Origin of the sequence: Enterobacter wuhouensis (genome assembly GCF_004331265.1) — a bacterium.
In the GTDB taxonomy this organism is placed as follows: domain Bacteria; phylum Pseudomonadota; class Gammaproteobacteria; order Enterobacterales; family Enterobacteriaceae; genus Enterobacter; species Enterobacter wuhouensis.
This window is the reverse complement of record NZ_SJOO01000009.1, coordinates 113494-170084: the sequence shown is the minus strand read 5'-3', so window position 1 is coordinate 170084 and position 56591 is coordinate 113494. Positions and strand designations below refer to the sequence as shown.

Annotated in this window: 53 protein-coding genes and 1 pseudogene (2 of these 54 only partly in view); 32 read left to right on the top strand and 22 right to left on the bottom strand. The window is 57.5% G+C overall.

Features of this window, described 5'->3' with window-relative positions:
- Positions 1 to 1490: the 3' portion of a M16 family metallopeptidase gene (locus E0L20_RS18480; RefSeq protein WP_131635222.1), read on the top strand. The gene continues 4 nt to the left of window position 1, outside the view; 1490 of the gene's 1494 nt are visible here — the last part of the coding sequence; its start codon lies beyond the left edge, outside the window; it ends in the stop codon at positions 1488 to 1490.
- 90 nt (positions 1491 to 1580) lie between these two features.
- On the opposite strand, the gene kdgK is transcribed toward E0L20_RS18480, so the two are convergent.
- Positions 1581 to 2510, bottom strand: coding sequence for a 2-dehydro-3-deoxygluconokinase (kdgK, locus tag E0L20_RS18475; RefSeq protein WP_131635221.1), 930 nt, complete (start codon positions 2508 to 2510; stop codon positions 1581 to 1583).
- A gap of 230 nt (positions 2511 to 2740) precedes the next feature.
- Between kdgK and pdeH the strand changes: the two genes are divergently transcribed.
- Together pdeH and E0L20_RS18465 are read left to right on the top strand one after the other, a co-directional pair.
- Complete coding sequence (pdeH, locus tag E0L20_RS18470; protein ID WP_131635220.1) at positions 2741 to 3514, top strand: cyclic-guanylate-specific phosphodiesterase; 774 nt, start codon at positions 2741 to 2743, stop codon at positions 3512 to 3514.
- A gap of 65 nt (positions 3515 to 3579) precedes the next feature.
- Entirely contained in the window at positions 3580 to 5622 is a 2043-nt protein-coding gene (locus E0L20_RS18465) for an AsmA family protein (RefSeq protein ID WP_131635219.1), read from the top strand.
- 92 nt (positions 5623 to 5714) lie between these two features.
- On the opposite strand, the gene E0L20_RS18460 is transcribed toward E0L20_RS18465, so the two are convergent.
- The 3 genes from E0L20_RS18460 to E0L20_RS18450 all read right to left on the bottom strand — a co-directional run bounded on the left by E0L20_RS18460 (position 5715) and on the right by E0L20_RS18450 (position 9275).
- Complete coding sequence (locus E0L20_RS18460; RefSeq protein ID WP_131635218.1) at positions 5715 to 7037, bottom strand: MFS transporter; 1323 nt, start codon at positions 7035 to 7037, stop codon at positions 5715 to 5717.
- Positions 7038 to 7299: 262 nt separating this feature from the next.
- A complete protein-coding gene (yhjD, locus tag E0L20_RS18455) occupies positions 7300 to 8325 on the bottom strand; it encodes an inner membrane protein YhjD (protein ID WP_131635217.1) in 1026 nt (341 codons plus the stop codon).
- A 50-nt stretch (positions 8326 to 8375) separates the two neighbouring features.
- The gene (locus tag E0L20_RS18450; protein WP_131635216.1) at positions 8376 to 9275 is read right to left on the bottom strand and encodes a LysR family transcriptional regulator; all 900 of its coding nucleotides are present in this window, start codon (positions 9273 to 9275) and stop codon (positions 8376 to 8378) included.
- A gap of 119 nt (positions 9276 to 9394) precedes the next feature.
- On the opposite strand from E0L20_RS18450, the gene E0L20_RS18445 reads away from it, so the two are divergent.
- Positions 9395 to 10153 (top strand): SDR family NAD(P)-dependent oxidoreductase, encoded by a 759-nt coding sequence (locus E0L20_RS18445; protein ID WP_131635215.1) that lies wholly within the window; start codon positions 9395 to 9397, stop codon positions 10151 to 10153.
- Positions 10154 to 10326: 173 nt separating this feature from the next.
- Positions 10327 to 10929, top strand: coding sequence for a response regulator transcription factor (locus tag E0L20_RS18440; RefSeq protein WP_131635214.1), 603 nt, complete (start codon positions 10327 to 10329; stop codon positions 10927 to 10929).
- Here the strand turns inward: E0L20_RS18440 and E0L20_RS18435 are convergent.
- Entirely contained in the window at positions 10908 to 11246 is a 339-nt protein-coding gene (locus tag E0L20_RS18435) for a glycoside hydrolase family protein (protein WP_131635213.1), read from the bottom strand. The two genes, E0L20_RS18440 and E0L20_RS18435, sit on opposite strands and share 22 nt — an antisense overlap.
- Before the next feature lie 64 nt (positions 11247 to 11310).
- A complete protein-coding gene (locus E0L20_RS18430) occupies positions 11311 to 11853 on the bottom strand; it encodes a GNAT family N-acetyltransferase (RefSeq protein WP_131635212.1) in 543 nt (180 codons plus the stop codon).
- 150 nt (positions 11854 to 12003) lie between these two features.
- Between E0L20_RS18430 and E0L20_RS18425 the strand changes: the two genes are divergently transcribed.
- Positions 12004 to 13593, top strand: a complete 1590-nt coding sequence (locus E0L20_RS18425) for an STY4199 family HEPN domain-containing protein (protein ID WP_131635211.1) — start codon at positions 12004 to 12006, stop codon at positions 13591 to 13593.
- A 123-nt stretch (positions 13594 to 13716) separates the two neighbouring features.
- Here the strand turns inward: E0L20_RS18425 and E0L20_RS18420 are convergent, their stop codons facing one another.
- The 3 genes from E0L20_RS18420 to E0L20_RS18410 form a co-directional block, all read right to left on the bottom strand.
- Complete coding sequence (locus E0L20_RS18420) at positions 13717 to 15366, bottom strand: alpha,alpha-trehalase (RefSeq protein WP_131635210.1); 1650 nt, start codon at positions 15364 to 15366, stop codon at positions 13717 to 13719.
- Between the two features lie 184 nt (positions 15367 to 15550).
- The gene (gene gorA, locus E0L20_RS18415) at positions 15551 to 16903 is read right to left on the bottom strand and encodes a glutathione-disulfide reductase (protein WP_131635209.1); all 1353 of its coding nucleotides are present in this window, start codon (positions 16901 to 16903) and stop codon (positions 15551 to 15553) included.
- Positions 16904 to 16974: 71 nt separating this feature from the next.
- Positions 16975 to 17817: a 23S rRNA (adenine(2030)-N(6))-methyltransferase RlmJ gene (locus tag E0L20_RS18410; RefSeq protein WP_131635208.1), complete on the bottom strand. Its 843-nt coding sequence runs from the start codon at positions 17815 to 17817 to the stop codon at positions 16975 to 16977.
- 209 nt (positions 17818 to 18026) lie between these two features.
- On the opposite strand from E0L20_RS18410, the gene prlC reads away from it, so the two are divergent.
- Complete coding sequence (gene prlC / locus E0L20_RS18405) at positions 18027 to 20069, top strand: oligopeptidase A (RefSeq protein ID WP_131635207.1); 2043 nt, start codon at positions 18027 to 18029, stop codon at positions 20067 to 20069.
- A 7-nt stretch (positions 20070 to 20076) separates the two neighbouring features.
- Entirely contained in the window at positions 20077 to 20841 is a 765-nt protein-coding gene (gene rsmJ / locus E0L20_RS18400; protein ID WP_131635206.1) for a 16S rRNA (guanine(1516)-N(2))-methyltransferase RsmJ, read from the top strand.
- A gap of 66 nt (positions 20842 to 20907) precedes the next feature.
- Here the strand turns inward: rsmJ and uspA are convergent, their stop codons facing one another.
- Positions 20908 to 21345 (bottom strand): universal stress protein UspA, encoded by a 438-nt coding sequence (gene uspA / locus E0L20_RS18395; protein ID WP_003861223.1) that lies wholly within the window; start codon positions 21343 to 21345, stop codon positions 20908 to 20910.
- A gap of 283 nt (positions 21346 to 21628) precedes the next feature.
- On the opposite strand from uspA, the gene uspB reads away from it, so the two are divergent.
- On the top strand, positions 21629 to 21964 hold the full coding sequence (uspB, locus tag E0L20_RS18390; RefSeq protein ID WP_003861224.1) for a universal stress protein UspB: 336 nt from the start codon (positions 21629 to 21631) through the stop codon (positions 21962 to 21964).
- A 53-nt stretch (positions 21965 to 22017) separates the two neighbouring features.
- On the opposite strand, the gene pitA is transcribed toward uspB, so the two are convergent.
- Entirely contained in the window at positions 22018 to 23517 is a 1500-nt protein-coding gene (gene pitA, locus E0L20_RS18385; RefSeq protein WP_131635205.1) for an inorganic phosphate transporter PitA, read from the bottom strand.
- 228 nt (positions 23518 to 23745) lie between these two features.
- Here pitA and E0L20_RS18380 point away from each other — a divergent pair, with 228 nt between their 5' ends.
- Complete coding sequence (locus E0L20_RS18380) at positions 23746 to 24945, top strand: BaiN/RdsA family NAD(P)/FAD-dependent oxidoreductase (protein WP_131635204.1); 1200 nt, start codon at positions 23746 to 23748, stop codon at positions 24943 to 24945.
- A gap of 103 nt (positions 24946 to 25048) precedes the next feature.
- Positions 25049 to 26074 (top strand): TerC/Alx family metal homeostasis membrane protein, encoded by a 1026-nt coding sequence (locus E0L20_RS18375; RefSeq protein WP_131635203.1) that lies wholly within the window; start codon positions 25049 to 25051, stop codon positions 26072 to 26074.
- 60 nt (positions 26075 to 26134) lie between these two features.
- Here the strand turns inward: E0L20_RS18375 and E0L20_RS18370 are convergent, their stop codons facing one another.
- The gene (locus E0L20_RS18370) at positions 26135 to 26797 is read right to left on the bottom strand and encodes an HAD family hydrolase (protein ID WP_131635202.1); all 663 of its coding nucleotides are present in this window, start codon (positions 26795 to 26797) and stop codon (positions 26135 to 26137) included.
- A 239-nt stretch (positions 26798 to 27036) separates the two neighbouring features.
- Here E0L20_RS18370 and E0L20_RS18365 point away from each other — a divergent pair, with 239 nt between their 5' ends.
- Complete coding sequence (locus E0L20_RS18365; RefSeq protein WP_131635201.1) at positions 27037 to 27564, top strand: NlpC/P60 family protein; 528 nt, start codon at positions 27037 to 27039, stop codon at positions 27562 to 27564.
- Positions 27565 to 27570: 6 nt separating this feature from the next.
- On the opposite strand, the gene E0L20_RS18360 is transcribed toward E0L20_RS18365, so the two are convergent.
- Positions 27571 to 28365: an SDR family NAD(P)-dependent oxidoreductase gene (locus E0L20_RS18360; protein ID WP_131635240.1), complete on the bottom strand. Its 795-nt coding sequence runs from the start codon at positions 28363 to 28365 to the stop codon at positions 27571 to 27573.
- A gap of 54 nt (positions 28366 to 28419) precedes the next feature.
- Positions 28420 to 29280, bottom strand: a complete 861-nt coding sequence (locus tag E0L20_RS18355) for a LysR family transcriptional regulator (RefSeq protein WP_131635200.1) — start codon at positions 29278 to 29280, stop codon at positions 28420 to 28422.
- A gap of 99 nt (positions 29281 to 29379) precedes the next feature.
- Between E0L20_RS18355 and E0L20_RS18350 the strand changes: the two genes are divergently transcribed.
- The 8 genes from E0L20_RS18350 to arnF all read left to right on the top strand — a co-directional run bounded on the left by E0L20_RS18350 (position 29380) and on the right by arnF (position 37710).
- The gene (locus tag E0L20_RS18350; protein ID WP_131635199.1) at positions 29380 to 29886 is read left to right on the top strand and encodes a phenolic acid decarboxylase; all 507 of its coding nucleotides are present in this window, start codon (positions 29380 to 29382) and stop codon (positions 29884 to 29886) included.
- Between the two features lie 433 nt (positions 29887 to 30319).
- Entirely contained in the window at positions 30320 to 31459 is a 1140-nt protein-coding gene (arnB, locus tag E0L20_RS18345; protein ID WP_131635198.1) for a UDP-4-amino-4-deoxy-L-arabinose aminotransferase, read from the top strand.
- 1 nt (position 31460) lies between these two features.
- Positions 31461 to 32444 (top strand): undecaprenyl-phosphate 4-deoxy-4-formamido-L-arabinose transferase, encoded by a 984-nt coding sequence (arnC, locus tag E0L20_RS18340; protein WP_131635239.1) that lies wholly within the window; start codon positions 31461 to 31463, stop codon positions 32442 to 32444.
- Entirely contained in the window at positions 32441 to 34423 is a 1983-nt protein-coding gene (gene arnA, locus E0L20_RS18335) for a bifunctional UDP-4-amino-4-deoxy-L-arabinose formyltransferase/UDP-glucuronic acid oxidase ArnA (RefSeq protein ID WP_131635197.1), read from the top strand. Before arnC ends, arnA begins: the two co-directional genes overlap by 4 nt.
- Positions 34420 to 35322, top strand: coding sequence for a 4-deoxy-4-formamido-L-arabinose-phosphoundecaprenol deformylase (gene arnD / locus E0L20_RS18330; protein WP_131635196.1), 903 nt, complete (start codon positions 34420 to 34422; stop codon positions 35320 to 35322). The genes arnA and arnD overlap by 4 nt, the downstream gene beginning before the upstream one ends.
- The gene (arnT, locus tag E0L20_RS18325; protein ID WP_131635195.1) at positions 35319 to 36974 is read left to right on the top strand and encodes a lipid IV(A) 4-amino-4-deoxy-L-arabinosyltransferase; all 1656 of its coding nucleotides are present in this window, start codon (positions 35319 to 35321) and stop codon (positions 36972 to 36974) included. Before arnD ends, arnT begins: the two co-directional genes overlap by 4 nt.
- Positions 36971 to 37309 (top strand): 4-amino-4-deoxy-L-arabinose-phosphoundecaprenol flippase subunit ArnE, encoded by a 339-nt coding sequence (gene arnE, locus E0L20_RS18320; RefSeq protein WP_131635194.1) that lies wholly within the window; start codon positions 36971 to 36973, stop codon positions 37307 to 37309. Before arnT ends, arnE begins: the two co-directional genes overlap by 4 nt.
- Entirely contained in the window at positions 37306 to 37710 is a 405-nt protein-coding gene (arnF, locus tag E0L20_RS18315) for a 4-amino-4-deoxy-L-arabinose-phosphoundecaprenol flippase subunit ArnF (RefSeq protein ID WP_131635193.1), read from the top strand. The genes arnE and arnF overlap by 4 nt, the downstream gene beginning before the upstream one ends.
- On the opposite strand, the gene acpT is transcribed toward arnF, so the two are convergent.
- Both acpT and E0L20_RS18305 read right to left on the bottom strand, forming a co-directional pair.
- Positions 37661 to 38263, bottom strand: a complete 603-nt coding sequence (acpT, locus tag E0L20_RS18310) for a 4'-phosphopantetheinyl transferase AcpT (RefSeq protein WP_131635192.1) — start codon at positions 38261 to 38263, stop codon at positions 37661 to 37663. The two genes, arnF and acpT, sit on opposite strands and share 50 nt — an antisense overlap.
- Positions 38264 to 38366: 103 nt before the next feature.
- Entirely contained in the window at positions 38367 to 39416 is a 1050-nt protein-coding gene (locus tag E0L20_RS18305) for an AI-2E family transporter (RefSeq protein WP_131635191.1), read from the bottom strand.
- Positions 39417 to 39524: 108 nt separating this feature from the next.
- Between E0L20_RS18305 and E0L20_RS18300 the strand changes: the two are divergent.
- Positions 39525 to 40776: pseudogene (locus E0L20_RS18300) on the top strand (MFS transporter).
- A gap of 4 nt (positions 40777 to 40780) precedes the next feature.
- Here E0L20_RS18300 and E0L20_RS18295 read toward each other — a convergent pair.
- Together E0L20_RS18295 and E0L20_RS18290 are read right to left on the bottom strand one after the other, a co-directional pair.
- The gene (locus E0L20_RS18295) at positions 40781 to 41338 is read right to left on the bottom strand and encodes a DcrB family lipoprotein (protein WP_131635189.1); all 558 of its coding nucleotides are present in this window, start codon (positions 41336 to 41338) and stop codon (positions 40781 to 40783) included.
- A gap of 72 nt (positions 41339 to 41410) precedes the next feature.
- The gene (locus tag E0L20_RS18290) at positions 41411 to 42076 is read right to left on the bottom strand and encodes a 7-cyano-7-deazaguanine/7-aminomethyl-7-deazaguanine transporter (RefSeq protein WP_131635188.1); all 666 of its coding nucleotides are present in this window, start codon (positions 42074 to 42076) and stop codon (positions 41411 to 41413) included.
- A gap of 167 nt (positions 42077 to 42243) precedes the next feature.
- On the opposite strand from E0L20_RS18290, the gene tusA reads away from it, so the two are divergent.
- The 4 genes from tusA to E0L20_RS18270 all read left to right on the top strand — a co-directional run bounded on the left by tusA (position 42244) and on the right by E0L20_RS18270 (position 45467).
- Positions 42244 to 42486, top strand: coding sequence for a sulfurtransferase TusA (gene tusA, locus E0L20_RS18285; protein WP_131635187.1), 243 nt, complete (start codon positions 42244 to 42246; stop codon positions 42484 to 42486).
- Positions 42487 to 42676: 190 nt separating this feature from the next.
- Positions 42677 to 43648: a TRAP transporter substrate-binding protein gene (locus tag E0L20_RS18280; RefSeq protein ID WP_131635186.1), complete on the top strand. Its 972-nt coding sequence runs from the start codon at positions 42677 to 42679 to the stop codon at positions 43646 to 43648.
- A 12-nt stretch (positions 43649 to 43660) separates the two neighbouring features.
- Positions 43661 to 44170, top strand: coding sequence for a TRAP transporter small permease (locus E0L20_RS18275; RefSeq protein ID WP_010436519.1), 510 nt, complete (start codon positions 43661 to 43663; stop codon positions 44168 to 44170).
- A gap of 10 nt (positions 44171 to 44180) precedes the next feature.
- Positions 44181 to 45467: a TRAP transporter large permease gene (locus E0L20_RS18270; protein ID WP_131635185.1), complete on the top strand. Its 1287-nt coding sequence runs from the start codon at positions 44181 to 44183 to the stop codon at positions 45465 to 45467.
- Positions 45468 to 45583: 116 nt separating this feature from the next.
- Here the strand turns inward: E0L20_RS18270 and zntA are convergent, their stop codons facing one another.
- Complete coding sequence (gene zntA, locus E0L20_RS18265) at positions 45584 to 47755, bottom strand: Zn(II)/Cd(II)/Pb(II) translocating P-type ATPase ZntA (protein WP_131635184.1); 2172 nt, start codon at positions 47753 to 47755, stop codon at positions 45584 to 45586.
- 76 nt (positions 47756 to 47831) lie between these two features.
- Entirely contained in the window at positions 47832 to 48458 is a 627-nt protein-coding gene (locus E0L20_RS18260) for a lysoplasmalogenase (protein WP_131635183.1), read from the bottom strand.
- A 130-nt stretch (positions 48459 to 48588) separates the two neighbouring features.
- On the opposite strand from E0L20_RS18260, the gene E0L20_RS18255 reads away from it, so the two are divergent.
- Positions 48589 to 48948, top strand: coding sequence for a DUF2500 domain-containing protein (locus tag E0L20_RS18255; protein WP_131635182.1), 360 nt, complete (start codon positions 48589 to 48591; stop codon positions 48946 to 48948).
- An 84-nt stretch (positions 48949 to 49032) separates the two neighbouring features.
- On the opposite strand, the gene E0L20_RS18250 is transcribed toward E0L20_RS18255, so the two are convergent.
- Positions 49033 to 49314 carry a DUF1145 family protein gene (locus tag E0L20_RS18250; RefSeq protein WP_010436509.1) on the bottom strand — a complete coding sequence of 94 codons (282 nt, stop codon included), beginning with the start codon at positions 49312 to 49314 and terminating at the stop codon, positions 49033 to 49035.
- Positions 49298 to 49900 (bottom strand): 16S rRNA (guanine(966)-N(2))-methyltransferase, encoded by a 603-nt coding sequence (gene rsmD, locus E0L20_RS18245; protein ID WP_131635181.1) that lies wholly within the window; start codon positions 49898 to 49900, stop codon positions 49298 to 49300. The genes E0L20_RS18250 and rsmD overlap by 17 nt, the downstream gene beginning before the upstream one ends.
- A 127-nt stretch (positions 49901 to 50027) precedes the next feature.
- Between rsmD and ftsY the strand changes: the two genes are divergently transcribed.
- From ftsY to livJ, 6 genes are all read left to right on the top strand, one after another.
- On the top strand, positions 50028 to 51488 hold the full coding sequence (gene ftsY / locus E0L20_RS18240; protein WP_131635180.1) for a signal recognition particle-docking protein FtsY: 1461 nt from the start codon (positions 50028 to 50030) through the stop codon (positions 51486 to 51488).
- A gap of 2 nt (positions 51489 to 51490) precedes the next feature.
- Positions 51491 to 52162, top strand: coding sequence for a cell division ATP-binding protein FtsE (gene ftsE / locus E0L20_RS18235; protein ID WP_119937559.1), 672 nt, complete (start codon positions 51491 to 51493; stop codon positions 52160 to 52162).
- The gene (ftsX, locus tag E0L20_RS18230) at positions 52149 to 53204 is read left to right on the top strand and encodes a permease-like cell division protein FtsX (protein WP_131635179.1); all 1056 of its coding nucleotides are present in this window, start codon (positions 52149 to 52151) and stop codon (positions 53202 to 53204) included. Before ftsE ends, ftsX begins: the two co-directional genes overlap by 14 nt.
- A 251-nt stretch (positions 53205 to 53455) precedes the next feature.
- A complete protein-coding gene (gene rpoH, locus E0L20_RS18225; protein ID WP_131635178.1) occupies positions 53456 to 54313 on the top strand; it encodes an RNA polymerase sigma factor RpoH in 858 nt (285 codons plus the stop codon).
- A gap of 136 nt (positions 54314 to 54449) precedes the next feature.
- The gene (locus E0L20_RS18220; protein WP_131635177.1) at positions 54450 to 55715 is read left to right on the top strand and encodes a 4-aminobutyrate--2-oxoglutarate transaminase; all 1266 of its coding nucleotides are present in this window, start codon (positions 54450 to 54452) and stop codon (positions 55713 to 55715) included.
- A 197-nt stretch (positions 55716 to 55912) separates the two neighbouring features.
- On the top strand, positions 55913 to 56591 hold the 5' portion of the coding sequence (gene livJ, locus E0L20_RS18215; RefSeq protein WP_131635176.1) for a branched chain amino acid ABC transporter substrate-binding protein LivJ. The gene runs 422 nt beyond the window's last position; only the first 679 of its 1101 coding nucleotides appear in the window; its start codon is at positions 55913 to 55915; the stop codon falls past the right edge of the window.

Below are 56591 nucleotides of genomic sequence, written 5' to 3'. Positions count from 1 at the left end.
AGGGCACAAAAATTCGACTCTTAACCGGCGGTTTGCTGATGATGGCAGCAGCCAGTTATGTGCAGGCAGATGCGCTCCAGCCAGACCCGGCCTGGCAACAAGGGACGTTGGCGAATGGTTTTCAGTGGCAAGTTTTAGCCACCCCGCAGCGTCCCAGCGACCGTATCGAAATCCGTCTGTCAGTGAATACCGGCTCCCTCACTGAAAGCACCCAGCAGACCGGCTTTAGCCATTTTATTCCTCGACTGGCGCTCACCCAGAGCGGCAGTTTGCAGGCGGTTCAGGTGCGTTCCCTTTGGCAACAGGCCATCGATCCGAAACGCCCGCTGCCTCCGGCTGTGGTCTCTTACGACTACACCATGTTTAACCTGAGCCTGCCGAACAACCGAAACGATCTGCTAAAAGAAGCGCTAACCTATCTCTCCGATGCCACCGGCAAGCTGGCGATTACGCCGGACACCGTGAATTACGCGCTCAGCAACAGCGATATGGTCGCGACCTGGCCTGTGGATACCAAAGAGGGCTGGTGGCGCTATCGCCTGAAAGGCTCAACGCTGCTCGGGCACGATCCGGCAGAGCCGCTGAAGCAGCCGGTGGACGTTGAGCAGGTCAACTCCTTCTACCAGAAATGGTACACCCCGGACGCAATGACGCTGATCGTGGTCGGCAACGTAGACAGCCGCGCGGTAGTTGAGCAGATCAACAAAGCGTTTGGCGACCTGAAAGGCAAGCGTGAGACGCCAGCCCCTGTACCGACGCTCTCTCCGCTGCGTGCAGAGCCCGTCAGCATCATGACGGACACCGTGCGCCAGGACCGTCTCTCCATGATGTGGGACACCGCATGGCAGCCTATCCGTGAATCAGCCGCGCTGCTGCGCTACTGGCGCGCCGATCTGGCGCGTGAGGCGCTGTTCTGGCACGTCCAGCAGACGCTGAGCAAAAATAACGTGAAGAATATCGGCCTGGGCTTTGACTGCCGCGTGCTGTTCCAGCGTGCGCAGTGCGCCATTAACGTTGAGTCGCCGAGCGATAAGCTGAATGCGAATCTTGGCGTGGTCGCGAAAGAGCTGGAAAAAGTGCGCAAAGATGGCCTCTCTGAAGAAGAGTTCAACGCGCTGGTGGCGCAGAAAAAACTCGAGCTGCAGAAGCTGTTTGCAACCTATGCCCGTGCCGATACGAACATTCTGATCAGCCAGCGCATTCGCTCCTTGCAAAACCAGGTTGTGGATATTGCACCCGAGCAGTATCAGAAGCTGCGTCAGGACTTCCTGAACGGTTTGACCGTCGAAATGTTGAATCAGGATTTACGTCAGCAGCTGTCGCAGGATATGGCGCTGATCCTTCTGCAGCCGAAAGGCGAACCGGAATATGACATGAAGGAGCTGCAGGCGACCTGGAATGGAATTATGGCGCCGGTATCTCAGGCAGCGCAGCCTGCGGTGGCAGATGATTTACACCAGGATGCGACGGATATTCCGCAGGGGCAGTAAGCCCCTCTCCCTGGCCCTCTCCCAGTGGGAGAGGGAACTACAAACACCCTCGCCCCTTTGGGGAGAGGCAGGGGTGAGGGGCAAAGCCCGTTAAGCAGGCATCGCCTCGCGCGGAATAATCGCCCCGCGATACTGGATCACGGTGCTGGCCGTCTGATGGCCGCGCAGGGCCGCGGCTTCAGGGGTTCCCCCCGTCAGGCGTACCGCCAGATAACCCGCGCTGAAGGAATCACCCGCCGCTGTGGTATCGATCACTTTCTCTTTCGCCAGCTTCACCGCCGGCACGTCAACGACGGCTTCGCCCGCAACGGCAACCAGGCAGGACTCTGCGCCACGCTTAACGACCACTTCACTGACGCCTGCGGCCTGAGTGCGCGCGATAACCTCATCAACCGGCTTCTCGCCCCACAGGGCATCTTCGTCGTCGAGCGTCAGGAACGCGATGTCGGTGCATTGCAGCATCTGCTGATACACCTGCTGCGTCTCTTCGCGGCTCGCCCACAGGCGTGGACGGTAGTTATTATCGAAAATCACCTTGCCGCCGTTGGCGCGGCACTCGCGCAGCAGCGACAGCAGCTTTTCGCGGCTCTCCGGACTTAAGATTGCGAGGCTGATGCCGCTCAGATAGAGATAGTCGAAGGTGGCCAGCTCTTCACAAATGGCGCCTGCGGCCTCGCTCTCCAGCCAGAATTTGGCGGCGGCTTCGTTACGCCAGTAGTAGAAGGTGCGCTCCCCGGTGCTGTCGGTTTCGATGTAGTACAGACCCGGCAGACGATTTTCCATGCGCTGGATCAGCGAGGTTTGAACGTTTTCACTCTGCCAGGCTTCCAGCATCTGCTGGCTGAAGCTATCCGTTCCCAGGGCGGTAACGTAGTTCACGGTAAGTGCCTCGGGGGCAACCTGACGGGCAATATAAACGGACGTGTTTAAGGTATCGCCACCAAAACCGCGGCTAACTTCCGCGCCTTTTTGTGACAGCTCAATCATGCATTCGCCAATCACGGCAATTTTTTTAGACATAGTCGTGAACCTGAACAGAGTAATTAACGGTAGTGTGCGCTGAGTGAATTATGTGGTCAACTATCTTAAAACATCGTTCCATTATTTTTTTTGAGCCAGCACGTGTTCCGGACAATTTCTGTCATCTTAATTTCAACTTCCCGGCGAATTGAACATAAAGTTCTCAATTGCTGCGCCGATAACCCAGTGACGAGTCCAGAAAGGCCATCCCCAACAACAGGACATCTGAAATGAAGTCAGAGCAGGTTATCCAGCGGCTGAACACTACGCCTGAGGCAAGTATTGAGAACTTGCAGGAGCATCGCTACTGGCTGCAGTGTGAGCGTGAATATACCTATCAGCCGATCTACCGAACGGACGGTCGACTGATGGCGATTGAAATTTTAACGGTCGTTACGCACCCTTCTAATCCTTCGCAGCGCATCGCGCCCGATCGCTATTTTGCCGAAGTTGCCGTTCGCCAGCGTCTGGACGTTCTGGAAGAACAGCTGCGCTTGCTGGCGACGAAACAGCCCTTTTTCGAGCAGCACAATATCCTTGCCTCGGTGAACGTGGATGGTCCGACCCTGCTGGCCTTGCGGCAGAACCCGAAACTGCAGGATTTGATCGCGACCCTGCCGTGGATGCGCTTTGAGCTGGTAGAACACGTCCGCTTACCGCAGGATTCGTCGTTTGCCTCAATGTGCGAATTTGGTCCGCTGTGGCTGGATGACTTTGGAACGGGCATGGCGAATTTCTCCGCGCTGAGTGAAGTGCGTTACGACTACATTAAAGTGGCGCGCGACCTGTTCATCATGCTGCGACAGACCCCGGAAGGACGGAATCTGTTCACGCTGCTGCTCCAGCTGATGAACCGCTATTGCCAGGGCGTCATCGTCGAAGGCGTTGAAACGCTGGAGGAGTGGCGCGATGTCCAAAACTCACCCGCAGCCGCCGCGCAAGGTTATTTCCTCTCCCGCCCGGTTCCGGTGAATACCCTGGAAACCGTGATAACCCACCTCTGATCTGCCCGCTTCCCTTTGTCTGGACTATAGTTTTATAGGCAAAGTCATCAGGAAAGGGGACGAAAATGACAAAAACAACCAGGGTTATCTCCTGGACAGCAGGGATTTTCTTGTTGTTGATCGCGATCGCTATCATCATTATCGCAACGTTCGACTGGAACCGACTCAAGCCGACCATCAACCAGAAAGTCTCGACCGAGCTAAATCGCCCCTTCGCGATCCGCGGCGATTTGGGCGTGGTCTGGGAACGCCAGAAAGAAGAAACGGGCTGGCGAAGCTGGGTTCCCTGGCCGCACGTTCATGCTGACGACATTGTTCTCGGCAACCCGCCGGACATCCCCGACGTCACGATGGTCCATCTGCCGCGCGTCGAAGCGACGCTGGCACCCTTAGCGCTGCTGACCAAAACGGTCTATCTGCCGTGGATCAAGCTCCAGAAGCCCGATGCGCGACTTATCCGCCTCTCTGAAAAAAACAATAACTGGACGTTTAACCTCGCCAGCGACGGCGAAAAAGATCCCAACGCACAGCCTTCATCATGGTCTTTCCGCCTCGACAACATTCTCTTCGATCGCGGGCGGATCGCCATTGACGATAAGGTCAGCAAGGCGGACGTGGAGATCCTGGTCGATCCGTTAGGAAAACCGCTGCCTTTCAGCGAAGTCACCGGCAGTAAAGCCAAAGGCGATAACGCTAAAGCCGGCGATTACGTGTTCGGCCTGACGGCGAAGGGGCGGTACAACGGCCAGCCGCTAACCGGCAAAGGGAAAATTGGCGGCATGTTGGCCCTGCGCAGCGAAGGCACGCCGTTCCCGGTGCAGGCGGATTTCCGCTCTGGCAACACCCGCGTGGCGTTCGTGGGCACGGTTAACGACCCGATGAACATGGGCGGCGTCGATCTGCAGCTGAAGTTTGCAGGCGACTCGCTGGGCGAACTGTACGATCTCACCGGCGTCCTCCTGCCGGATACGCCGCCGTTTGAAACGGACGGGCATCTGGTAGCGAAAATTGACACGCAGAAATCCTCGGTCTTTGACTACCGGGATTTCAACGGCCGTATTGGGGACAGCGATATTCATGGTTCGCTGACCTATTCCACCGGAAAACCGCGCCCGAAACTGGAAGGAGATGTGGAATCCCGACAGCTGAGGCTTGCCGATCTGGGGCCGCTGATTGGCGTCGATTCCGGGAAAGGCACGAAGTCAAAAGAGGTGAAAAAGGACGTACAGCCTTCGGGGAAAGTCCTGCCGTATGACCGCTTTGAAACCGACAAATGGGACGTGATGGACGCGGACGTTCGCTTCAAGGGGCGGAAGATTGAGCATGGCAGCACCTTGCCCATCAGCGACCTTTCAACGCACATCATCCTCAAAAACGCTGACCTGCGCCTGCAGCCGCTGAAGTTTGGCCTGGCGGGCGGGACAATCTCATCCAACATCCACCTTGAGGGCGACAAAAAGCCGATGCAGGGGCGGGCGGAGATCCAGGCGCGCAGGCTTAAGCTGAAAGAGCTGATGCCCAACGTCGAGCTGATGCAGAAAACGCTCGGTGAGATGAACGGCGATGCCGACATTCGCGGTACGGGTAATTCCGTGGCGGCGCTGCTGGGCAGCGGCAACGGCAACCTGAAGCTGCTGATGAACGACGGGCTGATCAGCCGAAATCTGATGGAGATCCTGGGGCTGAACGTCGGTAACTTCATCATCGGGCAAATCTTTGGCGATGATGAGGTTCGCGTGAACTGCGCGGCGGCGAACGTGGATCTTGTCAACGGCGTGGCGCGCCCGCAGATTTTCGCCTTTGACACGGAAAATGCGGTTATCAACGTGACCGGCACCGCCAGCATGGCCTCTGAGCAGCTGGATTTGACCATCGATCCGGAAAGTAAGGGGATTCGTATCATCACCCTGCGATCGCCGCTCTACGTGCGCGGCACCTTCAAAAATCCGCAGGCGGGCGTCAAGGCCGGGCCGCTGATTGCGCGCGGCGCAGTCGCCGCAGCCCTCGCCACGCTGGTGACGCCAGCCGCAGCGCTGCTGGCGCTGATCTCGCCGTCAGAAGGGGATGCTAATCAGTGCCGTAACATTCTTGCGCAGATGAAGAAGTAAGGTGCGGTCTGTTTTGCCGGGTGGCGGCTACGCCTTACCCGGCCTACGAGTCAAATGTAGGCCGGGTAAGCGCAGCGCCACCCGGCATAAGCTTACAGAGCCTGATGCTTCGTTTCGTGCGTCAGCAGCAGCGCAATCAGCGTCAGCGCGGCCATAGATGCCAGATAGACGCCCACATAGAACAGACCGTAGTTCGCCTGCAGCCAGGTGGCGATGTACGGCGCAACGGACGCGCCCAGAATAGACGAGACGTTGTAGGAGAACGACGCGCCGGTGTAACGCACTTCGGTCGGAAACAGCTCCGGCAGCAGCGCGCCCATCGGGCCGAACGTTAATCCCATCAGGCTCAGGCCAATCAGCAGATACGCCATCACCAGCGCAGGGCTGCCTGAACCCAGCAGCGGCGGGAACACGAACAGCGCAAACAGGATTATCAGCGAGGTGATAACAATCATGCTCGCGCGACGGCCATATTTATCCGCCAGCAGACCGGCAATCGGCACCATCACGCCAAACCCGATTACCGCCATCATCAGCATCCACAGCACTTCGTTACGCGGCAGGCCCAGGCCAACCGGCACCGCGGCGGTGCTGTACGTCATAGAGTAGACGGTCATGATGTAGAACAGTGTGTAGGTCGCCAGCATGATGAACGTGCCCAGAACGGTCACGCGGACGTGTTTGGTGAGCAGCGTGCCCAGCGGCACTTTAACCTGCTTTTTCGCCGCGGCGACTTTGGCAAACACCGGGGTTTCGTGCAGGGAAACACGCACATACAGGCCAATCAGCACCAGTACGGCTGAGAAGATAAACGGAATACGCCAGCCCCAGCTCATGAACTGTTCATCCGTCAGCAGCCAGGAGAGAAGCAGGAAGGTGCCGTTAGCGAAGAAGAAGCCAATCGGCGCGCCAAGCTGTGGGAAAGAACCGTACAGCGCACGCTTGCGCGCCGGGGCATTCTCGGTTGCCAGCAGCGCCGCGCCACCCCATTCACCGCCAAGACCCAGGCCCTGACCAAAGCGCGCCAGCGCCAGCAGCACGGGAGCCAGAATGCCGATGGTTTCGTAGGTCGGCAGCAGGCCGATCGCGACGGTGGAGATCCCCATGGTCAGCAGCGAAGCGACCAGCGTCACTTTACGACCGATGCGATCGCCAAAGTGACCAAACAGCGCTGAGCCAATCGGACGCGCAACGAACGCGATGGCAAAGGTTGCCAGCGACTGCAGCGTGGCCGCCGTCGGATCGCCCTGCGGGAAGAAGATATGCGGGAAGACGATGACCGCTGCGGTGGCGTAAATGTAAAAGTCGAAGAACTCAATGGCGGTGCCAATCAGCGATGCGACGACAACTTTGTTGCGTGAGTTTACCGGCGTTTGACCGGCCTCAGAGTCGAGTGTGGTGGCTGTTGCTTGCATAATATTTTCTTATTTTTTGACGAACGAACGGCCATATTAGGCATAGCAAAAGCGACATTTCAATCTGTAACAAAGTCGTAAGTTGGCGATAAAAGCAACAAAAAGGGGATAATTTTCAGGCCAGCCAAATCTCTTCCATGAAATGCTTCACAGTTTTTAAATATTAGAGAATAAAACTGGTTTTTGGTTAAATAAAAGTTACGGACTGGATTTATATGCTGAAATGATGAATCGGGCTGAAATTTTCAGCCCGATGGATGATTTAGCGGTGCGTTTTGCCCGGCATGCGCGGGTCATCTTTGTACTCGGCGGTGGCAATCCACGCGGCGCAGAACAGCGTCAGGCGGGCGAAGAAGTAGAAGAACGCCATCAGCCCCAGCACCGAACCAAACGCCGCGCCGGAAGGCGATTTCACCAGCGACGGCAGGGTGTAGGTCATCACAATTTTAATCACCTCAAAGCCGATCGCCGCAATCAGCGTTCCGCGGATCAGCGCCTTCTTGCGCGGGCGATGGCGGGGCAAGCGCCAGAAGATCCAGAAGAACAGCAGGTAGTTGGCAAAGATGGAGATTGCCAGCCCAATCCCGCGCCAGGCGGGCTTCAGCCATTCAATATAATCGAGATAGAGCGCAGAGATAATCATCTGCTGGGCAGAACCGGCGACGGAGGTAATCGAGAGCGTCACGATCAGCGCAATGAGCAGGCCGATCAGGGAGATAAAGTCGCGTAGATACTTAATCCAAATTTTTTCCTGATCCTGCGGCGTACGCTCCCAGACGTCGCGCGACTGGGCGCGGATCGCTTCGCGCAGGTTGCCCATCCAGTTGATTCCCGAGTACAGCGCAATCAATAACCCCACGATCCCAACGGTGGTACGCTGCTGCACGGCGGTATTGATGGTGCTTTTGAGTGTGGTGGCGAGCGTCGGGTCGCTGACGTTGGTCAGGATTTTATTGAAGATGTCCTGCAGCAGCGTCGGGTGCGACGCAAGCACGAAACCGGCGGCGGCAAATGACACCATCAGGATTGGAATCATCGACAGGAAAGAGAAATAGGTGATGGCCGCGCCAAACTGATTGCCCATGCGGTCATTAAAGCGCTCGGTGGCCCGTATCACATGCGCAATCATGGGGATCTGCTGAATCTTCTCTGCCATGCTGGTGACGGTCCCCAGCGCCCTGGTGGCAGTACCGGGTGATTTTGGCTCTTCAGGCTCGGTTTCCATCTTTTTGATGGGATCATAATCCAAATGTTGAGTTGGTCGTTGCGGGTTATTTTCCGGCGTCACGCGCGTTTTCCTTTTCGTTGAGCTGGAGGTTATTGAATTATAGCCTGCGGTTAATCCACGTAGGCTTTTGTGAGGTTGGTAAGCCACTCCATAAAGAGATGCACCCGGCGGGAAAGGTTACGGCGGTGGGGGTAAATCAGGGAAACCGGCATAGGTTCCGCCCGGTATTGCGGCAGAATTTCGATAAGTTTTTTCGCGCGCAGGGAGTCACGCACGCCGACGCGCGGTACCTGAATAATGCCCAGCCCGGCGATACAGGCTGCATGGTAGGTTTCTGTACTGTTTACCGTCAGTATCCCGCCCGTTTTCACCCACTGCGTTGCGCTGCCGTTATAAAATTCAAAGCCCTGCGGGCGGGTGCCCAGCGTGGCGGCGTAATGAATCACCGCATGGGAACCGAGATCGTCCAGCGTTTCCGGATAGCCAAAACGCGCAAGATAATCCGGGCTGGCGCAGTTGATCACCGAAAGCCGACCCAGCGGGCGCGCGATCAGCCCCGAATCCTTCAGCGTTCCCACGCGCACCACGCAGTCAAATCCTTCACGAATGACGTCCACCAGGCGGTCGCTGCTGCTCAGTTCGAGTTCAATCCCGGGATACTGCTGTAAAAACGCGGGCAGTTTGGGGATGACTAAATTTCGAGCAACGCCGACGGGCATATCCACGCGCAACCGTCCGCTGATGCTGGAAGGGTCGTGCTGGAACATCCCGTCGAGTTCGTCGAGGTTGGTCAGCAGGTCTTTTGCCCGTTCGTAATAGACCATTCCGTCCTGCGTCAGGCTGACGCGGCGCGTGGTGCGGTGTAGAAGCTGGGTTCCCAGGAGATTTTCAAGCGCCTGAATCTGACGCGAGACGCTGCCTTTTGGCAGGCTCAACGTCTCTGCCGCGCGGGAAAAACTTTCCAGCTCAGCGACGCGAATAAAAAGCTGCATTGCGTGAATTTTATCCATAGGCAAAGCTCATTGTTGTTATAAGCGAAACAGTGAAGCGCTCGGCACACCCTTTATTGATTTTCTATCACCTAATAAGCTCTTTCTCAATCTTCATAACAGCCGAAACGAGGTTTCTTATGTCTGAACGTATTGCATTAGTAACAGGTGGGAGCCGTGGCCTGGGTAAAAACGCGGTATTGAAGCTGGCAGCAGAGGGGACAGGAATCATCCTGACCTATAACAGCAGCCGGCAGGAGGCGCTCGACGTGGTGCGTCACGTTGAGGAAAAAGGCGTTAAGGCCGCCGCATTACAGCTTAACGTTAGGGATGTTGCCGGTTTTGAGGCGTTTGCCCTGCAAGTTCAGGAAATTCTGAAAACGGTCTGGCAGCGCGACAGGTTTGATTATTTATTAAACAACGCCGGGACGGGGTTGTATGCACCCTATACCGAGACAACGGAAGCGCAGTTTGACGATGCTCTTAACGTGCATTTCAAAGGACCCTTCTTCCTGACCCAACGTCTGCTGCCGCTGATAAACGACGGGGGCCGGATACTGAACGTCTCCAGCGGTCTGGCCCGCTTTACCCAGCCAGGCTCCGGCACTTACGCGGCGATGAAAGGGGCAATGGAAGTGCTGACCCGCTATCAGGCCAAAGAGCTTGGGGCGCGCGGGATTTCCGTCAACGTCATCGCGCCGGGCGCTATCGAAACGGATTTTGGCGGAGGTCGGGTGCGCGATAACGCCGAGCTGAATCAGATGCTGGCTTCGCAAACTGCGCTGGGGCGCGTGGGCTTACCGGACGACATTGGCGATGCAATTGCGGCGCTGCTTAGCGATAGGCTGGGATGGATGACCGCGCAACGCATTGAAGTATCGGGCGGTATGTTCCTGTAAGGTCTTATCTTAAGGGGAGGGAACCCTTTAAGGATATCCTTAAAAAGAATGTTTCTAAATACTGGCATATTTAAAGATCGCGGCTGGATTTGTAACCTTCCCATTCATTGAGTTTTTTCTCAAATTATGCCTCGGTAGAATCCCCCTTCGCTGTTCTCAGAGGGGAAAATAATATGCGAGTAATCATGTTTGACAGGCAGTCATTATTTATTCATGGAGCGAAACACAGTCTGCAGAAGTTGATTCCGGGAATAAATATGACAGGGACCTGTCAGACAGATGAATTATGGGCGTCGCTGGCAGCCTCACCCACAGCCATTGTCATGATTGATGGGAATTTAATTCAGGATGACGGCATCGCTTTTCTGAACGACATAATGGCCCGCTATCCGGCCAGTCGCGTGATAATGGTGCTGTCTAAACGAGAAGCCCAATGGGCCGAGCAGCTGCTGCAGAACAACATAATGGCGATTATTCCCCGCAATGCAAATCCTGAACGGTTTTCCGCCGTGCTGGATTCGGTCTCAAGAGGGATGGTCTGTTTTCCCGGGGAGTGGATCAGCCAACCGCCGTCGCAGCAGGCCGTATTATCGTTAAGCGAACGTCAGCGAGAAGTGCTGAAACTGCTGGCCGCCGGTGAATCGAACAAGGAAATTAGCCGCAGCCTGAATATCAGCGCGGCGACGGTAAAAGCGCATCTGGAAGCACTCTTCCGCCGTCTGGAGGTTAAAAACCGAACCCAGGCAGCTATGTACTATACCCGGGTGATAGCCTGAAGGATCTCGTGCGAAAGGGATGAGATGTCACCCGCACCAAATATCAGCATAACCACGGTGTCGTGCTGCTGTGGGGTTAATGGTCGCGTACCGTTTTCCCGCAGCAGCGTCTCGCATAATTCAAGGTCGTCGAAGAGTAAATATTCGGCCTGGAGGGGCGTTATAAGTTTGGGGAAATGTTCCCACTCGCGGATAACGTGACCATATCCAATAACCCATAATCCCTTATTATCACAATACTTTTCCAGGGATAAACCCTGCTGTTTCTTAATTAATGTGATGGCAGAAGACGATATCTTCAGCGGATAACCTTTCATATTCGTTTCCTCTTAATAGCGATACTCTACTGGAAACGAAACATCGGATATATCCGCCAAATGGCTATCGATCGGCGGTTAAGGGGTACTCGTGTTTCAACAAACCAAACAGCCAGTCATTGTGCCAGCGTCCGCCAAGGTAATAGCTTTCGCGTAGCTCACCTTCCCGTTGAAAGCCGGTTTTTTCCAGCAGGCGTCTTGAGGCACTATTTCCGGCCGTTACGGTGGCGCTTAGCCGACGTATTTTGCCTTCGGTAAAGGCAAATGTGCAGAGCGCCTGCAGGGATTCAAAGCCATAGCCTTTACCCTGCGCGGAGGGGGCGAAGAGAAATCCGACTTCGGCACAGGCTTCCTCGCGCTGAATGTAACCCGTCACCCCCAGCGGCGTTTGCGTGGCAGCGTCGCGGACGACGAGACAAAGCCAGTGCGCGCTGCCGGGCGTCCAGGGTGCCAGACGGGAATCAAACGCATCACGGATCGCCGATACAGGGCGATTATCTGCAACAAAACGCATTACCTCCGGGTTCTGCTGGAGCGCAAGGAAGAAAGGCCAATCCTGCTCCTGCAGCGGCGTACAGGTAAGACGTGCGGTGGTGAAGGCTGGCATTAAGATTCTCCTGAGGCTTTTGTCATGATTATAAGGTTGTCACTTTATTTCAACAGAAAGTCAGGTATGTTTATAACCTCGTATAAATAAAAAGAAAAACCACTCTTGCGTGGTCAGTTTTGATGTATTCGTTGTCTCTCAAGGAAAACAATGACTCTCAGCACATCACATCATATCCGCGAGCAGTTCGAACACTGCCTGGCCGTCATTCGTCAGGCCTCTGTCGAAATCCTGCTTCTCCTGAATGTGCATGTTTCGGAAGGCAAAGATCCGCGCTGGTTTCTGGAGCAGCTGGACACTGCCCGTTTAGGAATGGGCGGATGGGGAGCCGTTGCGAAGCAGCTCAACCTGAATGACGCTGAGATGTCAGACTTCACGCTGCAGCTGCGCCTGCTGCAGCAGCGTGTGCCGCAGTATGAAAGCGGCCAGGATGTCAGTGAAAACCAGCTTATTGCCGCTATGCGCTTTGTCACCGCCCTGGAGCACCTGCGCCTGCAGCAGCCTCTCCTGACCTATAGCACCGAATTGACGCCCGGCAACGAGATCCAACAGCAGCAGGCGCACAAGCAGGTGCGGGCGATCGAGCTGATGATAAAGGGGCTGATTCAGCAGGCGTGGCCCGATCAGGTGCGGCTGAGTAATCACCTTAAGACGTTGTTTAACGCCGACCGCGTGCGTCGCTGGCTGAAGCTTGGCGAAATCAACGATATCCTGAGCGGCATGATGTTCAGCGAGCTGGCGCAGCTGCTGGTGGATAAAAAAGAATTCAGTCGCTACTACGCCTCACAGTTTAACGATCCGGCCATGCTGACGCTCCTGGTTGAACCGCGCAAAACGCTGCAAACCTTCCTTGATGACATCCGCAAGATACGCAACTGCATTACCGTGCAGCAGACGCTCAGCTCGGCGCAAATCCAGCTGCTCGATAACTACTATTCACAAATCACTCGCCCCGTTCAGCGTGCGTTTGAAGAGGGAAGGACGCGCATCAATCCGGCCGGGATAATGGCGGTCGATGCCAGCGAGCTGCACGCCTTCTGGGAAAAGGCGCAGAAAATGGATCGGGTAACCGGAGGCGATCTGTTTGAGGTTCGCGACACGATTGAAAAGCCTGCCCAGCGCGCACCGCGAACGCCTGAACAGCGTGAGCAGCTCATCTCCAGCATGCTTTGGGTGGCGGTGGGCGTGATGGTCATCGCGATTGTCGTCGGTGGATTTTGGCTGGTGACCAGCGATAAACCTCAGGCCGTCGCCGCAAAGGCTGTAGAAGCCGCGCAGCCGGAAGAGATGCGCGAAGCGCCGTCCTCGCGTGAAACCTTGACGCGCATGGGCGTCACCTGGGACGAAAATAATTTCCGTTCGGCCATCAACCGTAACGATACCCGCGTGGCGCTGCTGTTTTTGCAGGGGGGGATGGACTGGAAGCTCTCATGGACAGAAGAGGCGATGTCGGCAGGCCATGACGCTGTGCTGGAGCTGATCTTGCGCTATCGCAGCAGCATGGTGGAAGAAAAGCCGTGCCGCCGCTTTATCAACACGCTCAGCCACGCCATGGCCAACGGCGAATCTCTGACCTCAATGCGTAAGCAGTATTTGAAGGCCTTTTGCACGGTGCCGGCGGTGGTGAAGCGCCAGCAGCACGACGCCGATATGGCCACGCGCCGCGCCAAATCGCAGCCGGATGCGACCACAAAAAAATGGCAGTCCATTCAGACCGCCATTTATGAGGTGATTCGCTAAATTTTTTTCCCCCCTCACCCCAGCCCTCTCCCCAAAGGGGCGAGGGAGATAAAGAGCGCACCGTGCAGTCCCCTCTCCCCTCTGGGGAGAGGGTTAGGGTGAGGGGACCAGTCCGCACTCCCCTCAAGGCTCCCCATACAGCCCAATCAGCCGACGCACCACGCCGTTGGTCCAGCCGAAGCCATCCTGCAGCGGGTATTCACCCCCGCCGCCTTCGCGCGGCGTGCTGCTGGCGATATGGTACTTCTCAATCAGCTTGTGGTGCGTTTTGTAGAAATGATTAACCGTCTGCAGCCAGCTCCAGGCGATCTCATCCCCCAGCGAATCGTTGCCGTACTGTTTGAACCCCTGGATCGCCATCCACTGCAGCGGCGCCCAGCCGTTGGGTTTATCCCACTGCTCACCGGTTTCGTGCTCCGTAGCCAGGATACCGCCCGGCGTCAGCAGGCGGGCTTTCACCGCGTCAGACAGGCGCTCGGCCTGCTCGTGCGTCGCCATGCCAACGTACAGCGGAACAATGCTGGCGGCAGAAAACAGCGCCATCTCTTCGCGTCGCCAGTCGTAATCGCGATAACAGCCGTTCTCGTCATCCCACAGATAGCGGTTCACCGCCGCGCGGCGGTCGCTCGCTTTCTGACGGAACTCCTCGGCAACCTCTTTATCCCCTTTGGACGCGGAGATATTGGCGATCGCGCTTTCCAGCTTGAACAGGAAGGCGTTCAAATCGATAGGAATAAACTGCGTGGTGCGGATACTGGCGAGCCGCGAGGGATCGCGCAGCCAGCGGGACGAGTAATCCCAGCCGGAGGCCGCACCGGCCCGCAGATCGCGATATACCTCATTGGGCGGGCGCCCGGAGTGGCGAGCGGTTTCCACATCCTCAATCCAGGACTCGTCGCGCGGCGTATCACGGTCGTCCCAGTAGCGGTTGAGCAATGAGCCGTCCGGCATACGCACGGCGCTACGGTAGGCCTGGTTGAGCAGCAGCGACTCCGCGCCGTCCATCCAGAACGCGTATTCCATCTTGAGGTGATCCAGATAGCGTTTCGCACCGCGCACGCCGTCTTCCTCGAACAGCTCGACCATCAGGGCAAAGACCGGCGGCTGGGAGCGGCTGAGATAGTAGGTGCGGTTGCCGTTCGGAATATGGCCGTAGCGCTCAATCAGCCAGGCGAAGTTGTCCGCCATACACTTCAGCAGATCGTTGCGCCCGCTCTCCGCCAGCCCCAGCATCGAGAAGTACGAGTCCCAGTAGTAGGTCTCGCTGAATCGTCCGCCCGGCACAATATACGCCTGCGGCAGCGCCAGCAGAGAGGACCAGGGAATATGATCCTGCGGCTCGCGGGTGAGAACCGGCCACAGGTTATCGATGTGCTCTTTCAGTGACAGACCGGGGTCTGAAACATACTCTTTGCTGTAGTCTTCCGGCAGCCAGAAGTGGTTCTCTACGAAGCGCGCCAGATCGAAATCGCGGTGGCGTCGCACTTTGCGGTAGCGGATGAGGATATCCAGCGGGTCCATTTTCGGCGCGCAGTCGGGGAAGGTTTTGCTGTCCGCAAACAGCCGCGACGACTGCACGTGCTCAAACAGTTCAAGATAGCGGTCTGCGGGCGTCAGCGCATCCGACGCGGGCAGGCCCTCAATCATTTCTGGTTCCGGCTCCGCCTCGATCATCTCATCCAGTTTTAACTCGCAGGGATCGGTCTCGTAGCGCAGCTCTTCTGCAATCTCGAATTCGATGTTCTCGGCAGCCTGTAGTTTCTGGTTGAACATAATGATAAAGACCTCCGGGTATGTGTTCTCAAAGACAGGTTTTTCCGGGCGTCTTATAAGCGTAGACATTCGCTTCGGTAGTTGTGGAGGGATATGTGCGGTGGATCACGATTTTCGGAGCATTCGTTTTGCAACGATTTATGTATGTGAATAAAAAATGCCCCTCTTCAGAGGGGCATCAGGACTAGCGCATGGTCACAAACTCTTCCGCCGCAGTAGGGTGGATAGCCACGGTGTTATCGAAGTCTTTCTTCGTCGCGCCCATCTTCAGCGCCACCGCAAAGCCCTGCAGGATCTCGTCCATGCCGAAGCCAATGCCGTGGATACCCACAATCTTCTCTTCCGGGCCTACGCACACCAGCTTCATGCGGCACGGCTGACGGTGAGAAGTCACGGCGGTATACATCGCGGTGAACGCGGATTTGTACACTTTCACCTGGTCGTCGCCGTACTGCTCGCGCGCCTGAGGCTCGGTTAAGCCGACGGTGCCGATTGGCGGGTGGCTGAAGACCACGGTTGGGATCAGGTTGTAGTCCAGATGTTCGTCCGGCTTGTTGTTAAACAGGCGCTCGGAGAGACGACGGCCCGCTGCAACGGCCACTGGCGTCAGCTCAACCGCACCTGTGTTATCGCCTACGGCGTAAATGCCCGGCACGCTGGTGTTCTGGAACTTATCGACAACGATATAGCCTTTGTCATTGGTTTTAACACCCGTAACGGCCAAGTTGAAGTTGTCGTTCGCCGGTTCACGACCGATCGCCCAGATCAGGCAATCGACGGTCTGGCTACGGCCATCTTCCAGCGCCAGCGTCAGGCTGCCGTCCGCGTTTTTCACAACGTCTTTCGGCACGGCGTTGGTGTGCAGGGTTGGACCTTCAGCGTTCATCACCTCTACCAGCGTGTCCACGATCAGCGGGTCAAAGCTGCGCAGCGGCGCGTGTTTACGCACGAACAGGTGCGCTTCCGCACCCAGGCCGTTAATCACGCCGGCCAGCTCAACCGCGATATAGCCCGCGCCCACAATGGCAACGCGCTCAGGCAGGGCAGGCAGCTCGAAGAACCCGTCGGAGTCGATACCGTATTCCGCGCCCGGAATGTTCGGGTGGCTCGGACGGCCGCCGGTGGCGATCAGGATGTGATCGGCGGTGATCGTCTCGCCGTTCACTTCGATCGTCTTCGCATCCACGAAACGGGCGAAGCCGCGGATCACGTCAACGTTGTTCTTGCCCAGCACGTTATCGTACGAGGTGTGAATACGGTCGATGTAGGCGGTACGGCTGGCGATCAGCTTGTCCCAGTCAAAGTGATTGATGGTGGTGTCAAAGCCGTAGTCCGGGCCGTACATATGAATCGCTTCGCGGATTTGCGCCGCGTGCCACATCACCTTTTTCGGTACACAACCCACGTTCACGCAGGTGCCGCCAAGTTCTTTGGCTTCAATCAGCGCACACTTCTGGCCGTACATGGCCGCACGGTTGATGGAGGCGATGCCGCCGCTGCCGCCGCCGATTGCGATGTAGTCATAATGCTTAGTCATAGCTTTTGTCCTTAATCGTGAATTGCCGCGATTGTATACCTGAAATCAATAGGTTCCACCAATGCCTGCGATTACTCCGGCACGATCCAACTGACGGTCGCGTGGCCCGTACCGGCAGGCACCAGCGTTTTGTGCAGCCACGGCAGAACGTTGTTCATCTGCGCTTCGAGCTTCCACGGCGGATTGATCACAATCATGCCGGAGGCGGTCATGCCGCGCTGATCGCTGTCCGGACGTACCGCCAGCTCAATCTGCAGAATTTTGCGGATGCCGGTCGCTTCCAGGTCTTTGATCATGCGTTTGATTTGCGCGCGCAGCACCACCGGATACCACAGCGCATACGTGCCGGTGGCAAAGCGTTTGTAGCCCTCGTTGATGCCGGTCACTACCGCCTGATAGTCGGTTTTGATTTCGTACGGCGGGTCGATCAGCACCAGGCCACGACGGGAAACCGGCGGCAGCTTGGCTTTCAGCTGCTGATAGCCGTCGGATTTTTCCACGCGGGCGCGACTGTCTTTCTGGAATTCAGAACGCAGCAGGGGAAAATCGCTCGGGTGCAGCTCGGTCAGCTGCAGGCTGTCCTGCTCGCGCAGCAGCTGGCGGGCAATCAGCGGGGAGCCAGGGTAGTAGCGCAGCTGGCCGCTGCGGTTGAAGTGATTCACTACGCCAATGTACGGCTCCAGCTCGGCAGGCAGATCGTCCTGCTGCCAGATGCGGGCGATACCCTCAAGGTATTCACCGGTGCGCTCGGCATGTTCACCGCTCAGCTGATAACGACCCGCGCCCGCGTGGGTGTCCAGGTAGAGAAACGGCTTATCTTTCTCTTTCAGCGCTTCGATGATCAGGCTCTGAACGGTGTGTTTAAGGACGTCGGCGTGGTTGCCAGCGTGGAAGCTGTGGCGATAACTGAGCATGGGTAATGATATTCCGCTGAAAATGACGATTTGCCACAGTTTACAGCAGAACGGCACAGATTACCCGTAGGCCCGGTAAGCGCAGCGCCACCGGGCGTTTTTCGACAACCTCCGGCATTGAAATCCTCTACACTTAACCCCATTACAGAAAACAATATGCACAGCGCCGGATGCGCGCTTCATTCACCTATTTCAACAGGACAGCGTTTATGACCAATCCATTACTGACGCCTTTTTCGTTGCCGCCATTTTCTAAAATCCTCCCTGAGCATGTGGTTCCAGCCGTTAAGCAATCGCTGGACAACTGCCGCGCGGCGGTAGAAAGCGTGGTAGCGCAGGGCGCACCGTACACCTGGGAAAATCTGTGTCAGCCGCTGGCCGAAGTGGACGACGTGCTGGGGCGCATCTTCTCCCCGGTCAGCCACCTGAACTCGGTAAAAAACAGCCCGGAACTGCGCGAAGCCTACGAACAGACCCTGCCGCTGCTCTCTGAGTACAGCACCTGGGTCGGCCAGCACGAAGGGCTCTACAAAGCCTACCGCGACCTGCGCGACGGCGACCACTATGCCGAGCTGAACGCGGCGCAGAAAAAATCGGTCGATAACGCCCTGCGTGATTTTGAGCTGTCCGGGATTGGCCTGCCAAAAGAGAAGCAGGTTCGCTACGGCGAAATCGCGGCTCGCCTGTCCGAGCTGGGCAACCAGTACAGCAACAACGTGCTCGACGCCACCATGGGCTGGACGAAGCTGATTACCGACGAAGCGGAGCTGGCGGGTATGCCGGAAAGCGCGCTGGCGGCGGCAAAAGCCCAGGCCGAGGCGAAAGAGCAGGACGGTTTCCTGTTAACGCTGGATATCCCGAGCTATCTGCCGGTGATGACCTACTGCGACAACCAGGCCCTGCGCGAAGAGATGTACCGCGCGTACAGCACCCGCGCCTCCGATCAGGGGCCGAATGCCGGTAAGTGGGACAACAGCCCGGTGATGGCGGAAATCCTCGCCCTGCGTCACGAGCTGGCACAGCTGCTGGGCTTCGAAAACTACGCCGATAAATCCCTCGCCACCAAAATGGCGGAAAACCCGCAGCAGGTACTCGACTTCCTGACCGATCTGGCGAAACGCGCCCGTCCTCAGGGGGAGAAAGAGCTGGCCCAGCTGCGCACCTTCGCGAAAGCGGAGTTCGGCGTGGACGAGCTGCAGCCGTGGGATATCGCGTACTACAGCGAAAAACAGAAGCAGCACCTCTACAGCATCAGCGACGAGCAGCTGCGCCCGTACTTCCCGGAAAACAAAGCCGTTAACGGCCTGTTCGAAGTGGTAAAACGCATCTACGGCATCACCGCCAAAGAGCGTACCGATATCGACGTCTGGCACCCGGACGTGCGCTTCTTCGAGCTGTATGACGAGAAAAACGAACTGCGCGGCAGCTTCTATCTCGATCTCTACGCGCGTGAGAACAAGCGCGGCGGTGCGTGGATGGACGACTGCGTGGGCCAGATGCGTAAAGCCGACGGTTCCCTGCAGAAGCCGGTCGCCTACCTGACCTGTAACTTCAACCGTCCGGTCAGCGGCAAGCCTGCGCTGTTCACCCACGACGAAGTGATTACCCTGTTCCACGAGTTCGGTCACGGTCTGCACCACATGCTGACCCGCATCGAAACCGCAGGCGTGGCCGGTATTAGCGGCGTGCCGTGGGATGCGGTCGAGCTGCCAAGCCAGTTTATGGAAAACTGGTGCTGGGAGCCGGACGCGCTGGCGTTTATCTCCGGCCACTATGAGACCGGCGAACCGCTGCCGAAAGCGCTGCTGGATAAAATGCTGGCGGCGAAAAACTATCAGGCGGCGATGTTCATCCTGCGCCAGCTGGAGTTCGGCCTGTTCGACTTCCGCCTGCACGCGGAGTTCAGCCCGGAGCAGGGGGCGAAAATCCTTGAAACCCTGGCCGAGATTAAAAAGCAGGTCGCGGTTATTCCTGGGCCAACCTGGGGCCGCTTCCCGCACGCGTTCAGCCATATCTTCGCGGGCGGCTACGCGGCGGGCTACTACAGCTACCTGTGGGCGGACGTGCTGGCGGCAGACGCTTTCTCTCGCTTCGAAGAGGAAGGCATTTTCAACCGCGAGACCGGGCAGTCGTTCCTCGACAACATCCTGACCCGCGGCGGCTCTGAAGAGCCAATGGAACTGTTCAAACGCTTCCGTGGCCGCGAGCCGCAGCTGGATGCGATGCTCGAGCATTACGGGATCAAAGGCTGATTGTTACGTGAAGATCTGCCTGGTAGATGAAACGGGCGCAGGAGACGGCGCCTTATCTGTTCTGGCGGCCCGCTGGGGGCTGGAGCACGATGAAGAAAACCTGATGGCGCTGGTGATGACCACAGCGCACCTTGAACTACGCAAGCGCGACGAACCGAAGCTCGGCGGGATTTTTGTCGACTTTGTCGGCGGCGCGATGGCGCACCGGCGCAAGTTCGGCGGCGGTCGCGGCGAGGCGGTGGCTAAAGCGGTCGGCATTAAAGGGAGCTACCTCCCGGACGTGGTTGATGCCACGGCGGGGCTGGGGCGCGATGCCTTTGTGCTGGCGTCAGTCGGCTGCCGCGTGCGGATGCTGGAACGTAATCCGGTGGTCGCTGCGCTGCTCGACGATGGGCTGGCGCGCGGCTATGCGGACCCGGAAATCGGCCCGTGGCTGCAGGAACGTTTGCAGCTGATCCACGCCTCCAGCCTGACGGCATTGACGGATATCTCCCCGCGCCCGCAGGTGGTCTATCTCGACCCGATGTTCCCGCATAAGCAGAAAAGCGCGCTGGTGAAGAAAGAGATGCGGGTGTTTCAGTCGCTGGTGGGGCCGGATTTAGATGCCGATGGCCTGCTGGAGCCGGCTCGTCAGCTCGCGACGAAGCGGGTGGTGGTGAAGCGCCCTGACTATGCGCCGCCGCTGGCGGACGTTGCCACGACTAACGCGGTGACCACCAAAGGGCACCGGTTTGATATTTATATCCCCTCACCCCAACCCCTCTCCCCATAGGGGCGAGGGGCTCGATCATTCCCTCTCCCTGTGGGAGAGGGTTAGGGTGAGGGGAATTTAACGCACTTACTCGTCTTCTTCGTCACGCAGCGGAACAATCAGCATATCCACGTGAACGGTGTTAATCAGCTGGCGCGCTGAGGACATCAGCTTGCTCCAGAAGTCCTGATGGTGACCGCAAACCACCAGGTCCATATCGTATTTCTTGATTGCATCAACCAGCACCTGACCCAGGTCGCCGCTGCCGCTCAGGGTTTCGGTGATCGGATAGCCTGCGTTGGTAGACAGTTCGCTCAGGGCGTGGTGCGTCTCTTCGGAAATGCGTTTTTGCATATCGCCAAGATTCACGTCGATCAGACCGGTATAGAGATCGGAGTAATTCACGTCAACGTGAATCAGAGAAACTTTCGCGTTGTAGGGGCGTGCCATGGATACCGCTTTATCAACCAGCACTTTGCTCTCCGGGGAGAGGTCTACCGCGATGAGAATGTGTTTGTAAGCCATAGTGTTACTCCTTCCTTAAGTTATCGATGACTAAATGGGAAAGCCGTCGTCTGATGCTTTCATTACGGCCCAGTTAAACATATTTTTCAAGCTTTGGTGTTGATAACGATTAACCTTGTGGCAAAAAAATTAACGGATCTCCTACACTATTTAATGAGCCGTTCGGATATTAAAACGCGAACCGGATCGACTTTTAGTCATTCTTTCACTGAACTGTCTGTCAGGGCATTGGGGTGCGGTAGCTCAGAAGCCTTGCTTCGTGGGCGGACGCCGGGGAGGATGTATGATTAGCACCGTCGCATTGTTTTGGGCGTTATGCGTAGTTTGCATAGTGAATATGGCGCGCTACTTCTCATCGTTACGTGCGCTGTTAGTGGTACTTCGTGGTTGCGATCCGTTGCTGTATCAGTATGTGGACGGTGGAGGGTTCTTCACCTCGCATGGACAGCCCAGCAAGCAGATGCGTCTGGTGGGATACATCTACTACCAGCGCTACCGCGATCATCACGATGAAGAGTTTATTCGTCGCTGCGAGCGCCTGCGTCGTCAGTTCATTTTGACCAGCGCCCTGTGCGGGCTGGTCGTGGTCAGTATGATTGCATTGATGATTTGGCACTGAGCATAAAAAAAGCGGGTCAGTTTCCTGACCCGCTTTTTGTCGCCTTCAACCGATTAAATCAGCTTCAGCGAAAGCCAGTACAAGCTGCCAGACAGCAGGATAGAGGCCGGAAGAGTAAACACCCAGGCCATCAGAATGTTGGTCACGGTTTTGCGCTGCAGACCGCCGCCGTCAACAATCATGGTACCTGCCACGGACGAGGAGAGTACGTGGGTGGTGGATACCGGCATGCCGGTGTAGCTCGCCAGACCGATGGAAACGGCCGCCGTCATCTGCGCGGACATACCCTGCGCATACGTCATGCCTTTCTTACCAATCTTCTCGCCGATGGTGGTTGCCACACGACGCCAGCCAATCATCGTACCGATACCCAGCGCCAGCGCGACCGCCATGATGATCCAGATTGGCGCGTACTCGATAGTATTGAGCATATCGCCTTTCAGTTTCTTCAGCAGACGCTGATCGTCAGCGCTGACTTCCGGCAGCTTCGCGACCTTATCGGTCACGTCAGAGATGCAGAGCATAATACGACGCAACTGCCCACGCTGTTCAACGGCCAGCTTGTCGTAGCTTTCGATATCGCCCAGCATACCTTTCGCACGTTCCAGCGCGTTAATCGCGTTTGCCGGATGGCAGTGGAACTCGCCCGGTGCAGTGGTAGCGCCGGCTTCCGGAGAAGGGATCAGCTGGTCAACGCCGGTCGCTTTCTTCAACAGCTCAGGGTGCTGCTGGAAGTAGATTTCGACGTTGTTGACCGCATCACGGGTACGGGTGATTTCATAACCGGACGCATTCATGTTAACCACGAAGCCTGCCGGTGCGACACCAATCAGTACCAGCATGACCAGACCAATGCCTTTCTGACCGTCGTTCGCACCGTGTGAAAACGCCACGCCGATAGCGGAAATGATCAGGGCAATACGTGTCCAGAACGGCGGCTTTTTCTTGCCGTCTTTCTTCTCACGTTCTGCTGGCGTCAGGTGAATACGGGAGCGTTTTTTGGTATTGCTCCAGTAGCGACGCAGGATGAAAATCAAACCACCTGCAACCACCAAACCCACGATAGGGGAGATGATCAGAGAAGCGAAAATCCCAACAACTTTTGGGATGTTAAGTGCGTCAACGACGGACGTGCCGGTCATCAGGGCATTCGTTAATCCGATACCGATAATCGCGCCGATGAGGGTGTGAGAACTGGATGCAGGCAGGCCGAAATACCAGGTACCGAGGTTCCAGATAATTGCAGCAAGCAGCATTGAGAACACCATAGCAAGGCCATGGCCAGAACTAACGTTAAGAAGCAGATCCGTTGGCAGCATATGCACGATCGCATACGCAACGCTCAGTCCGCCCAGGAGGACACCAAAGAAGTTAAATACCGCCGCCATAACGACCGCAAGCTGCGATCGCATTGCGCGAGTGTAGATAACCGTTGCTACTGCGTTTGCAGTGTCGTGGAAGCCGTTGATCGCTTCGTAAAACAGTACAAAAACCAGAGCAAGCAATAATAAAAGCCCGGTATGTAAATCCAGGCCGGCAAACAAATGTAGCATAGGACGTTACGCCATTTTGAGGACATGAACGCGGCGCATTATCCAGGACAAATGCGCAACGGGCAAAGTGAAATATAGACTTTTTTTGACATACCACCTGATTTGAGAAATGTGCCTGAAAGGATATTCTTTATATTTCAACGGTATGGCTTTGTAATATCTTTTTACGCTGGTGTGACCACAGAGGAAACTTTACAATCCGCGGCAGTTAACCAAGAGGATTTTGACGTGGAAAGGTTTGATGCCGTAGTAATTGGCGCCGGTGCGGCGGGTATGTTCTGTGCGGCAATGGCCGGGCAGGCGGGTCGTCGCGTGCTGCTGCTGGATAACGGTAAAAAGCCTGGCCGCAAGATCCTGATGTCGGGCGGCGGACGCTGCAACTTCACTAATCTCTATGTGGAACCGGCAGCCTATTTGAGCCAGAACCGTCATTTTTGTAAATCTGCTCTGGCGCGCTATACCCAGTGGGATTTCATCGACCTGGTGGGCAAGCACGGTATTGCATGGCACGAGAAAACCCTGGGCCAGCTGTTCTGCGACGACTCCGCGCAGCAGATCGTCGATATGCTGGTGGCCGAGTGCGAGAAGGGCGGCGTGACGATGCGCCTGCGCACTGAGGTGCTGGAGGTTTCGCGCGACGAGCAGGGCTATACGCTACAGCTAAACGGTGAAACCGTTAGCGCCGAGAGCCTGGTGATCGCCAGCGGCGGCCTGTCCATGCCGGGGCTTGGCGCTTCTCCGTTCGGCTATAAAATTGCCGAACAGTTTGGCCTCAAGGTGCTGCCAACGCGCGCGGGTCTGGTGCCGTTTACGCTGCATAAACCGCTTCTGGAACAGCTACAGACGCTTTCTGGCGTTTCTGTTCCCTCGGTCATCACCGCCGAAGACGGTACGGTGTTCCGCGAAAACCTGCTCTTTACCCATCGCGGCCTCTCTGGCCCGGCGGTGCTGCAAATCTCCAGCTACTGGCAGCCGGGTGAGTTTGTTACGGTGAATCTGGTGCCGAACTGCGATCTGGACGCGTTTCTCAACGAACAGCGCACGGCGCATCCGAACCAAAGTTTGAAAAACACGCTGGCGATGCAGCTGCCGAAGCGTCTGGTGGAATGTTTGCAGGTGCTAGGGCAGATCCCGGATGTGTCGCTCAAGCAGCTTAACAGTCGCGAGCAGGACGCGCTGGTCGAGACGCTCACGAACTGGCGCGTGCAGCCAAACGGCACCGAAGGCTACCGCACGGCGGAAGTGACGCTGGGCGGCGTCGACACGCACGAGCTTTCCTCGCGCACGATGGAAGCCCGCAGCGTGCCGGGGCTGTACTTCATCGGCGAAGTCATGGACGTCACCGGCTGGCTCGGCGGGTATAACTTCCAGTGGGCGTGGGCAAGCGCCTGGGCGTGTGCGCAGGCGCTGGCAGAAAAGAACGGTTAATATTGATTTTTTAGCGTGCCGCTTTTCTTAAAGGTACGCTTTTCTCTACTGGCTCCGGCCAGTCTGCATGGTGCTGTGTTTTGCCTCCAAAAAAGGGTTGTGTATGTCTGCTGCTCATCTCGGTTTCCCGACGGAAACCGTTGTTGTCTTTGTCGTGATGGCCGTTGGGGCGATGTTTATCGACCTCTTCATGCACCGCCACGATAAGCCTGTCTCGCTAAAAAGCGCGGCGATGTGGTCCATCTTCTGGGTCATGATGGCGATGGCCTTCGCCGGATTCCTGTATGTTCACCACGGCGCTGAAATGGCGAGCCTGTTCCTCACCGGCTATGCGCTTGAAGAGGTGCTCTCCGTCGATAACCTGTTCGTGATGATGGCGATCTTCGCCTGGTTCGGCGTGCCGGATAAGTATCGTCACCGCGTTCTCTACTGGGGCGTGCTGGGGGCGATTGTTTTCCGCGGTATTTTTGTGGCGATCGGCACCAGCCTGTTGAGCCTGGGGCCGTACGTCGAGGTGATTTTCGCCCTGGTCGTCGGCTGGACGGCGGTGATGATGCTCAAGCGTAACGAAGAGAGCGACGAAGTTGAAGATTACTCCGGACACCTCGCGTATCGTCTGGTGAAGCGCTTCTATCCCGTGTGGCCGAAAATCAGCAGCAATGCCTTTATTCTGACGCAGAAAGAGGTCGATGCAGAGCTGGAGAAGCCGGAAAACCAGGACGTGATGGTTGGACGCGTGAAAAAGGCAAAGCGCTACGCTACGCCGCTGCTGCTTTGTGTGGCGGTGGTTGAACTCTCCGACGTGATGTTTGCGTTTGACTCCGTACCGGCCATTATCGCCGTGAGCCGCGAGCCGCTGATTATCTACAGCGCGATGATGTTTGCCATCCTCGGCCTGCGAACCCTGTACTTCGTGCTGGAGGCGCTGAAGCAGTATCTGGTGCATCTGGAGAAAGCGGTGGTGCTGCTGCTGTTCTTCGTGGCCTTCAAGCTGGGGCTGAATGCCACCGATCACTTCTGGCATCACGGTTACAGCATTGGCGCGACGGCCAGCCTGTTTGTGGTATTGGGCGTACTGGCGCTGGGGATCATCGCGAGCGTGATGTTCCCGGGGAAACGTACTGCCTGATATATCGTTTGTCTCCCTCTCCCTGTGGGAGAGGGCCGGGGTGAGGGCTCCAGACCGCACCTAACCCTTAATCGGTGAATTCCGGCGCTTGCGCGGATGATGAAAGTGACGCCAGTGCGGATCTTGCGCCGCGGCCAGCAGTTCATGATCGCCGCGGGTATCGCCCCAGGCGCGCAGGTGGTATTCGTTCAGATTGCCGTACACCTTTTCCAGCCTCGCCACCTTCTGGGCGCAGCGGCAGTTGTTGCCGGTGATGCGCCCGGTCAGCTTGCCGTTTTTCACTTCCAGCTGCGTGCCAATCAGCTTAATGCCGAGCTTATCGGCCCACGGCTGGAGCACCAGCGCCGGAGAAGCGGAGCAGATCGTCACTTCCGCACCGGAATTCACCTCAGCCGCAACGGCCAGCACGCCTTCAGGGCGCATCAGCCTGGTCCAGTATTTTTCACAAAAGGCTTCTGCCTGCTGGCGTAACCAGTGTTCATCCACGCCCGTCAGGAACGTTTTAATCAACACCTCCTTCAGCTCGTCGCGGGTCAGCTTGCGGCGAACGCAGTGGAGCGTTGGCAGCGCCATGCGCACCAGTCGACCGGCGAAGTAACGTTTGCCGAAAGCAAAGCGCAGGAAGGGAATAAAGCTGTCGTGGTGCGTCAGCGTTCCATCAAAGTCAAAGACAGAAAGCACGTTGGATTTCGCCACTGTCTCGTCGGCAATCATATTGGTCATAAATACGTCTTAGCTGAAATACACATTCTGCTGATTAGTTTACCTGCTTTACCCCGACAGTCCTGCAATCGGGTGCATTTTTTTCTCATTCTTGCGACCTGGCGGCGCAGTCCAAAAACAGACTCGATAAATATTGGTTGAAAAGTGAGCTGCCTATATTATCGCCATATCGAAAGATATTTCAGGGGAACATTGGCCCCACTGGTAAGGAAAAAATCACTCGCTTCTTCTATCTTGATATGACTCTTAGATCGCTTATTTCAATACTCTCGTTAAGTTTTGTCTCTTTTTCCGCGTTGAGTTTTCAACTGCCCGCGTCAATGCTGTCGACCAACAGCGAGCTGGCGGTATCGCCTGCCAGGGCTGCACTGCTGCATCAGGAAACCGGCCCGCTTCGCTCACGCATTCTTGACCAGTATCAGAAGTGGAAAGGCACACACTATCAGTGGGGCGGCACCTCGCACCATGGGGTGGATTGTTCTGCGCTGATGCAGCATTTGTTTAGCGATGCGGCCCATTTGAACCTGCCGCGCACGACGGGCGAACAGATCCACCGCGGTGTGCAGGTGGCGCAGTATCGTTTGAAGGCGGGCGATCTGGTGTTCTTCCAGACCGGTCCGCACCGCAGGCACGTAGGCGTCTACATTGGTGATAGCCAGTTTATTCACGCCTCGAGCAGCCAGGGCGTCACGGTGTCCACCCTGACCGACGATTACTGGCAAGAGCACTACATCACCGCGCGCCGGGTTGCAGGCAGTGCAGCCTGACAGACATCAGATGATGTCATCCACCACGCCACCGTCGACGCGCAGCGCCGCGCCGGAGGTGGCGGAGGCCTGCGTCGAGCAGACATAAACCACCATATTGGCCACTTCTTCTACCGTGGCGGCACGCTGGATGACCGAGCTTGGGCGGTTAGCCATCACAAACTCTTTTGCCAGCTGTTCCAGCGATTTGCCGGTTTTCTCGACTTCGTCCTTCATCATTTCGGCGAAGCCGTCCGACATCGTTGGGCCTGGCAATACGCTGTTGACCGTCACGCCGCTCCCCGCTGCGAACTTCGCCAGCCCGCGCGCCAGGGAGAGCTGTGCGGTTTTGGTCACGCCGTAGTGGATCATGTCTGCGGGAATATTGCAGGCCGACTCGGATGAGATAAACACCACGCGTCCCCAGCCTTTTTGCACCATGCCCGGCAGCAGGGCGCGGGAGAGACGCACGCCGGACATCACGTTGGTCTGCCAGTAGCGCTCCCAGGTATCGTCATCGGTGTCGTAAAAATCCTGCGGGCCGTATATCCCGGCGTTATTCACCAGAATGTCGACGTTGTTTGCCACCTTCAGCAGCGACTCAACGCCTTCTGCCGAGCCGAGATCGGCAATGGCGGCGCGAACCTGCACGCCCGGTACGACCTGCTGAAGCTGCTGGATGCCTTTGTTGACTGACTCCGTGCTGCGGCCATTCACGATCACCTCTGCGCCGCTTTCAGCCAGCCCCCTCGCGATGGCAAAGCCAATCCCGCCGGTAGAGGCGGTTACCAGCGCCACTTTCCCCGTAAAATCGATTTTCATCATCTGGTCCTTATCGTTTCCAACGTTCGGACCTTAAAGCGTAGCAGTTGATGGTTACGGCTCCTGGCTAAAAAGGCGCAATAGCGTCTCAACCTGATCGTCCAGCGGGGCGAGGGAGCGCTTGACGATCAGGTGCAGCGGCGTGGCGCGCCGTACGCCGTGGCCGAGCGGCAGCGTTTTCAGAACGCCTTGTTCCAGCTGGGTTTGAATACGTTCTTCCGGCAGCCAGCCGTAACCCACCTGAAACATCACCGCTTCGATGGCGGCATCAATGGTTGAAAACGTCCAGGACTCGCCGGCGGGGCGGGCAGCGGGCTGGCTGTCCGCAATCTGAACCAGCGGCCACGGGCGGAGCAGCTCGTCGTTTAGCGGCGCATCGAGGCTGAACAGCGGGTGATCCCGATGGGCAACGGCGACAAAATCAACGTTCATCAGCCATTCGCCCAGGCCGGTAATGTCCTGTCGGCGGGTAAGAACCATCACGTCGGCTTCATCATTGAGCGCGTCGGCGCGCGTGTTTTCCAGCACCTCGGTGAGCCGCACCTGGGTCTGCGGATAGCGCTGCTGGAACTCTCTTAAAATGGCGAACAGTCGGCGGCGCGGGAAAATACTGTCTACCATAAGATCGATGCGGGTGCGCGCGCCGCTCTTCAGCGTCGCGGCTCGCGTTTCGACGTAGGAGAAGGCTTTCAGCAGCGGCTTCACCTGATTTAACAGCAGTTCTCCCGCGGGCGTCAGCACCGCCCGTCGTCCTTCCGCCACCAGCAGCGCAACGCCCAGGCGTTCCTGCAGCAAAGAGAGGTTGTAGCTCACGGAAGACTGGCTCCGGTTGGTCTGCTCTGCCGCTTTGGCAAAGCTGCCGGCCTCGACCACTTTTTCCAGTAATGACCATTGCTCAAGGGTTGTTTTGTGCATGACATATCTAAATTTTGAATTAATTTGATTCAAACATAGCGTTATTCATTCATTTTTTGAAGGGGTACGATACGTTCATCAACACAAAGGAGACACATCATGAGCAACTTTGATAAACACGATTTAAGCGGCTTCGTTGGCAAACATCTGGTTTATACCTACGATAACGGCTGGAACTACGAGATTTACGTTAAAAATGAAAACACCCTCGACTACCGTATTCACAGCGGCCTGGTGGGTAACCGTTGGGTGAAAGATCAGCAGGCGTACATCGTCCGCGTAGGCGAAAGCATCTATAAAATTTCCTGGACGGAGCCAACCGGCACCGACGTCAGCCTGATCGTGAACCTGGGCGACAGCCTGTTCCACGGCACCATCTTCTTCCCGCGCTGGGTGATGAACAATCCAGAAAAAACGGTATGTTTCCAGAATGACCATATTCCGCTGATGAACAGCTACCGCGATGCAGGCCCGGCGTACCCGACAGAAGTGATTGATGAATTTGCCACCATCACCTTCGTGCGAGACTGCGGAGCCAACGACGACAGCGTTATTGCCTGCGCGGCCAGCGAATTGCCAAAAGATTTCCCTGCTAATCTAAAATAAGCGCGACAATTAACATTAATAAAAAGTTCCCGGAGGGTATCGTCTTTCAGTCGAAATCCGCCGGGATTTTATTTTTGTTGAGATTTCATTTACGTTTATTATTATTTTCATGAAAGCGAAATAAAATTCTATACGTCCTGCCGTGAATCGCCTCACAAAAAAAGCAAAAATAAAATTATCTTCTATCGCTATGTTGTAAAACACATTTTTCATCCTCCCTCCTTGCCGGCTTCATCGTGCTTTAACCCTGTCTTAATTTTTTCCTAAGAAAAGCGCGCTACTTTGCGTTAGTTGATGGTTTGTTGACATAAATGAAGCAACGACTAAATTTTATTTGGTCTTTATTTAAAAACCATCTTGCATGATCGACTGAGCTGCCCATTTTGACAGTGCAGTAAAAAATGACGCCTTATATACAGCAAGGAAATTAATAATGAGTGATTTTCTGCCTTTTTCGCGACCGTCGATGGGCGCGGAAGAAATCGCGGCGCTTCAGGACGTTTTGATGTCGGGTTGGATCACCACGGGGCCGAAAAATCAGGCGCTTGAAGAGGCATTCTGCCAGCTGACGGGGAATCATCATGCGATTGCGGTTAGCTCTGCCACGGCAGGAATGCACGTCACGCTGATGGCGCTGGGCATTGGCCCGGGTGATGAGGTGATAACTCCCTCTCTGACCTGGGTCTCAACGCTGAATATGATCGTGCTGCTGGGCGCGACGCCGGTAATGATCGACGTGGATAAAGACACGCTGATGGTCACGCCGGAGGCGGTCGACGCCGCGATTACGCCGCGTACCAAAGCGATTATTCCGGTTCACTATGCGGGCGCGCCGTGCGATATCGACGCCATTCGCGCCGTCGGTGAACGCCACGGTATTCCGGTGATTGAAGATGCGGCGCATGCTGCCGGAACCTACTACAACGACCGTCACGTAGGCTGGCAGGGCACCGCGATTTTCTCTTTCCACGCCATTAAAAACATGACCTGCGCCGAAGGCGGGCTAGTGGTGACGGATGACGCCGCGCTGGCTTCGCGTATCCGTAGCCTGAAGTTTCACGGGCTGGGCGTCGATGCCTACGATCGCCAGACGCACGGGCGTGCGCCGCAGGCAGAGGTTATCTCCCCCGGCTTCAAATACAACCTGGCGGATATCAACGCCGCCCTGGCGCTGGTGCAGTTAGGCAAACTGAAAGAAGCGAACAGGCGCCGTCAGGAAATCGCAGAACGCTACCTGCGGGAGCTTGCCGATACGCCGTTCCAGCCGCTCACCCTTCCGTCATGGCCGCACCAGCACGCCTGGCATCTTTTTATTATTCGTGTGGATGAAGCCCGCTGCGGCATCTCCCGCGACAGCCTGATGGCGGCGCTGAAAGAGAAGGGGATCGGCACTGGCCTGCACTTCCGCGCGGCACACACGCAAAAATACTACCGCGAGCGTTTTCCAGATGTATCGCTCCCGAACTCTGAATGGAATAGCGCGCGTATTTGTTCTCTCCCTCTTTTCCCGGACATGACTCATGACGACACAACCCGCGTCATTACCGCACTCCATCAGCTTGCAGGAAATTGATATGTTCAGCGCACCGCCTGTACAAAAAGTTTCCGTGGTAATCCCGGTCTATAACGAGCAGGAAAGCCTGCCCGAACTGATCCGCCGCACAACCGCCGCCTGCGACACCCTGGGCAAGGCTTACGAAATTCTGCTGGTGGATGACGGCAGTAGCGATGAATCCGCAATGATGCTGACCGAAGCCGCCCAGGCGGAAGGTAGCCATATCGTTGCCGTGCTGCTCAACCGCAACTACGGCCAGCATTCGGCGATCATGGCTGGATTCAGCCACGTAACGGGCGATCTGATTATCACCCTGGACGCCGATCTGCAAAACCCGCCGGAAGAGATCCCGCGCCTGGTCGCCAAAGCCGATGAAGGCTATGACGTGGTCGGCACGGTACGCCAGAACCGCCAGGATAGCCTGTTCCGCAAGCTGGCCTCGCGCACGATTAACCGACTGATTCAGCGTACCACCGGTAAAGCGATGGGCGATTACGGCTGCATGCTGCGCGCCTATCGCCGCCACATTATCGATGCGATGCTGCACTGCCACGAACGCAGCACCTTCATTCCTATTCTGGCAAACACCTTTGCCCGTAAGGCGACGGAGATCCCGGTGCTGCACGCCGAGCGCGAGCACGGCGAGTCGAAGTACAGCTTTATGCGTCTCATCAACCTGATGTACGACCTGATCACCTGCCTGACCACCACGCCGCTGCGTCTGCTGAGCGTCTTCGGCAGCATCATTGCCGTGGCCGGATTTGCGCTCTCCGTTCTGCTGGTCGTGCTGCGGCTGGTCTTTGGCCCCCAGTGGGCGGCGGAAGGGGTCTTTATGCTGTTTGCCGTACTGTTCATGTTCATCGGCGCCCAGTTTATTGGGATGGGCCTGCTCGGTGAGTACATCGGCCGTATCTATAACGATGTTCGCGCACGTCCGCGCTACTTTATTCAACGTGTTGTCCGTCAGGAACACAAAGCGTCTCAAGAGGAAATTCACCCATGAAAGCTGTTGTATTTGCCTATCACGATATGGGGTGCACGGGCACGCTGGCCCTGCTGGAAGCAGGCTATGATATTGCTGCCATCTTTACCCACCCGGACGCTGCCGGAGAGAATAACTTCTTCGGATCCGTGGCGCGTATTGCCGCAGAGCGCGGGATTCCGGTGTACGCGCCGGAAGACGTGAACCACCCGCTGTGGGTGGACCGTATTCAGCAGCTTTCGCCTGATGTCATTTTCTCTTTCTACTACCGCAATCTGCTGAGTGACGACATCCTCAGCGTGGCGGCAAAAGGCGCATTTAACCTGCACGGTTCCCTGCTGCCCGCCTACCGTGGCCGCGCGCCGCTGAACTGGGTGCTGGTGAACGGCGAAACCGAAACCGGCGTCACCCTGCACCGTATGGTGCGCCGCGCCGATGCGGGCGCTATCGTGGCGCAGCAAAAAGTGGCTATCGATGCCGATGAAACCGCGCTCCAGCTGCACCACAAGCTGAATGCGGCGGCACACGCGCTGCTTCGCGACGCGCTGCCGGCAATTCTTAGCGGCACCTTCAGCGAAACCGCACAGGATGAGAGCCTGGCAAGCTGCTTTGGCCGCCGTACGCCAGAAGATGGCCGTCTGGACTGGAACAAACCGGCGCGTCAGCTGCACAACCTGGTCCGCGCCGTGACCGATCCGTGGCCGGGCGCGTACAGCTATGCGGGCGTAAGCAAATTTATCGTCTGGAAATCACGCGTGCGTGACGACATTCCTGCCGCCAGGCCGGGCACCGTGGTGTCCGTCTCGCCAATGATTGTGAGCTGCGGCGAGCAGGCGCTGGAGATTGTCACCGGACAAACCGACAATGGCCTGTACGTGCAGGGTACCCAGCTGGCGCAGTCTCTGGGTCTGGTGGCGGGCGCGCTGATCACCAGCGCGCCGGTGGTGGCGATCAAGCGCCGCACGCGGGTGCTGATCCTCGGCGTGAACGGCTTTATCGGTAATCACCTGACCGAACGCCTGCTGAAGGACGATAACTACGAAATTTACGGCCTGGATATTGGCTCTGACGCCATCAGCCGCTTCCTGGAGAACCCGCGCTTCCACTTCGTGGAAGGGGATATCAGCATCCACTCGGAATGGATCGAATACCACATTAAGAAATGCGACGTAGTGCTGCCGCTGGTCGCCATTGCCACGCCGATTGAGTACACCCGTAACCCGCTGCGCGTGTTCGAGCTGGACTTCGAAGAGAACCTGAAGATTATCCGCGACTGCGTGAAATACGATAAGCGCATCATCTTCCCGTCCACCTCCGAAGTGTACGGCATGTGTACCGACAACAACTTCGATGAAGATACCTCCAACCTGGTGGTAGGGCCGATTAACAAACAGCGCTGGATCTACTCCGTTTCCAAGCAGCTGTTGGATCGCGTCATCTGGGCCTACGGCGAGAAAGAGGGGCTGCGCTTTACCCTGTTCCGTCCGTTTAACTGGATGGGCCCGCGTCTGGATAACCTCAACGCGGCGCGTATCGGCAGCTCGCGCGCCATCACCCAGCTGATCCTGAACCTGGTAGAAGGCTCGCCGATCAAGCTCATCGAAGGCGGCAAGCAGAAGCGCTGCTTTACCGATATCAGCGACGGTATCGAAGCGCTGTTCCGCATCATCGAAAACAAAGACAACCGCTGTAACGGCCAGATCGTCAACATCGGTAACCCGGAAAACGAAGCGAGCATTCGTGAACTGGCCGAGATGCTGCTGGCGAGCTTTGAGCGCCATCCGCTGCGCGACAAGTTCCCGCCGTTTGCCGGCTTCCGTGAAGTGGAAAGCAGCAGCTACTACGGAAAAGGCTATCAGGACGTTGAGCACCGTAAGCCAAGCATCCGCAACGCGAAGCGCTGCCTGAACTGGACGCCAACCGTTAAGATGGATCAGACCATTGATGAAACGCTCGATTTCTTCCTGCGCACCGTGGAGCTGTCGGAACAGTCCTCATGAAAAAAGTCGGTTTACGCATTGATGTCGACACCTTCCGGGGGACGCGTGACGGCGTGCCCAGGCTGCTGGAACTGCTGAGCAAGCACGACGTGCGCGCCAGCATTTTCTTCAGCGTGGGGCCAGACAACATGGGACGCCACCTGTGGCGTCTGGTTAAACCGGCCTTTCTGTTCAAAATGCTGCGCTCGCGCGCGGCATCCCTCTACGGCTGGGATATTCTGTTGGCCGGTACCGCCTGGCCCGGCAGGCGCATCGGCGCGGGGAATGAAGATATTCTCCGCGACGCGGCGCAGCATCATGAAATCGGGCTGCATGCCTGGGATCACCATGCCTGGCAGGCCTGGGCTGGCGTCTGGGATATTCCGCGCCTGACGCGTGAAGTGGAGCGCGGGGTGATGGAGCTTGAAGCCATTATCCGCCAGCCCGTGACCTGCTCTGCCGTGGCGGGCTGGCGTGCCGATCAGCGGGTGGTTAAGGCCAAGGAGCCGTTCGCGTTTCGCTATAACAGCGATTGCCGCGGTACCGGCCCGTTTTTACCGCAAATAGGGGAAAGCAGGCTGGGTGCGGTGCAAATCCCGGTCACGCTACCGACCTGGGATGAAGTGGTTGGACGCGAGGTGAGCGCCGAGGGATTTAACCGCTATATTCTGGACCGCATCCACCGCGATGAGGGGACGCCGGTGTATACGATCCACGCCGAAGTTGAAGGGATCGCCTATCAGCATGATTTTGACGCGCTGCTGACGATGGCGGCAGAAGAGGGCATTCAGTTCTGCACGCTCAGCGAACTATTGCCGGACGATCTCAGCACGCTGCCCGTGGGCAAAATTGTGCGCAATGAAATCGCTGGCCGGGAAGGCTGGCTTGGCTATCAACAAACCGTGAGCCCGGTATCATGAAAACAGCCCGTTATGGCGTAGCGCTTCTCGCACTGTTTATCGTTTACTACGTAATTCCGGTCGATATCCGCCTGCTATGGCAGCCTGATGAGACGCGTTATGCGGAGATCAGCCGCGAAATGCTGGCGTCGGGAGACTGGGTTGTCCCGCACTTCCTGGGGCTGCGCTACTTTGAAAAGCCGATTGCCGGCTACTGGATCAACAGCATCGGGCAGCTGCTTTTTGGCGAGACCAATTTTGCCGTGCGCACGGGGGTAATTTTCTCTACCGGGCTAACGGCGCTGCTGGTTATCTGGATGGCCTGGCGTCTCTGGCAGGATAAGCGCGTGGCGATCTTCTCCGGCCTTATCTTCCTGACGCTTTTCCTCGTCTACGGCATCGGCACCTATGCGGTACTGGATCCTATTATCACCCTGTGGCTGGTAGCCGCCATGTGCAGCTTCTGGCTGGCTTCGCAATCCAAAACGGTAGCCGGAAAGGCGGGGGGCTACGTGCTGCTTGGTCTTGCCTGCGGTATGGGCGTGATGACCAAAGGTTTCCTGGCGCTGGCGGTTCCGGTGATTAGCGTGCTGCCGTGGGTGATAGCGCAGAAGCGCTGGAAAGAGGTGCTGATATTTGGCTGGCTGGCGATCCTGAGCTGCGTGTTAATCGTTCTGCCCTGGGGGCTGGCGATTGCCCATCGCGAACCGGATTTCTGGCGCTACTTCTTCTGGGTTGAACATATTCAGCGCTTCGCCCAGAGCGACGCCCAGCATAAAGCGCCGTTCTGGTATTACCTGCCGTTCCTGATTGCAGGCAGTTTGCCGTGGCTGGCGCTATTGCCGGGCGCACTGCGTCTGGGCTGGCGCGAGCGTCACCACGCGGGCGGCGGGATATACCTGCTCGGCTGGGTGGTGATGCCGCTGATTTTCTTCAGCATTGCCAAAGGTAAGCTGCCAACCTATATCCTGCCGTGCTTCGCGCCGCTGGCGATCCTGATGGCCCGCTATGCCGTCAGCGCGGCGGATAAAGGGGCAAAAGTGCTGCGTCTAAACGGCGGCATCAACCTGGCGTTCGGGGCGATTGGCGTGATAGCCGCGCTGGTCGTCTCGCCGTGGGGGCTAACCAAACATCCGGTCTGGACGTCGGTCGAGCTGTATAAAGTCTTCTGTGCGGTCGTGGCTTTCCTCATCTGGGCTGCCGTGGGCTGGTTTACGCTTAAACGAAGCCCGCAGCGATGGTGGCTGGCGGCGCTGTGTCCGGCCGGTCTTGCCCTGCTGATTGGGTTTGCCATCCCCAACCTGGTGGTGGATTCAAAACAGCCGCAGTCGCTGGTGGATACCGTGCGTTCCCCGTTGGCGCAGAGCACCTTCGTCCTCGCCAATAACGTGGGGCTGGCGTCGGGGCTTGCGTGGGAGCTAAAGCGCAATGACATCATTCTGTTCGGCCAGAGCGGCGAACTGCGCTACGGTCTGGACTTCCCGGACGTAAAGGGGCGTTTTGTGGGCAAAGCGGATTTCACGCAGTGGCTGGATGAGCATCGTCAGCAGGGGACAATATCGCTGGTGATCCTGCTGTCGAAAAACGACGACCTTGAGCGCGCAAACCTGCCCAAACCGGATAGCCTGTACGTTCAGGGGCGTCTGGCCTACCTGCAGTATCTGCCGCAGTGATGACCTGGATCGGGCTGATACTGGCAAGCCTGCTGAGCTGCGCGGGGCAGCTGTGCCAGAAACAGGCGACGCGTCCGGCGAAAGCCGGACGGCGTAGCGCGCATATCATGCTGTGGCTTGGTCTGGCCCTGCTGGCGCTCGGCTGCGGTATGCTGGTCTGGCTGGCGGTGTTGCAGCAGCTTCCCGTCGGGATTGCCTACCCGATGCTGAGCCTCAATTTTGTCTGGGTCACGCTGGCGGCGAAAGCCATCTGGCATGAAAAGGTCGCCCCGCACCACTGGCTGGGCGTCGGGTTTATCATCATCGGGATTATCCTGCTGGGAGGAAGCCTGTGAAGGGTGCGTTCTGGGCCTTGTGCAGCGTCGGGCTGGTCAGCGTGGCACAGCTGCTGCTGCGCTCTGCCATGGTGGCGCTGCCGCCCGTCGGCGACGTTTACGCGTTTATCTCCGCGCTGCTGCATTTCTCACCGGGTACCGGCGCGCTGCTGCTGGGGCTGATGGGATACGTGGCGTCGATGGGGTGTTGGTATCTGGCCCTGCACCGGATGGCGCTCAGCAAAGCCTATGCCCTGCTGAGCCTCAGCTACATCCTGGTGTGGGGAACGTCTATCCTGCTGCCCGGCTCTGGAGATCGCTTCTCCTGGCTCGGGCTGGCGGGGGTTGGATTTATCATTCTTGGCGTACTGACTATCTTCCGGCCAGCGCCTCGTCAGGGGAATGGACCCGGGACGTCGTAAGCTCAAAGGGCGTGGCGGTGCAAACCGCAAGGCTCAGCGATCCCACCTGACACTGGCTGACCGTATGGAGTTCGCTGGCAGCGCTATCAAAGCTGACGATTTGCCAGGCGTGCGCGCCGCGCTGTTTAACAATGGCCTCTTTCCGCGTCCAGATGCGCCAGAATGCGTCCAGCTGGCTTTCCGGCGTCTCATGTTCCAGCTCGCGATGTTCGGCATTGCTGAAAACGGCATTGGCGAGCGTGCGCCAGTTGTCCTGGTGGCGGATCTGCTCCAGCGAGCAGCCTACGCTCCCTTCATCGCTGACGATCAGCGCAATATCGTCTTCACACTGGCTAACGCTAAACCACAGCGGGTAATCATTGGCAAAGCCGGGCTTTCCCTGTTCGCTGTAAACAATCTCTGGCAAGGGCCGGGGGGATAAGAGACGTGAAAGCAAACCGCGACCGGCCAGCCAGCGGGCGCGGCGCGCGCCTTCCGGAGCGTGTCGGGAGAGGGCCTCGGCCCAACGATCGGTGCTCAGCGAGGAGATTTTTCCCAGAAAAACCTGGTACATATAACGTCTGGCCTTCAGTCAAAACAGAGAGAGCCGCAAAGTTGCGCAGCGAAACCATTACTATAATCCATTGATACTGATAATAGCTAACCGTGGGAGGCAATTACCCCGGCAATCGGCTCTTCGGACGCCCTGGTCCGAGCAGTATCGCCAGCTTGCTGCCGCCTTTGGTGGTCTCCATCCAGATTTTACAGACGCTGGTGAGCGGGACGGAAAGCAGCATCCCCACCGGCCCCAGCAGCCATCCCCACACCAGTAACGACAGAAACACCACCAGCGTGGACATCCCCAGACGGTGCCCCATCATGCGCGGCTCAAGGATATTGCCCAGCACCATATGCACGACAAGGAACAGCGCGCCCACCAGCATACATTCGTAAAACCCATTGAACAGGAACGCCTGGATCATCGGCGGCACGGCGGAGAGCACCGCCCCGATGTTTGGCACATAGTTCAGGAGGAACGCCAGCACGCCCCACATCAGCGCGAACTGCACGTCCAGCAGCACCAGCCCCAGCCAGACGATGACGCCGGTCCACAGGCTTAATAGCGTTTTGAGCGCCAGATACTTCGAGACGCCCTTCAGTGCACGGTGTAAACCTGCAATGTGGATCTGCGGATTGTTGAGTGCAAAGCGCAGTTTGTAGGGAACATGACGGACTTCAAACAGCATAAACACGACGGTCATCACCAGCAGCAGAATGCTGGCCATCGCGCCGGAAAGGCCGGTCATCAGCGTGGTGGCGTAGGTCATCACCTTCTCGGAGTCCATCCTGCGCAGCATCCGTTCTGGCGAAATATGCAGGTTGATAAACGGCATCATCTCCTGCAAATCAACCAGCTTGCGGGTGAGCTCTTTGTTGTACTGCGGCAGCATGGTCGAGAACTCGCTCAGGGAGGCGGCGAGCACGCCAAACAGCGCCGTCAGGACGATCAGCATGACGATAACCACAATGGTGATCGCCACCGGGCGGCTGACGCCCCGGCGCAAAAACCAGGTCACCAGCGGGTTGAGGACAATGGCGAAAAAGAGCGCCAGCAGGAGCTGAACGATTATGTCGGCGGCAGCATGGATACCCGCGAGGATAACCACAAGGCAGGCGAGTTTTAAGAGGATGTGAAGACCTGCTTTGTCGGTCTGGTTGGGTATCATGCTTTTTCCTTAGTGAGTTAGCCCGTTAAGTGTAGTGCGCGGGCTCCGCTTCGTCTGGGCGGCTATTCTGAAAGTCACTGCTGATTTTCTCATCCGGTCGTGGTAATAGTGAAACACTGTTGTAAAAATCCAGGTATAACCCATGCCCGAACCTGCCGCCGAACCGGCGCTGAGCGGATTACGCCTCAATCTGCGCATTGTCTCCGTCGTTATTTTTAATTTTGCCAGCTATCTGACGATTGGCCTGCCGCTGGCGGTCCTGCCGGGGTACGTCCACGACGTGATGGGCTATAGCGCCTTCTGGGCGGGGCTGGTGATCAGCCTGCAGTATTTCGCCACCCTGATGAGCCGCCCCCATTCCGGTCGCTATGCCGATCTCTTTGGTCCAAAAAGCATTGTCGTCGTGGGGCTTTGCGGCTGTTTTCTGAGCGGGCTGAGCTACTTTCTGGCGGCCACCGCTGGCCACTGGCCGCTGGTTAGCCTGACGCTGCTGTGCCTGGGACGCGTGATTCTGGGCGTCGGGCAAAGCCTCGCGGGCACCGGCTCAACGCTGTGGGGCGTGGGCGTCGTGGGCGCACCGCATATCGGCAGGGTGATCTCGTGGAACGGGATTGTGACCTACGGCGCGATGGCGATCGGCGCGCCGCTGGGCGTGGTGTGTTATGCGTATGGTGGATTGTACGGCCTGTCCATCACCGTTATGGCCGTTGCGCTGCTGGCGATCCTGCTGGCGCTGCCGCGTCCGAAGGTGAAGGCCAGCAAGGGCAAGCCGCTGCCGTTTCGCGCGGTGCTCGGGCGCGTCTGGCCCTACGGTATGGCGCTCGCACTTGCCTCCACGGGCTTCGGCGTGATTGCCACCTTCATAACCCTTTTCTACGATGCGAAAGGCTGGGACGGCGCGGCCTTTGCCTTAACGCTGTTTAGCTGCGCGTTTGTGGGCGCACGCCTGCTGTTCCCGAACGGAATTAATCGCCTGGGCGGGCTGAACGTCGCCATGATCTGCTTTGCCGTCGAAATCGTTGGGCTGCTGCTCACCGGTATCGCCAGCGCGCCCTGGATGGCGAAAATCGGGGTGTTCCTCGCAGGCGCAGGCTTCTCGCTGGTCTTCCCGGCGCTGGGCGTAGTAGCGGTGAAGGCCGTGCCGCAGCAAAACCAGGGCTCTGCGCTGGCAACCTACACCGTGTTTATGGATATGTCGTTGGGCATTACCGGGCCGCTGGCCGGGCTGGTGATGGCCTGGGCGGGGGTGCCGGTTATCTACCTTGCGTCGGCGGGGCTGGTGGCGATTGCGTTGATGCTGACGTGGCGGTTAAAAAAATGGCCCCCGGCGCAAGCGCCGGAGGCCACGTCATCCTCGTGAAGCGTTACTGAATGACGAGGGTGTTGATGATGTTTTCAGCTGCGGTCTGCGCTTTCTGCTGATCGTCTGCTGGCAGGGTGATCTGGATGGTCAGCAGCTTGTTATCCACTTTGCCCAGCACCACGGATGAGTATGCGGTCTGGCCCTTGGCGGAGATGATGCTGTCCAGCTGTTGCAGGGTATGGCCTTTCAGTTCGATGGACTTGTTGGTCACGACCTGCAGCTGCGGGTCGCGGCTGCGCTGCTGATCTTCAAGGCGTTTAGACAGCACGCCCAGCTCTTCGCTGGTGTCGTCGCCCACAATCACAATCACGGCTTTCTGACCCGTAGCATCGGAATAGACGTGCATGTTGTTCGCCTGCGTACCCAGCTTGCCGCTCTGGTCGGTCATATCTGCCGGCAGAGAGAAACTGAGTTTGCCGTCCAGCAGGCTCACCGGCTGACCGGTCGCGTTGCTCTCTGCAGACGCGCCCTGAGCAGGCGTTTTGGTGTCGCTGTTATCACAGGCTGCAAGGCCAACAACCAGCAGGCCAATCCCGACATATTTAACCAGATTGCGCATTGACTTCTTCCTTTCGATAAACGGCCATAGCGGCTCATTCGCCCATCTTATCACAACTGATAAAGCGAACCCTTAACCTGCCTGCAATGCCGTGATTTCAGATTTATCTGCCAGTCTTTTCAGCAGCATATTCAACAGCACGCCGTACATCGGCAGGAAGAACGCAATGCTGATAAGCACCTTAAAGCAGTAGTCCACCAGGGCGATCTCCATCCAGTGTTCGGCCATAAAGGCATCCGGGCTGCGCCAGAAGGCGATGAAGAAGAAGGCCAGCGTATCGCTCACGTTACCGAACAGCGTGGAGGCCGTTGGCGCCATCCACCAGCGGTGGTTCTGACGCAGGCGATTAAAGACGTGTACGTCGAGGATTTGCCCCAGGGCGTAGGCCATAAAGCTGGCGGCGGCGATACGGGCAACAAACAGGTTGAAGTGCATCAGCGCCTCAAAGCCCTGCCAGCTTCCCATGTAAAACAGGGAAGAGATGCCGTAGGAGATAAACAGCGCCGGGAGCATCACCGCGAAGATAATGCGGCGCGCCAGCGGTGCGCCAAAGATACGCACGGTCAAATCGGTGGCGAGGAAAATAAACGGAAAACTGAACGCGCCCCAGGTGGTATGGAAACCAAAAATGGAGATTGGGAGCTGCACCAGATAGTTGCTGGAGGTGATCACCAGCAGATGAAAAAGCGATAGCCAGAACAACGCTTTTACGCGCTGCGATTGGGAAAACTGCGTCATATTGTGACCTTTTTGAGAGTTGGGGTGAGGGAACCCAATAAAATCGGCTGCATGATACTGCTTTCATTCGTCTTTGCAATGGTTGATTTTCACGCAATCGTTAACCTGGTTTGCTTTGACGCTGGCGGGGCGTAAACTACAGCCGTTTTATTATCATCGAGAAGCCCATGACCGACCTGTTTACCAGCCCAGACCACACCCTTGACGCCCAGGGCCTCCGCTGCCCGGAGCCGGTAATGATGGTGCGCAAAACCGTGCGCAACATGCAGACCGGCGAAACGCTGCTGATTATCGCCGACGATCCGGCCACCACCCGCGATATTCCCGGTTTTTGTACGTTTATGGAACACGAGCTGGTGGCGCAGGAAACGGACGCGTTGCCGTATCGGTATGTGATCCGTAAGGGATAAGTCCGGCAAGATGACTTAACCCGACCCTCTCCCACGGGGAGAGGGAGAAAACCTTTCTAAACCATCGTTTCAAAATTTCGCGCTTTTGTGAGGCGCTTCACCTCCGCTTTTCCAGCCGTAGTCTAATTTTTAAGCGTATAAAAATAAAACGCCGTTTTAACGCTTACCTCACTACCCTGGAGTTGACTCGATGAAAACGACCCTCAAGCCGTTACTGGCCGCGCTGTGTCTGTCAGCATTTGCCTGTTCCGTTTCTGCCCAAACCATTAAAGCTGCCGATGTGCACCCCGAAGGCTACCCGAACGTGGTGGCGGTTCAGCACATGGGTGAAAAGCTCAAGCAGCAAACCGACGGCAAGCTGGAGATTAAGGTCTTCCCCGGCGGCGTGCTCGGGGATGAAAAGCAGATGATCGAGCAGGCGCAGATGGGGGCCATCGACATGATCCGCGTCTCCATGGCGCCGGTTGCCGCCATCCTGCCGGATATCGAAGTCTTTACGCTGCCGTACGTGTTCCGCGACGAAGACCACATGCACAAGGTGATCGACGGCGATATCGGCAAGCAGATCGGCGACAAGCTGACCGCGAACCCGAAATCGAAGCTGGTGTTCCTCGGCTGGATGGACTCCGGCACCCGCAACCTGATCACCAAAGAGCCGATCGTCAAACCGGACGATCTGAAAGGGAAAAAAATCCGCGTACAGGGTAGCCCGGTGGCGCTCGCCACGCTGAAGGACATGGGGGCAAACTCGGTGGCGATGGGCGTAAGCGAGGTCTACAGCGGGATGCAGACCGGCGTGATCGACGGCGCGGAGAACAATCCGCCAACCTTTATCGCCCATAACTACATGCCGGTCGCCAAAAACTACACCCTGAGCGGCCACTTTATCACCCCGGAAATGCTGCTCTATTCGAAAGTGAAATGGGACAAGCTCAGCGCCGACGAGCAGCAAAAGGTCCTGACGCTGGCCCGCGAGGCGCAGTTCGAGCAGCGCAAGCTGTGGAATGCCTACAACGACCAGGCGCTGGCGAAAATGAAGGCGGGCGGGGTGCAGTTCCACGATATCGATAAATCAGTCTTCATCAAGGCCACAGAGCCGGTGCGCGCCCAGTATGGCGACAAGCATCAGGATCTGATGAAAGCCATCGCTGACGTCCAGTAAACCGGAGTACGTATGTCCGAACTCTACCTGAAGTGGATGGACCGCCTGTACCTCCTCGCCATGACGGTGGCGGGCGTCTCGCTGCTGGTGATGACGATCGTGATCCCGATTGGCATCTTCTCGCGCTACGTGCTCAACCGCGGGGAGTCCTGGCCGGAGCCGATCGCCATTATCTGCATGGTGACCTTTACCTTTATCGGCGCGGCGGTAGGGTATCGCGCCGGGTCGCACATCGCGGTGAATATGCTCACCGACCGGCTGCCCGATATGCTTAAAAACCTCTGCGCCCGCGTGGTCGACCTGCTGATGCTGCTGATCTCCGCGCTGATGTTCTGGTACAGCCTCTGGCTGTGCGTCGACCTCTGGGAACAGCCCGTCGCGGAGTTCCCGCTTCTGACGTCCGGCGAAAGCTATCTGCCGCTGCCCGTCGGGTCAGCCATTCTGATCCTGTTTGTGATTGAACGCCTGCTGTTTGGCTCGCAGGAAAACCGTCCCGTCGTGCTCATCGGCAACCACAGCTAAGGGGTGAACAATGGATGCATTCGTGTTGTTATTCACCCTCGCCATTTTGCTGGCGCTGGGAATGCCGGTGGCCTTCGCCGTCGGCCTAAGCGCCGTGGCGGGCGCGCTGTGGATTGATTTGCCTCTCGAGGCGCTGATGATCCAAATCACCAGCGGGGTGAACAAATTTACCCTGCTCGCGATCCCGTTCTTCATCCTCGCCGGGGCGATCATGGCGGAAGGGGGCATTGCCCGACGGCTGGTCAACTTTGCCTACGTGTTTGTCGGCTTTATTCGCGGCGGGCTGTCGCTGGTGAATATTGTCGCCTCAACGTTCTTCGGCGCGATTTCCGGCTCGTCGGTGGCGGATACGGCTTCCATCGGCAGCGTGATGATCCCGGAGATGGAGAAGAAGGGCTACCCGCGCGAATATGCGGCGGCGGTGACGGCCAGCGGGTCGGTGCAGGCGATTTTAATTCCGCCCAGCCATAACTCGGTGATTTACTCGCTGGCGGCAGGCGGCACGGTCTCTATTGCCACGCTGTTCATCGCGGGCGTGCTGCCGGGGCTGCTGCTGGGGTTGTGCCTGATGATCCTGTGCCTCGGCTTCGCCCATAAGCGCGGCTATCCGAAGGGCGAGAAAATCCCGTTTAAGCAGGCGGTAAAGATTTTACTTGATGCCCTGTGGGGGCTGATGACGGTGGTAATAATCCTCGGCGGGATCTTGTCCGGGATTTTTACCGCAACCGAATCCGCCGCCGTGGCCTGCCTGTGGGCGTTCTTCGTCACCATGTTCATCTACCGCGATTATAAATGGAGCGAGCTGCCGAAGCTGATGTGCCGCACGGTCAAAACCGTCACCATCGTGATGATTTTAATCGGCTTTGCGGCAGCGTTTGGCGCGGTGATGACCTACATGCAGCTGCCGACGCGCATCACCGAGTTCTTTACCTCGCTCTCCGATAACAAGTACGTGATCCTGATGTACCTCAACGTCATGCTGCTGCTGATTGGCACGCTGATGGACATGGCGCCGATCATCCTGATCCTGACGCCGGTGCTGCTGCCGGTGACCAACTCGCTGGGGATCGACCCGGTGCATTTCGGGATGATCATGATGGTGAACCTGGGGATCGGGCTAATCACCCCGCCGGTCGGGTCGGTGCTGTTCGTGGCCAGCGCGGTGAGCAAGCAGAAGATTGAAACCGTGGTGCGGGCGATGCTGCCGTTTTACGGCATGCTGCTGGTGGTGCTGGGGATGGTGACGTATATCCCGGCGATATCATTGTGGCTGCCGAGGGTGTTAGGGATGCAGTGACCCCGCTCTTCTCCCTCTCCCTGTGGGAGAGGGTTTGGGTGAGGGCATCAGGCCGCACCCAAACCCATTGCCGGGTGGCGGCTGCGCCTTACCCGGCCTACGGTTCGATAACGATTTTATTTCCGACGTAATAACCGCAGCGCGTTCGCCGTCACCAGCACCGTTGCACCCGTATCCGCCAGCACCGCAAGCCACAGGCCGGTCATGCCGAGCAGGGTGGTGACGAGGAAAATCCCCTTCAGCCCCAGCGCAATGCCGATGTTCTGTCGGATGTTGGCGCGCGTCGCCCGCGCCAGGCTAATCATTTGCGCCAGCCCGATCAGGCGGTTGTGCGTGAGCGCCGCGTCCGCCGTCTCCAGCGCCACGTCGGTGCCGCTGCCCATCGCAATGCCGATGGTGGACGCCTTCATCGCCGGCGCATCGTTGATGCCGTCACCGACCATCGCCAGCGGCGCGTGAGCGTTCAGCTCCGTGACCGCGCTGACTTTATCCGCGGGCAGCAGTCCGGCCTTGAATTCCAGCCCCAGCTCACCGGCAATTGCGGCGGCCGCGCGAGGGTTATCACCGGTGAGAATAACGCCCTGCACGCCAAGCTGATGCAGCGCCGCCACGGCCTCTTTGGCGTCATCTCGCAGGGTGTCGCGCAGCGCCAGCATCCCTTTCGCGACGCCGTCCTGCATGACGGCCACGACGGTTTGTCCGGTCTGTTCTAACGCCTCAACCTCTGGGTTCGAAGACTTACCCGCCGCGACAATCAGCACTTTTTTACCGTCAACGGTGGCCTCAATCCCCGACCCGACCAGCGCCCGCTGTGCCGTTGCCGTCGGAATTGCCAGCCCGCGCGCCTGCGCTTCACGCACAATCGCCTGCGCCAGCGGGTGGGTGGAACCCTGCTCAACGGCGGCGGCCAGCGTAAGCAGTTCATCTTCACCGATATCCTGCGGATACACGCCGGTGACCTGCGGCTTGCCGACGGTCAGCGTGCCGGTTTTATCGAACGCGATGTGCTGAACCTGGCTCAGCTGCTCCAGCGCCGCGCCGCCCTTAATCAGCGCCCCGCGACGCGCCGCCGCCGCCAGCCCGGAGGTAATCGCCGCCGGGGTGGAGATCACCAGCGCGCACGGGCAGCCGATCAGCAGCAGCGTCAGCCCTTTATAAATCCAGCCCTCCCAGGGTGCGCCGAAGAAGAGCGGCGGCACGATAGTCACCAGCAGGGCAACCAGCATGATGGCAGGGGTGTAAATCCGGCTAAAACGGTCGATGAAACGCTCGACGGGCGCGCGGCGCTCCTCGGCTTCTTCTATCAGCCTGAGGATGCGGTCGATGGCGCTGTCGCCCGGTTCGGAAAGGACCGTCAGCTGCACCAGACGGTCGACGCTGGTGGCACCAGCAGGCACTTTTTCGCCTGCCGCGCGCTCAACCGGAATGGATTCCCCGGTCAGGGCGCTTTCGTCAAAGCTCGCAGTGGCGGTCAGCAGCGCGCCGTCGGCTGGCAGACGACCGCCTGCGGGAACTTCAATCACGTCGCCCGGACGCAGGGTGTTAATCGCCACCGTTTCACGATTGCCGTTGTTTACCCGTGTGGCGGTTTCAGGTTTCAGCGCCATCAGCGCGCTCACCCCTTTACGCGCCCGGCTTGCCGCCCAGCCTTCAAGGCGTTCGCCGATCAGGAACAGCAGCAGCACCATCGCCGCTTCCGCCGTCGCGCCGATGAACAGCGCGCCGATAGCCGCCACGCTCATCAGCGTTTCGATGGCAAACCAGCTGCCGCTTCTCATCAGGCGCAGCGCCTGGCGGGCAATCGGGAACAGCCCGACCAGGGTGGTGGCGATAAACGCTAGGTTGCCGAACGGATGGTTAATCTGCTCCAGCCCCCAGCTCAGGGCCATCATAATGATGAGGGTAATAAGCGGCAGGTTTTCTTTCAGGGAGGACGCTTTTTCGGCGGGTGCCGTTTCGCTGCGCAGGGTATAGCCCGCCTTGCTGACGGCGGCTTCAACCTGTTTGCTGACGTCGCTATCGGCGCTAATAAGCAGTTTTTCGGTGGCGAACAGCACCTGAACGTGATTAACGCCCGGTACCTGCTTAACCGCATTTTCGACCTTACGCGCGCAGGCCGCGCAGTCCATGCCGTTAACCACCCAGCTGTAGCGATTGCCGTTTTCAGGTAGCGGCTGCGTTTGCGTTTCACACGCGCCTTCACAGCAGCAGTCGTCTTTCGGTACAACCGGACTGAGCTTAAGTGCCGAGAATTGTGGGACTTTTTTAGGTGTATCTGGAGTCGACATGGCAGTCTCCGGTAATGATAATTTTCTCATTAACCGCAGCATACACTCTGGAGTCGACTCCAGAGTCAAGGCTTATTTAAATATACAGCGAACGCACGATCAGGAAGTGCCCGGCAAAGTAGCAGGCGGCCGCAATCGCGTTATCCGCGCGGAATCGGCGGCGGTAGTGGCTGCCCAGCCAGACGATATTGCCGATCAGCAGCAGCGCCGCGCCGAAGAACGCCGACATCGCCTGAGACGTCGGACGGAAGAACCACAGCTCGCCCGCCAGCCACACCATCACCAGCGTCATGGCGATAAAGGTACAGACCGGCAAACGCATCTCTTCGAGACGCGTCCAGATCACCGCAATCAGCAGCGCGCCAATCACCAGCAGCACCAGCGGCAGCGGCCAGAAGAACGACAGCGTCATCTGGCTGGCAAAGTAGATGGTGTAGAGCAGATGCGACAGGAAGAACGCGCCGACGGCATAGAGCAGGCGCTGGCGCGGCAGCAGCGTTAAGGCATCCCCCACGAGAGATGCACACAGCCCTGCAAGGACCAGATAGCTGACGGCGTTAAACATCGGCGCTTGCCAGGCCAGCAACAGCAGGAGCAACAGCGTGACGGGTTTAAACAGCCAGCGCTGCCAGGTGGGACCCCGGTAAGACGCATCGACAAAAAGCCATGCGGACAAACAGACGGCGATAAATGACCAAAGCATATTAACTCCCTGTATCTGTTGAGGCTGAATAATCAGTTTCTGACTCCAGTGTAGTGACGCGTGCGGGCGTTTGGCAATGCCGGTGCAGGCAAGGTATCCTGAATTCCGCAAAATCTGATGGGATTTATCAATGAGCAAGATGCCGCTGTTTTTCATTATCGTGGTGGCGATTATCGTCATTGCCGCCTCGTTTCGCTTCGTGCAGCAGCGCCGCGAGAAGGCGGATAACGACGCCGCGCCGCTGATGCAAAAGCGCGTGGTGGTGACGAACAAGCGTGAGAAACCGCTGAACGACCGCCGTTCGCGCCAGCAGCAGGTGACGCCTGCGGGCACAGCAATGCGCTATGAAGCCAGCTTTAAGCCGGAAACGGGTGGCCTGGAGATGACCTTCCGCCTGGAGGCGCAGCAGTACCATCAGCTGACGGTGGGAGAGAAAGGAACGTTGAGCTACAAAGGGTCGCGGTTTGAAGGGTTTGAACCGGAGCGGTAATTTTACCCCTCACCCCGGCCCTCTCCCAGAGGGAGAGGGTGTAATCGTTCCCTCTCCCTCTGGGAGAGGGTTAGGGTGAGGGTGTTACTTCTTCACCTGCGCCTTAAACTTCTTCATCCACACCAGCAGTTCAAACACGCCAAAAATAAACACGCGCAGCTGCTGCCAGCCGGTCATCTGCGGGCCGTCTTTCGGCAGGCCGTTTTTGAGCATCACCATCTGCAGGGCGTGCATAAACGACGTGAAAATCAGCGCCACGTTAACGAAAATGTTCATCGGGCGCGGGAACGGGTGCACCAGATTTAAAATCAAAAATGCCCAGACGCCCAGCATTAGCAAACGTCCCAGGTTAATCAGTACCGGCATCGGATCCTCCTTGTGCCTGACGGTGAAACAGACGATAAGCAACCTGACCAGCCACCTTTTCGCGGTGCAGATCCCAGTGCGCGGGCACCGGCGGCAAACCGTTTTCCACTTCGCTTTCTACATAGATTAGCGCGTCATCCGCCAGCCAGCCGTTTTGCTCCAGCAGGGATAACGTCTCTTCCAGCAGCCCCTTGCGGAACGGCGGGTCGACAAACACCACGTTATGCGGCGTGCCTTTCTGCGCAAGAAAACTCAGCGTGTTGGTGTTCACGACTTTGGCGTTGCTCGCCTTCAGCGTTGCCAGATTTTGCTGCAGCGTCTGCGCGACGCCGCGCTCCATCTCCAGCAGCGTGGCGCTGGCGGCATAGCGTGACAGCGCTTCCAGCCCGAGCGCGCCGCTTCCGGCGAAGCAGTCCAGGCAGCGGGCGTCTACCATTGACGGGGCGAGCCAGTTAAACAGCGTCTCGCGCACGCGGTCGGTAGTAGGGCGTAAACCGGGGCTGTCCGGCACCGGTAATTTCCGGCCTCGCCACTGGCCGCCGATGATCCGTATTTGACCGGCCGGGGCGCGGTTGGGTTTCTTCATTTCAGGAAAGCTCTGTTAACAATTGGCCTGCGATTGCGGGCGGTGATGTCAATTAAGTAAAGTGTTAGACTATTTCATCATTTTTTTAGCTTCCATGTATATAGCGCCGCGAGGAGTGTAGTCGCAGATGGCAAAACAAAAAAAACGTGGCTTCTTTTCCTGGCTGGGCTTCGGTGAAAAAGAGCAAGAAACAGAACAGAAAACCAAAGAACAACAGGTTGTTGAAGAGCAGCCTCAGCCTGAAACGCCTGTCGAAACCGCCGCGATAGTCGAAGCGGAAGAAACGGCGCACAGCAAAGAAGAGATTGAATCCTTTGCTGAAGAGGTGGTTGAGGTCACTGAACAGGTTCAGGAGAACGAGAAGCCCGAACCGGCGGTGATTGAACCCGTTACCGACGCGCCGCAGGCCGTAATCGAGCACGAAGAGCTGCCGCTGCCGGAAGAGGTAAAAGCCGAAGAGGTTTCACCGGAAGAGTGGCAGGCCGAAGCGGAAACCGTTGAAATTGTTGAAGCGGTGGAAGAAGAAGCGGCGCTTGAGCCTGAGCTGACCGACGAAGAGCTGGAAGCCCTGGCGCTGGCGGCGGAAGCGGCTGAAGAAGCGGTTATCGTGGTGCCGGTGGAAGAAGAACCGGAAGAAGAGATCGTTCAGGAGCAGGAAAAACCGACCAAAGAAGGTTTCTTCGCGCGCCTGAAGCGTAGCCTGCTTAAAACTAAAGAAAACTTAGGTTCCGGATTTATCAGTCTGTTCCGCGGCAAGAAGATCGACGACGATCTGTTTGAAGAGCTGGAAGAGCAGCTGCTTATTGCGGATGTGGGTGTGGAAACCACCCGTAAGATTATCGCCAATCTGACCGAAGGGGCGAGCCGCAAGCAGCTGCGTGACGCCGAGGCGCTGTACGGCCTGCTGAAAGACGAGATGGGCGAAATTCTCGCAAAAGTTGACGAACCGCTTAATATTGAAGGCAAAACGCCATTTGTTATTCTGATGGTTGGCGTCAACGGCGTGGGTAAAACCACCACCATCGGCAAGCTGGCGCGTCAGTTCGAGCAGCAGGGCAAATCGGTGATGCTGGCGGCGGGCGATACCTTCCGTGCGGCGGCGGTTGAGCAGCTGCAGGTCTGGGGCCAGCGCAACAATATTCCGGTGATTGCCCAGCATACCGGCGCGGATTCCGCATCCGTGATCTTCGACGCCATCCAGGCGGCGAAGGCGCGCAACGTGGACGTGCTGATTGCCGATACCGCAGGGCGTTTGCAGAACAAATCGCACCTGATGGAAGAGTTGAAGAAAATCGTTCGCGTCATGAAGAAGCTGGACGAAGACGCACCGCACGAAATTATGCTGACTATCGACGCCAGCACCGGGCAGAACGCCATCAGTCAGGCGAAGCTGTTCACTGAAGCGGTAGGACTGACGGGGATCGCGCTGACCAAGCTGGACGGCACCGCCAAAGGCGGGGTGATCTTCTCCGTGGCCGACCAGTTCGGCATTCCTATCCGCTACATCGGTGTGGGCGAGCGTATTGAGGATTTACGTCCGTTTAAGGCGGACGACTTTATTGAGGCATTATTTGCCCGAGAGGACTAACAATGATTCGCTTTGAACACGTCAGCAAGGCCTATCTCGGTGGGAGACAAGCGCTGCAGGGGGTGACATTCCACCTGCAGCCGGGCGAGATGGCATTCCTGACCGGCCATTCCGGCGCGGGGAAAAGTACCCTGCTCAAGCTTATCTGTGGGATCGAACGGCCTAGCGCCGGGAAAATCTTTTTCAGCGGCCATGACATCAGCCGCCTGAAAAACCGTGAGGTGCCGTTCCTGCGTCGCCAGATCGGCATGATTTTCCAGGATCACCACCTGCTGATGGATCGCACCGTTTTTGATAACGTCGCTATCCCGCTGATTATTGCCGGCGCCAGCTACGATGATATCCGCCGTCGCGTCTCTGCGGCGCTGGATAAGGTCGGGCTGCTGGACAAAGCGAAGAACTTCCCGATCCAGCTCTCCGGCGGTGAACAGCAGCGCGTGGGCATCGCCCGTGCGGTGGTGAACAAGCCTGCCGTACTGCTGGCGGATGAACCGACCGGTAACCTGGACGATGCCCTGTCCGAAGGGATTTTGCGTCTGTTTGAGGAATTCAACCGCGTAGGGGTCACGGTATTGATGGCGACGCACGACATCGGGCTGATTTCCCGTCGTTCGTACCGCATGCTGACCCTGAGCGACGGGCATTTGCACGGAGGCCACGGTGAACAAGCGTGATGCAATGAACCAGATTCGGCAGTTCGGGAACCGGTTTGACCGTTTCCGCAAGCCGCAGGGCGGCGGTGACGGCAATCGCAATGCGCCAAAGCGCGCGAAGGCCGCGCCGAAGCCGAACTCCCGCAAAACTAACGTCTTCAACGAGCAGGTGCGCTATGCCTTCCAGGGCGCGCTGCAGGACCTGAAAAGCAAGCCGCTGGCAACGTTCCTGACGGTGATGGTGATTGCCATCTCCCTGACGCTGCCAAGCGTCTGCTACATGGTCTATAAGAACGTTAACCAGGCGGCGTCGCAGTATTATCCGTCGCCGCAGATCACCGTCTATCTGGATAAAGCGCTGGACGATAACGCCGCCGCGCAGGTTGTCGGGCAAATCCAGGCCGAGCAGGGCGTAGAGAAGGTTAACTATCTTTCGCGCGATGAAGCGCTGGGCGAGTTCCGCAACTGGTCAGGCTTTGGCGGCGCGCTGGACATGCTGGAAGAGAACCCGCTGCCCGCCGTGGCGGTGGTGATCCCGAAGCTTGATTTCCAGGGCACCGATTCGCTCAATACCCTGCGCGACCGCATTACCCGTATCAACGGGATTGATGAAGTGCGCATGGACGACAGCTGGTTCGCGCGTCTCTCTGCCCTGACCGGGCTGGTAGGGCGCGTGGCGGCGATGATCGGCGTGCTGATGGTGGCGGCGGTGTTCCTCGTCATCGGTAACAGCGTGCGTCTGAGCATCTTTGCCCGTCGCGACACCATCAACGTACAGAAACTGATTGGCGCGACGGATGGTTTCATCCTGCGTCCGTTCCTCTATGGTGGCGCATTGCTCGGTTTTTCCGGCGCATTTCTTTCACTGATATTGTCAGAAATTTTGGTGATGCGGCTGTCCTCTGCCGTCACCGACGTGGCGCAGGTTTTCGGAACCAAGTTTGATATCAGCGGCTTAGGCTTCGATGAGTGCCTGCTTTTGCTGCTGGTATGCTCCATGATCGGCTGGATTGCGGCATGGCTGGCAACGGTCCAACATTTACGCCACTTTACTCCCGACTAATAAAAGCGTGATATAATCTTTCCCTGCACCGAGATGTTTGCTCTGCAGGGAAAGCGTCCCTGTTGTCACTTCCCCTGTTATCATCTTCATGTCACATTTTGTGCGTAATTTATTCACTGTTGCAGCTGGAACTTGTGGATAAAATCACTGTCTGATAAAAGTGTGAATGCTAATCTCGCTGCTCAAACGCTTTGGCATGGTTGTTGCCTGACGGGGACGACCTGGACCAGAAGAAACATTGAGAGGAATGAATGACCAAAGAAATGCAAACTTTAGCTTTAGCCCCTGTTGGTAACCTGGAGTCTTACATCCGGGCTGCGAACACCTGGCCGATGTTAACGGCCGAGGAAGAAAAGGAGCTTGCTGAAAAGCTGCATTACCAGGGCGATCTGGAAGCAGCTAAGACGCTGATCCTGTCTCACCTGCGCTTTGTTGTTCACGTTGCTCGTAACTACTCGGGCTACGGCCTGCCGCAGGCGGACTTGATTCAGGAAGGTAATATCGGCCTGATGAAGGCTGTACGTCGCTTTAACCCGGAAGTGGGTGTGCGACTGGTCTCCTTCGCCGTGCACTGGATCAAAGCTGAAATTCACGAATACGTTCTGCGTAACTGGCGTATTGTGAAAGTCGCCACGACAAAAGCGCAGCGCAAACTGTTCTTCAACCTGCGTAAAACCAAGCAGCGTCTGGGCTGGTTCAATCAGGATGAAGTCGAAATGGTGGCGCGCGAGCTGGGCGTATCCAGCAAAGACGTTCGTGAGATGGAATCCCGCATGGCCGCGCAGGACATGACCTTTGATATGTCCTCCGACGACGACGCCTCCGACAGCCAGCCGATGGCGCCGGTTCTGTATCTCCAGGATAAAACCTCTAACTTTGCCGACGGCATTGAAGAGGATAACTGGGAAGATCAGGCCGCGAACAAGCTGAGCTTTGCGATGGAAGGCCTCGACGAGCGTAGCCAGGACATCATCCGTGCCCGCTGGCTGGACGAAGACAACAAGTCCACGCTGCAGGAGCTGGCCGACCGCTACGGCGTTTCCGCTGAACGCGTGCGTCAGCTTGAAAAGAACGCCATGAAAAAACTTCGCGCCGCCATCGAAGCGTAATTTCCGCGAAGTACACCGAGAACCCCTGGATGAGAGTCCGGGGGTTTTGTTTTTTTAGCGCCCGCTCTGGCGAATTTCTCCCCCCTGGCAAACACTTACTGATGCGCTAAGCAGGCGACTTTCTGAGGGTGACAGGGTGAAAAATAACGAACTGAACGACCGGCGTTTACAGGCGACGCCGCGCGGCATCGGCGTGATGTGTAATTTCTATGCCGATAAAGCCGAAAACGCCACGGTGTGGGACGTGGAAGGCAATGAGTACATCGACTTCGCCGCCGGGATCGCGGTGCTGAATACCGGCCATCGCCATCCAAAGGTCATCGCCGCCATCGAAAAACAACTCCACGCCTTCACCCACACGGCCTACCAGATTGTGCCGTATGAGGGCTATGTCGCGCTTGCCGAACGAATCAACCAGCGTGTGCCCATTGACGGCCCGGCCAAAACCGCCTTCTTCTCTACGGGCGCAGAGGCGGTTGAAAATGCGGTAAAAATTGCGCGTGCGTATACCAAACGCCCTGGCCTTATCACCTTTGGCGGCGCCTTCCATGGCCGTACCTTTATGACCATGGCGCTGACCGGCAAGGTTGCACCCTACAAGCTGGGCTTCGGCCCGTTCCCCGGCTCGGTGTACCACGCACAGTTCCCTAACGATCTGCACGGCATCAGCACGGCGGAAGCGTTAAAAAGCCTCGAACGCATCTTCAAAGCGGATATCGCTCCCGATCAGGTGGCGGCCATCATCCTTGAACCGGTTCAGGGCGAGGGCGGTTTTAACGTCGCCCCCGCTGATTTTATGCAGGCGCTGCGTGCCCTGTGCGATACCCACGGGATTTTGCTGATCGCCGACGAAGTCCAGACCGGCTTCGCGCGGACCGGCAAGCTGTTCTCAATGGAAAACCACTGCGTGAAGCCCGACTTAATCACCATGGCGAAAAGCCTGGCGGGTGGGATGCCGCTCTCGGCGGTGTCTGGTCGGGCAGAGGTGATGGACGCGCCCGCGCCGGGCGGGCTGGGCGGCACCTACGCCGGTAATCCGCTGGCGATTGCGGCGGCTCACGCGGTGCTGGACGTGATTGACGAAGAAGATCTCTGCACGCGCGCCGCGCATCTGGGCCATCATCTGGTGGAAGTGCTTCATAAAGCGAAGGACGCCTGTCCGTATATTGCCGATATTCGGGCGCAAGGCTCGATGGTGGCCGTGGAGTTCAACGATCCGCAAACCGGACAGCCGTCGCCGGAGTTTACCCGCGAGGTGCAGGCGCGCGCGCTGCAGGAAGGGCTGCTGCTCCTGAGCTGCGGCGTGTACGGCAACGTGATTCGCTTCCTCTATCCCCTGACCATCCCCGAAGCGCAGTTCCGTCAGGCGCTGGATATTATTTCCGCCTCGCTGACACGATAAAGCCAAAAGCCCGGCGCAAAACGGTGCCGGGCCTGGCATAGATACATTTCAAATTAGCTATTCCAAAATCATAAAAATCGGGTATGTTTTAGCAGAGTATGCTGAAAAAGCGCGAACGGCACACCTATAATTGAAATAAAGCGCTGCACAACAACATCACAACAATCGTTATAACCAGAACAATGGGGATTCTCAGGATGAACATGAAGGGTAAAGCGTTACTGGCAGGATGTATGGCGTTGGCATTCAGCACCATGGCTCAGGCAGATATTAAGGTCGCGGTTGTCGGCGCAATGTCCGGTCCGGTGGCGCAGTACGGCGACCAGGAGTTTACGGGCGCAGAGCAGGCGGTTGCCGATATTAATGCCAAGGGCGGCATCAAGGGCGAAAAGCTGCAGATCGTAAAATATGATGATGCCTGTGACCCGAAACAGGCGGTCGCGGTCGCGAACAAAGTGGTGAACGACGGGATCAAATACGTTATCGGTCACCTGTGCTCCTCCTCTACGCAGCCCGCGTCTGACATCTACGAAGACGAAGGCATTCTGATGATCACCCCGGCCGCCACCGCACCGGAGCTGACCGCGCGCGGCTATAAGCTGATCCTGCGCACCACCGGTCTGGACTCCGATCAGGGCCCAACCGCCGCCAAATACATCGTTGAAAAAGTGAAGCCGAAGCGCATCGCTATCGTTCACGACAAGCAGCAGTACGGTGAAGGCCTGGCGCGCTCCGTGCAGGATAACCTCAAGAAAGCCAATGCCGACGTGGTGTTCTTCGACGGCATCACCGCCGGTGAGAAAGACTTCTCCACCCTGGTGGCGCGTCTGAAGAAAGAGAATATTGATTTCGTTTACTACGGTGGCTACCACCCGG

Excerpts from the sequence above, each read along its gene's own strand:
- kdgK (WP_131635221.1), bottom strand. The coding sequence starts at position 2,510 with ATGTCTAAAAAAATTGCCGTGATTGGCGAATGCATGATTGAGCTGTCA.
- pdeH (WP_131635220.1), top strand. The coding sequence starts at position 2,741 with ATGAAGTCAGAGCAGGTTATCCAGCGGCTGAACACTACGCCTGAGGCA.
- E0L20_RS18465 (WP_131635219.1), top strand. The coding sequence starts at position 3,580 with ATGACAAAAACAACCAGGGTTATCTCCTGGACAGCAGGGATTTTCTTG.
- E0L20_RS18460 (WP_131635218.1), bottom strand. The coding sequence starts at position 7,037 with ATGCAAGCAACAGCCACCACACTCGACTCTGAGGCCGGTCAAACGCCG.
- E0L20_RS18450 (WP_131635216.1), bottom strand. The coding sequence starts at position 9,275 with ATGGATAAAATTCACGCAATGCAGCTTTTTATTCGCGTCGCTGAGCTG.
- E0L20_RS18445 (WP_131635215.1), top strand. The coding sequence starts at position 9,395 with ATGTCTGAACGTATTGCATTAGTAACAGGTGGGAGCCGTGGCCTGGGT.
- E0L20_RS18440 (WP_131635214.1), top strand. The coding sequence starts at position 10,327 with ATGCGAGTAATCATGTTTGACAGGCAGTCATTATTTATTCATGGAGCG.
- E0L20_RS18435 (WP_131635213.1), bottom strand. The coding sequence starts at position 11,246 with ATGAAAGGTTATCCGCTGAAGATATCGTCTTCTGCCATCACATTAATT.
- E0L20_RS18430 (WP_131635212.1), bottom strand. The coding sequence starts at position 11,853 with ATGCCAGCCTTCACCACCGCACGTCTTACCTGTACGCCGCTGCAGGAG.
- E0L20_RS18425 (WP_131635211.1), top strand. The coding sequence starts at position 12,004 with ATGACTCTCAGCACATCACATCATATCCGCGAGCAGTTCGAACACTGC.
- E0L20_RS18420 (WP_131635210.1), bottom strand. The coding sequence starts at position 15,366 with ATGTTCAACCAGAAACTACAGGCTGCCGAGAACATCGAATTCGAGATT.
- gorA (WP_131635209.1), bottom strand. The coding sequence starts at position 16,903 with ATGACTAAGCATTATGACTACATCGCAATCGGCGGCGGCAGCGGCGGC.
- E0L20_RS18410 (WP_131635208.1), bottom strand. The coding sequence starts at position 17,817 with ATGCTCAGTTATCGCCACAGCTTCCACGCTGGCAACCACGCCGACGTC.
- prlC (WP_131635207.1), top strand. The coding sequence starts at position 18,027 with ATGACCAATCCATTACTGACGCCTTTTTCGTTGCCGCCATTTTCTAAA.
- uspA (WP_003861223.1), bottom strand. The coding sequence starts at position 21,345 with ATGGCTTACAAACACATTCTCATCGCGGTAGACCTCTCCCCGGAGAGC.
- uspB (WP_003861224.1), top strand. The coding sequence starts at position 21,629 with ATGATTAGCACCGTCGCATTGTTTTGGGCGTTATGCGTAGTTTGCATA.
- pitA (WP_131635205.1), bottom strand. The coding sequence starts at position 23,517 with ATGCTACATTTGTTTGCCGGCCTGGATTTACATACCGGGCTTTTATTA.
- E0L20_RS18375 (WP_131635203.1), top strand. The coding sequence starts at position 25,049 with ATGTCTGCTGCTCATCTCGGTTTCCCGACGGAAACCGTTGTTGTCTTT.
- E0L20_RS18370 (WP_131635202.1), bottom strand. The coding sequence starts at position 26,797 with ATGACCAATATGATTGCCGACGAGACAGTGGCGAAATCCAACGTGCTT.
- E0L20_RS18365 (WP_131635201.1), top strand. The coding sequence starts at position 27,037 with ATGACTCTTAGATCGCTTATTTCAATACTCTCGTTAAGTTTTGTCTCT.
- E0L20_RS18360 (WP_131635240.1), bottom strand. The coding sequence starts at position 28,365 with ATGAAAATCGATTTTACGGGGAAAGTGGCGCTGGTAACCGCCTCTACC.
- E0L20_RS18355 (WP_131635200.1), bottom strand. The coding sequence starts at position 29,280 with ATGCACAAAACAACCCTTGAGCAATGGTCATTACTGGAAAAAGTGGTC.
- E0L20_RS18350 (WP_131635199.1), top strand. The coding sequence starts at position 29,380 with ATGAGCAACTTTGATAAACACGATTTAAGCGGCTTCGTTGGCAAACAT.
- arnB (WP_131635198.1), top strand. The coding sequence starts at position 30,320 with ATGAGTGATTTTCTGCCTTTTTCGCGACCGTCGATGGGCGCGGAAGAA.
- arnC (WP_131635239.1), top strand. The coding sequence starts at position 31,461 with ATGTTCAGCGCACCGCCTGTACAAAAAGTTTCCGTGGTAATCCCGGTC.
- arnA (WP_131635197.1), top strand. The coding sequence starts at position 32,441 with ATGAAAGCTGTTGTATTTGCCTATCACGATATGGGGTGCACGGGCACG.
- arnD (WP_131635196.1), top strand. The coding sequence starts at position 34,420 with ATGAAAAAAGTCGGTTTACGCATTGATGTCGACACCTTCCGGGGGACG.
- arnT (WP_131635195.1), top strand. The coding sequence starts at position 35,319 with ATGAAAACAGCCCGTTATGGCGTAGCGCTTCTCGCACTGTTTATCGTT.
- acpT (WP_131635192.1), bottom strand. The coding sequence starts at position 38,263 with ATGTACCAGGTTTTTCTGGGAAAAATCTCCTCGCTGAGCACCGATCGT.
- E0L20_RS18305 (WP_131635191.1), bottom strand. The coding sequence starts at position 39,416 with ATGATACCCAACCAGACCGACAAAGCAGGTCTTCACATCCTCTTAAAA.
- E0L20_RS18295 (WP_131635189.1), bottom strand. The coding sequence starts at position 41,338 with ATGCGCAATCTGGTTAAATATGTCGGGATTGGCCTGCTGGTTGTTGGC.
- E0L20_RS18290 (WP_131635188.1), bottom strand. The coding sequence starts at position 42,076 with ATGACGCAGTTTTCCCAATCGCAGCGCGTAAAAGCGTTGTTCTGGCTA.
- tusA (WP_131635187.1), top strand. The coding sequence starts at position 42,244 with ATGACCGACCTGTTTACCAGCCCAGACCACACCCTTGACGCCCAGGGC.
- E0L20_RS18280 (WP_131635186.1), top strand. The coding sequence starts at position 42,677 with ATGAAAACGACCCTCAAGCCGTTACTGGCCGCGCTGTGTCTGTCAGCA.
- E0L20_RS18275 (WP_010436519.1), top strand. The coding sequence starts at position 43,661 with ATGTCCGAACTCTACCTGAAGTGGATGGACCGCCTGTACCTCCTCGCC.
- E0L20_RS18270 (WP_131635185.1), top strand. The coding sequence starts at position 44,181 with ATGGATGCATTCGTGTTGTTATTCACCCTCGCCATTTTGCTGGCGCTG.
- zntA (WP_131635184.1), bottom strand. The coding sequence starts at position 47,755 with ATGTCGACTCCAGATACACCTAAAAAAGTCCCACAATTCTCGGCACTT.
- E0L20_RS18260 (WP_131635183.1), bottom strand. The coding sequence starts at position 48,458 with ATGCTTTGGTCATTTATCGCCGTCTGTTTGTCCGCATGGCTTTTTGTC.
- E0L20_RS18255 (WP_131635182.1), top strand. The coding sequence starts at position 48,589 with ATGAGCAAGATGCCGCTGTTTTTCATTATCGTGGTGGCGATTATCGTC.
- E0L20_RS18250 (WP_010436509.1), bottom strand. The coding sequence starts at position 49,314 with ATGCCGGTACTGATTAACCTGGGACGTTTGCTAATGCTGGGCGTCTGG.
- rsmD (WP_131635181.1), bottom strand. The coding sequence starts at position 49,900 with ATGAAGAAACCCAACCGCGCCCCGGCCGGTCAAATACGGATCATCGGC.
- ftsY (WP_131635180.1), top strand. The coding sequence starts at position 50,028 with ATGGCAAAACAAAAAAAACGTGGCTTCTTTTCCTGGCTGGGCTTCGGT.
- ftsE (WP_119937559.1), top strand. The coding sequence starts at position 51,491 with ATGATTCGCTTTGAACACGTCAGCAAGGCCTATCTCGGTGGGAGACAA.
- rpoH (WP_131635178.1), top strand. The coding sequence starts at position 53,456 with ATGACCAAAGAAATGCAAACTTTAGCTTTAGCCCCTGTTGGTAACCTG.